This window comes from Aerococcus sp. BD502 (genome assembly GCF_057919555.1).
This window is the reverse complement of sequence record NZ_CP147972.1, coordinates 459362-517032: the sequence shown is the minus strand read 5'-3', so window position 1 is coordinate 517032 and position 57671 is coordinate 459362. Positions and strand designations below refer to the sequence as shown.

46 protein-coding genes, 5 tRNA genes, 1 pseudogene and 1 other annotated feature (1 of these 53 cut by a window edge) are annotated in these 57671 nt (G+C 47.0%); of the genes and pseudogenes, 47 read left to right on the top strand and 5 right to left on the bottom strand.

All coding sequences use genetic code 11. From position 1 onward, the window contains the following. The first annotated feature begins 140 nt into the window (after nucleotides 1-140). From WF803_RS02510 to WF803_RS02455, 12 genes are all read left to right on the top strand, one after another. Nucleotides 141-1307: a galactokinase gene (locus tag WF803_RS02510; protein ID WP_489611549.1), complete on the top strand. Its 1167-nt coding sequence runs from the start codon at nucleotides 141-143 to the stop codon at nucleotides 1305-1307. Nucleotides 1308-1319: 12 nt separating this feature from the next. Further along, nucleotides 1320-2849, top strand: a complete 1530-nt coding sequence (locus tag WF803_RS02505) for a UDP-glucose--hexose-1-phosphate uridylyltransferase (RefSeq protein ID WP_489611548.1) — start codon at nucleotides 1320-1322, stop codon at nucleotides 2847-2849. A 22-nt stretch (nucleotides 2850-2871) separates the two neighbouring features. Further along, the gene (locus WF803_RS02500; protein ID WP_489611547.1) at nucleotides 2872-3864 is read left to right on the top strand and encodes a tagatose 1,6-diphosphate aldolase; all 993 of its coding nucleotides are present in this window, start codon (nucleotides 2872-2874) and stop codon (nucleotides 3862-3864) included. Nucleotides 3865-4051: 187 nt separating this feature from the next. Next, a complete protein-coding gene (locus tag WF803_RS02495; RefSeq protein WP_489611546.1) occupies nucleotides 4052-5221 on the top strand; it encodes an AgaS family sugar isomerase in 1170 nt (389 codons plus the stop codon). A gap of 2 nt (nucleotides 5222-5223) precedes the next feature. Beyond that, on the top strand, nucleotides 5224-6390 hold the full coding sequence (gene nagA, locus WF803_RS02490) for an N-acetylglucosamine-6-phosphate deacetylase (RefSeq protein WP_489611545.1): 1167 nt from the start codon (nucleotides 5224-5226) through the stop codon (nucleotides 6388-6390). Further along, the gene (locus WF803_RS02485; protein ID WP_489611544.1) at nucleotides 6383-8161 is read left to right on the top strand and encodes a glycoside hydrolase family 35 protein; all 1779 of its coding nucleotides are present in this window, start codon (nucleotides 6383-6385) and stop codon (nucleotides 8159-8161) included. The genes nagA and WF803_RS02485 overlap by 8 nt, the downstream gene beginning before the upstream one ends. A gap of 1 nt (nucleotide 8162) precedes the next feature. Further along, the gene (locus WF803_RS02480; RefSeq protein WP_489611543.1) at nucleotides 8163-8642 is read left to right on the top strand and encodes a PTS sugar transporter subunit IIB; all 480 of its coding nucleotides are present in this window, start codon (nucleotides 8163-8165) and stop codon (nucleotides 8640-8642) included. Nucleotides 8643-8655: 13 nt separating this feature from the next. Continuing rightward, nucleotides 8656-9561 (top strand): PTS mannose/fructose/sorbose/N-acetylgalactosamine transporter subunit IIC, encoded by a 906-nt coding sequence (locus tag WF803_RS02475; protein WP_489611542.1) that lies wholly within the window; start codon nucleotides 8656-8658, stop codon nucleotides 9559-9561. Beyond that, a complete protein-coding gene (locus WF803_RS02470) occupies nucleotides 9548-10354 on the top strand; it encodes a PTS system mannose/fructose/sorbose family transporter subunit IID (RefSeq protein ID WP_489611541.1) in 807 nt (268 codons plus the stop codon). Before WF803_RS02475 ends, WF803_RS02470 begins: the two co-directional genes overlap by 14 nt. A 19-nt stretch (nucleotides 10355-10373) precedes the next feature. Further along, nucleotides 10374-10760 (top strand): PTS sugar transporter subunit IIA, encoded by a 387-nt coding sequence (locus tag WF803_RS02465; RefSeq protein WP_489611540.1) that lies wholly within the window; start codon nucleotides 10374-10376, stop codon nucleotides 10758-10760. A gap of 440 nt (nucleotides 10761-11200) precedes the next feature. Continuing rightward, nucleotides 11201-12469: an MFS transporter gene (locus tag WF803_RS02460; RefSeq protein ID WP_489611879.1), complete on the top strand. Its 1269-nt coding sequence runs from the start codon at nucleotides 11201-11203 to the stop codon at nucleotides 12467-12469. Between the two features lie 126 nt (nucleotides 12470-12595). Beyond that, entirely contained in the window at nucleotides 12596-13648 is a 1053-nt protein-coding gene (locus tag WF803_RS02455; RefSeq protein WP_489611539.1) for a M42 family metallopeptidase, read from the top strand. A gap of 49 nt (nucleotides 13649-13697) precedes the next feature. On the opposite strand, the gene WF803_RS02450 is transcribed toward WF803_RS02455, so the two are convergent. Then, a complete protein-coding gene (locus WF803_RS02450; RefSeq protein WP_489611538.1) occupies nucleotides 13698-14546 on the bottom strand; it encodes a Cof-type HAD-IIB family hydrolase in 849 nt (282 codons plus the stop codon). A 108-nt stretch (nucleotides 14547-14654) separates the two neighbouring features. Here WF803_RS02450 and WF803_RS02445 point away from each other — a divergent pair, with 108 nt between their 5' ends. The 15 genes from WF803_RS02445 (at nucleotide 14655) to rplL (ending at nucleotide 32294) form a co-directional block, all read left to right on the top strand. Further along, complete coding sequence (locus WF803_RS02445; protein WP_489611537.1) at nucleotides 14655-17117, top strand: heavy metal translocating P-type ATPase; 2463 nt, start codon at nucleotides 14655-14657, stop codon at nucleotides 17115-17117. Nucleotides 17118-17427: 310 nt separating this feature from the next. Further along, nucleotides 17428-19434, top strand: coding sequence for a transketolase (gene tkt, locus WF803_RS02440; protein WP_489611536.1), 2007 nt, complete (start codon nucleotides 17428-17430; stop codon nucleotides 19432-19434). Nucleotides 19435-19539: 105 nt separating this feature from the next. Continuing rightward, nucleotides 19540-20970, top strand: a complete 1431-nt coding sequence (locus WF803_RS02435; RefSeq protein WP_489610821.1) for an ISLre2 family transposase — start codon at nucleotides 19540-19542, stop codon at nucleotides 20968-20970. Nucleotides 20971-21334: 364 nt separating this feature from the next. Beyond that, the gene (gene rpmG, locus WF803_RS02430; protein WP_489611535.1) at nucleotides 21335-21487 is read left to right on the top strand and encodes a 50S ribosomal protein L33; all 153 of its coding nucleotides are present in this window, start codon (nucleotides 21335-21337) and stop codon (nucleotides 21485-21487) included. A 17-nt stretch (nucleotides 21488-21504) separates the two neighbouring features. After that, nucleotides 21505-21678: a preprotein translocase subunit SecE gene (gene secE / locus WF803_RS02425; protein WP_489611534.1), complete on the top strand. Its 174-nt coding sequence runs from the start codon at nucleotides 21505-21507 to the stop codon at nucleotides 21676-21678. A gap of 86 nt (nucleotides 21679-21764) precedes the next feature. Continuing rightward, nucleotides 21765-22304, top strand: coding sequence for a transcription termination/antitermination protein NusG (nusG, locus tag WF803_RS02420; protein WP_489611878.1), 540 nt, complete (start codon nucleotides 21765-21767; stop codon nucleotides 22302-22304). A 169-nt stretch (nucleotides 22305-22473) separates the two neighbouring features. Beyond that, the gene (locus WF803_RS02415; RefSeq protein ID WP_489611533.1) at nucleotides 22474-24615 is read left to right on the top strand and encodes a pneumococcal-type histidine triad protein; all 2142 of its coding nucleotides are present in this window, start codon (nucleotides 22474-22476) and stop codon (nucleotides 24613-24615) included. A gap of 180 nt (nucleotides 24616-24795) precedes the next feature. Beyond that, nucleotides 24796-26112 carry a dicarboxylate/amino acid:cation symporter gene (locus WF803_RS02410; RefSeq protein ID WP_489611532.1) on the top strand — a complete coding sequence of 439 codons (1317 nt, stop codon included), beginning with the start codon at nucleotides 24796-24798 and terminating at the stop codon, nucleotides 26110-26112. A 132-nt stretch (nucleotides 26113-26244) separates the two neighbouring features. Continuing rightward, nucleotides 26245-26814: an alkyl hydroperoxide reductase subunit C gene (gene ahpC, locus WF803_RS02405; RefSeq protein ID WP_489611531.1), complete on the top strand. Its 570-nt coding sequence runs from the start codon at nucleotides 26245-26247 to the stop codon at nucleotides 26812-26814. Nucleotides 26815-26825: 11 nt separating this feature from the next. Continuing rightward, the gene (gene ahpF / locus WF803_RS02400) at nucleotides 26826-28361 is read left to right on the top strand and encodes an alkyl hydroperoxide reductase subunit F (protein ID WP_489611530.1); all 1536 of its coding nucleotides are present in this window, start codon (nucleotides 26826-26828) and stop codon (nucleotides 28359-28361) included. A 180-nt stretch (nucleotides 28362-28541) separates the two neighbouring features. Further along, on the top strand, nucleotides 28542-28967 hold the full coding sequence (gene rplK / locus WF803_RS02395; protein ID WP_489611529.1) for a 50S ribosomal protein L11: 426 nt from the start codon (nucleotides 28542-28544) through the stop codon (nucleotides 28965-28967). Between the two features lie 101 nt (nucleotides 28968-29068). Beyond that, nucleotides 29069-29758: a 50S ribosomal protein L1 gene (gene rplA / locus WF803_RS02390; protein ID WP_489611528.1), complete on the top strand. Its 690-nt coding sequence runs from the start codon at nucleotides 29069-29071 to the stop codon at nucleotides 29756-29758. A gap of 121 nt (nucleotides 29759-29879) precedes the next feature. Next, nucleotides 29880-31136: a hemolysin family protein gene (locus tag WF803_RS02385; protein WP_489611527.1), complete on the top strand. Its 1257-nt coding sequence runs from the start codon at nucleotides 29880-29882 to the stop codon at nucleotides 31134-31136. Nucleotides 31137-31194: 58 nt separating this feature from the next. Further along, nucleotides 31195-31331: a sequence feature (ribosomal protein L10 leader region), on the top strand. A gap of 35 nt (nucleotides 31332-31366) precedes the next feature. Beyond that, nucleotides 31367-31879, top strand: a complete 513-nt coding sequence (rplJ, locus tag WF803_RS02380) for a 50S ribosomal protein L10 (protein ID WP_489611526.1) — start codon at nucleotides 31367-31369, stop codon at nucleotides 31877-31879. Nucleotides 31880-31919: 40 nt separating this feature from the next. After that, nucleotides 31920-32294: a 50S ribosomal protein L7/L12 gene (rplL, locus tag WF803_RS02375; protein ID WP_489611525.1), complete on the top strand. Its 375-nt coding sequence runs from the start codon at nucleotides 31920-31922 to the stop codon at nucleotides 32292-32294. Nucleotides 32295-32312: 18 nt separating this feature from the next. On the opposite strand, the pseudogene WF803_RS02370 reads toward rplL, so the two are convergent. Continuing rightward, nucleotides 32313-33995 (bottom strand): annotated as a pseudogene (locus WF803_RS02370) (IS1182 family transposase); the annotation flags it as partial. A 185-nt stretch (nucleotides 33996-34180) separates the two neighbouring features. On the opposite strand from WF803_RS02370, the gene WF803_RS02365 reads away from it, so the two are divergent. Further along, nucleotides 34181-34789 carry a class I SAM-dependent methyltransferase gene (locus tag WF803_RS02365; protein ID WP_489611524.1) on the top strand — a complete coding sequence of 203 codons (609 nt, stop codon included), beginning with the start codon at nucleotides 34181-34183 and terminating at the stop codon, nucleotides 34787-34789. On the opposite strand, the gene WF803_RS02360 is transcribed toward WF803_RS02365, so the two are convergent. Further along, nucleotides 34786-35427 (bottom strand): YoaK family protein, encoded by a 642-nt coding sequence (locus WF803_RS02360; protein ID WP_489611523.1) that lies wholly within the window; start codon nucleotides 35425-35427, stop codon nucleotides 34786-34788. The two genes, WF803_RS02365 and WF803_RS02360, sit on opposite strands and share 4 nt — an antisense overlap. A gap of 386 nt (nucleotides 35428-35813) precedes the next feature. Between WF803_RS02360 and rpoB the strand changes: the two genes are divergently transcribed. Beyond that, nucleotides 35814-39371: a DNA-directed RNA polymerase subunit beta gene (gene rpoB / locus WF803_RS02355; protein ID WP_489611522.1), complete on the top strand. Its 3558-nt coding sequence runs from the start codon at nucleotides 35814-35816 to the stop codon at nucleotides 39369-39371. Between the two features lie 102 nt (nucleotides 39372-39473). After that, nucleotides 39474-43136 (top strand): DNA-directed RNA polymerase subunit beta', encoded by a 3663-nt coding sequence (gene rpoC / locus WF803_RS02350; protein ID WP_489611521.1) that lies wholly within the window; start codon nucleotides 39474-39476, stop codon nucleotides 43134-43136. A gap of 42 nt (nucleotides 43137-43178) precedes the next feature. Here the strand turns inward: rpoC and WF803_RS02345 are convergent, their stop codons facing one another. Together WF803_RS02345 and WF803_RS02340 are read right to left on the bottom strand one after the other, a co-directional pair. Next, nucleotides 43179-43889 carry a prepilin peptidase gene (locus tag WF803_RS02345; protein ID WP_489611520.1) on the bottom strand — a complete coding sequence of 237 codons (711 nt, stop codon included), beginning with the start codon at nucleotides 43887-43889 and terminating at the stop codon, nucleotides 43179-43181. A gap of 301 nt (nucleotides 43890-44190) precedes the next feature. Further along, nucleotides 44191-45576 (bottom strand): ISNCY family transposase, encoded by a 1386-nt coding sequence (locus tag WF803_RS02340; RefSeq protein WP_489611877.1) that lies wholly within the window; start codon nucleotides 45574-45576, stop codon nucleotides 44191-44193. Between the two features lie 171 nt (nucleotides 45577-45747). Here WF803_RS02340 and WF803_RS02335 point away from each other — a divergent pair. The 17 genes from WF803_RS02335 to WF803_RS02255 all read left to right on the top strand — a co-directional run. After that, nucleotides 45748-45820, top strand: a tRNA-Val gene (locus WF803_RS02335). 9 nt (nucleotides 45821-45829) lie between these two features. Beyond that, nucleotides 45830-45902 (top strand) — tRNA-Lys (locus WF803_RS02330). A gap of 3 nt (nucleotides 45903-45905) precedes the next feature. Then, nucleotides 45906-45977, top strand: a tRNA-Gly gene (locus tag WF803_RS02325). A 42-nt stretch (nucleotides 45978-46019) separates the two neighbouring features. Beyond that, nucleotides 46020-46093, top strand: a tRNA-Arg gene (locus WF803_RS02320). Between the two features lie 4 nt (nucleotides 46094-46097). Then, nucleotides 46098-46171, top strand: a tRNA-Pro gene (locus tag WF803_RS02315). Between the two features lie 162 nt (nucleotides 46172-46333). Continuing rightward, nucleotides 46334-46795 carry a CtsR family transcriptional regulator gene (locus tag WF803_RS02310; RefSeq protein WP_489611519.1) on the top strand — a complete coding sequence of 154 codons (462 nt, stop codon included), beginning with the start codon at nucleotides 46334-46336 and terminating at the stop codon, nucleotides 46793-46795. A 15-nt stretch (nucleotides 46796-46810) separates the two neighbouring features. After that, entirely contained in the window at nucleotides 46811-49339 is a 2529-nt protein-coding gene (locus tag WF803_RS02305; RefSeq protein ID WP_489611518.1) for an ATP-dependent Clp protease ATP-binding subunit, read from the top strand. A gap of 67 nt (nucleotides 49340-49406) precedes the next feature. Then, entirely contained in the window at nucleotides 49407-49700 is a 294-nt protein-coding gene (locus WF803_RS02300; RefSeq protein ID WP_489611517.1) for a hypothetical protein, read from the top strand. A 298-nt stretch (nucleotides 49701-49998) separates the two neighbouring features. Further along, nucleotides 49999-50529, top strand: coding sequence for a tRNA adenosine(34) deaminase TadA (gene tadA / locus WF803_RS02295; protein WP_489611516.1), 531 nt, complete (start codon nucleotides 49999-50001; stop codon nucleotides 50527-50529). A 44-nt stretch (nucleotides 50530-50573) separates the two neighbouring features. Next, on the top strand, nucleotides 50574-50900 hold the full coding sequence (locus WF803_RS02290; RefSeq protein WP_489611515.1) for a hypothetical protein: 327 nt from the start codon (nucleotides 50574-50576) through the stop codon (nucleotides 50898-50900). Beyond that, a complete protein-coding gene (locus WF803_RS02285) occupies nucleotides 50887-52851 on the top strand; it encodes a V-type ATP synthase subunit I (protein WP_489611514.1) in 1965 nt (654 codons plus the stop codon). Before WF803_RS02290 ends, WF803_RS02285 begins: the two co-directional genes overlap by 14 nt. An 18-nt stretch (nucleotides 52852-52869) precedes the next feature. After that, nucleotides 52870-53349, top strand: coding sequence for a V-type ATP synthase subunit K (locus WF803_RS02280; RefSeq protein WP_489611513.1), 480 nt, complete (start codon nucleotides 52870-52872; stop codon nucleotides 53347-53349). A gap of 36 nt (nucleotides 53350-53385) precedes the next feature. Then, nucleotides 53386-53967, top strand: a complete 582-nt coding sequence (locus WF803_RS02275; RefSeq protein ID WP_489611512.1) for a V-type ATP synthase subunit E — start codon at nucleotides 53386-53388, stop codon at nucleotides 53965-53967. Nucleotides 53968-53982: 15 nt separating this feature from the next. Beyond that, nucleotides 53983-54984, top strand: a complete 1002-nt coding sequence (locus WF803_RS02270) for a V-type ATPase subunit (protein ID WP_489611511.1) — start codon at nucleotides 53983-53985, stop codon at nucleotides 54982-54984. Further along, a complete protein-coding gene (locus WF803_RS02265) occupies nucleotides 54974-55285 on the top strand; it encodes a V-type ATP synthase subunit F (protein ID WP_489611510.1) in 312 nt (103 codons plus the stop codon). The genes WF803_RS02270 and WF803_RS02265 overlap by 11 nt, the downstream gene beginning before the upstream one ends. A gap of 32 nt (nucleotides 55286-55317) precedes the next feature. Further along, nucleotides 55318-57096, top strand: coding sequence for a V-type ATP synthase subunit A (locus WF803_RS02260; RefSeq protein ID WP_489611509.1), 1779 nt, complete (start codon nucleotides 55318-55320; stop codon nucleotides 57094-57096). Beyond that, nucleotides 57096-57671: the start of a V-type ATP synthase subunit B gene (locus WF803_RS02255; RefSeq protein ID WP_489611508.1), read on the top strand. The gene runs 819 nt beyond the window's last position; 576 of the gene's 1395 nt are visible here — the first part of the coding sequence; it begins with the start codon at nucleotides 57096-57098; its stop codon lies beyond the right edge, outside the window. Before WF803_RS02260 ends, WF803_RS02255 begins: the two co-directional genes overlap by 1 nt.

Genomic DNA, 57671 nt, shown 5'->3' with positions numbered 1-57671 from the left:
ACCATGTTTCGCCGTCTCTTCGCCTTGGGCTTCCAGTGTACGCCATTTTTTGCTAGCTGAGTTCGTAGCCTGTATGGCCAAGTTTTACTTTTTAGTCTATAATAAAAGAAATGTATTGTAACGGCTAGAAAGGCGGAAATATGGATATTTTGGAGCTTGCACCTGTATTTGAAGATGTGTTTGGCGAGGAAGCGGAGGCGGGTTTTTTTGCTCCAGGTCGGGTGAATTTGATTGGTGAGCATTTGGATTATAACGGCGGTCATGTTTTTCCCTGTGCTTTGACTTTGGGGACTTATGGTTTGTTGCGCCGGCGTGCTGATCAAACGGTCCGCTGCTATTCTAAAAATTTCCCTGAAGCTGGTGTGAAGACTTTCTCCTTAGCTGATGATCGCTACCAGGAAGCTCTGGGCTGGGCCAATGTGGTTTTGGGCCTTTTAGTCTCTCTGCCTGAGGTTAAGGGGGAGTTAACCGGCTTTGATTTATTGATTTGGGGCAATTTACCGCATCAGGCGGGCTTGTCCTCATCGGCTGCTCTAGAATTGCTGGTGGGTACGGCTCTGAACGAAACTTTCAATTTAGGCTTGGATCGCCTGGCCTTGGTGAAGCTTGGTCAACGGGTCGAAAATCATTTTCTGGGTGTCAATTCCGGTATCATGGACCAATTTGCGGTGGCTTTTGGCGAGGAAAATCGAGCCCTCTACTTGGACACGTCCAGCTTGGCTTATGAACTTGTTCCGACTCATTTTGCTCCTTACCGCTTGCTGATTATGGATTCGCATAAGCAACGGGAATTGGCGCAATCAGCTTATAATGACCGCCGGGAAGAGTGTGAAGGGGCCTTGAAGGCTTTGCAGGAAGTGGTGGATATTGACCACTTATGTGAGCTGACCCCGAGTGAATTTCGGGAGCATCAAGCGGTGATTCCTACTGGTGTGATGCGGCAACGGGCCCGGCATGTGGTCATGGAAGAAGCACGGACCCAAGAAGCAAAGAAAGCTTTAGTTGCTGGAGACTTAGCCCGTTTTGGGGAATTGCTGAATGAATCCCATATCAGCTTGCGCGATGACTATGACATCACGGGACCAGAGCTGGATTGCCTGGTCGATGAAGCCCAGCGGCATTTTGGTGTTCTCGGGGCCAGAATGACGGGTGCCGGCATGGGAGGCTGTGCCCTGGCCTTAATTCATGAGGATGATATTCCTGAAGTGACTGCCGATGTGCGGGCGGCCTTTGTGGCGCAATTTGACCGGGAGCCAAGTTTCTATATTGCTGAAGTGGGGGCTGGAGCCCGTGCTCTCCCCCTTTAGAAAGGATGAGATATGCCAGAATCGATAGCGATTGAAACAGTCATCGAAGCCTTCCTGCAAAAGGCTAGGGAGCTCAATTTGCTCCATGAGCGTGATCATCTCTACACAAGGAATCGGCTTTTGGCCTTGCTGGGGCGTGATAATTTTACCGCGTCACAGGTGGAAAATTGGGATGCCAGCTGGCTAGAGCTGTTGGATTTACTGGTTCATGATGCCAAGGCCCGGGCGGTGATTCCCGAAGGTGTGGCGGCTGCTGACGAGTTTGTCGCCCAAGTGATGGATTTGTTTATGCCTTTACCCAGCCGACTGGAGGAAAATTTTTGGACTCGGGTTCAAGAGGATCCTAAAAAGGCAACTGATTATTTTTACGGTTTGGCCCGCGTCAGTGATTATATTAAAACACGGCGTATTGAAAAAAATATTGGCTTTGAAGCAGCGAGCCCCTATGGGAATTTAGAATTGACGATCAATTTGAGCAAGCCAGAAAAAACGCAAGAGGAAATTTCCAAAGCCAAAGCCCAAGAGAGCCAATCGTATCCGACTTGTGCCTTGTGTTTTGAAAATGAAGGCTATGTGGGACGCCCCGGCTATCCGGCCCGCAGCAATCACCGGCTGGTCCATTTGACCCTAGCCGATGGGACGTATGGCTTTCAGTATTCGCCCTATGTTTACTATCCGGAACATTGTATTGTCATTAAGGAAGAGCACACGCCGATGCGGATTAATGGGGTGACTTTTCAAAATCTATTGGCGTTTGTGGAGCAATTTCCCCATTACTTTTTAGGGTCTAATGCTGACTTACCTGGGGTGGGAGGTTCAATTCTTTCCCATGAGCATTACCAAGGGGGTCACCATCAATTTCCAATGGATCAGGCACCGGTAAAAATCCCTGTGCAATTTCCCAAGTATCCTGCTGTTAAGGCAGGTCTCTTGCACTGGCCGATGGCGGTGCTTCGCCTAGAAAGTCAAAATAAGGAAGCTATCCTCCACTTAGCCCAAGACATACTCGCCGCTTGGCAAACTTATGATGATGCTGAGCGAAATATTTTAGCCGAAACCAAAGGCGAACGGCATAATACAGTTACACCGATTGCGCGTTTTGTGGAAGGCACCTATATTTTGAATATTGTGCTGCGGAACAATCGGACCACGCCAGAATATCCAGGGGGTATTTTCCACCCGCATCCCCGCTTGCACCATATTAAGCAGGAAAATATTGGCTTAATTGAAGTGATGGGCCTGGCCATTCTGCCGCCTCGCTTAGAAGCCGAGCTAGGAACCGTCGCTGCTTATTTAGGCGGTCAAGCTCCGTTAGAGGCCTGTCAAGCCTATCACCGTACTTGGGCCCAGGCGCTAAAAAAGAAATACCAGCCCCAAGAAAGCCAGGTCCAACAAGTTTTAGAAGCGGCTCTAGGCGAGCGCTTTGTGGAAATTTTAACGGATGCAGGCGTATTTAAGCCTGATGCTTATGGGGAAGCTGGCTTTTGTGCCTTTGTGGAAAGTATGGGTGGCCACTGCCTCCCATCGCGTTTTGTCAATTAATTTTTAGGATAAGGAGAGCAGTATGAAAACAGTCAGTGCCAAAAAATACGACCACTTACTCAAACTATCCAACGATCGCCAAGTGATTTCAGCCCTAGCGATCGACCAGCGAACGTCTTTGGAACGCATGCTGGATGATGCCGGCTTAGAGGGGGACTTAGCTCCAGAAATTAAGAAGTTTAAGGCTTGCGTTTCCGAAATTTTAACTTCAGGGGCGAGCGCTATTTTACTCGATCCCCAATATGGCTTAGCTGCCAGCCAAGTGCGGGCAGATAATGCCGGCTTGCTTTTGGCCTATGAGGTGAGCGGCTACGATAAAAATGAAGCCGGCCGCCTCCCTCGCTTCCTTCCTGGGGTGAGTGTGCATCGTCTGGCTGAGGCCGGGGCTGACGCAGTGAAATTCCTCCTCTACTATGATTGCCAGGAGGGTGCGGCCATTAATGATCAAAAACACGCGATCATTGAACGCTTAGGGGCGGAGTGTGAAGCACTGGGCTTGCCGCTCTTTTTAGAGATTGTTACTTATGACGCGGAAATTGCTGATAAGAAGAGCCTCGCTTTTGCGAAGAAGAAGCCCGAAAAAGTACTCATGGCCATGAAAGAATTTTCTAAGCCTCAATATGGCGTTGATGTGCTTAAAATTGAAGTGCCAGTGGACATGGCTTATGTGACAGGCTATGCTCAAGGTGAAGTCGCCTACAGTGAACAGGAAGCTAGAGACTACTTCAAAGCCCAAGACCAGGCAACTGACTTGCCTTATATATACTTGAGTGCGGGCGTGAGTGCTGAGCTCTTCCAAGATACTTTGCGCTTTGCCCATGAAGCAGGAGCCCGTTTCAATGGCGTTCTTTGTGGCCGGGCGACCTGGCGGGGAGCGGTGGAAGCGTATGCTGACCAAGGAGAAGCTGGGGCAAAAAAATGGCTCGAAGCAGAGGGCTTAGCGAATTTAGCGGCCTTAAATGAGGTTCTCCAGGGGACAGCTATTCCTTGGTCTGAGAAAATCAAAAAAGCATAAGAAGACTTAGCCTGAGGAGACTCGGGCTAGGTCTTTTTGCGTTAAAATCTTTGGTAAATACCTTGACAACTGAAAACGATGTCAATATACTTAAGGCAGAGCAATTATTGTTTATATTTTTGACTCCTATAGTGTGTAGGGGTCCCTTTATCGTGTTTCGATTTCATATTAGAAAGGCTGATGCCGTATGTTTCAATGGGAAGTGCCCCAATTGGAAAAAGCCGGTGCTCTAACCACCGCGACCGAAATTAAACAGCAACCTGAATTATGGCAGGAAACTTTAGAACTTTACCAAAAAAAAGCCCAAGCCTTTGAAGACTTCATGGCCCGCTTAAAAGAAAAGCATGATCGTTTACGTATTATTATGACGGGGGCGGGAACCTCGGCTTATGTGGGGGAAACGGCTTTGCCAGCCTTGAAGGCTGCCCATCCGGATGGCTTCCATGATTTTGAAGCGATTGCGACGACGACCTTGGTGGCCCAGCCGGAAGCTTATTTCAGCCCCGACGTGCCGACACTTTTGATCTCCTATGCCCGCAGTGGGAATAGTCCGGAGAGTGTGGCGGCCGTGCGCGCTGGCCAAAAGCACTGCAAGCATTTCTACCAAATCACAATCACCTGTGCCGCTGAGGGGAAATTAGCCCAGCAAGCTCACGGGGATCAGGATAATTTACTGTTTTTAATGCCCGAGCGCTCTAATGACCAAGGCTTTGCGATGACGGGGAGCTACACCTGCATGCTGCTGACGACTTTACTACTTTTCTTGCCTGCAGCCGCAGACGAAAAAGCCGCTATCGTGAAGCGAATTGCCGAGTTGGGCGAGGAAGTGCTCAGCCGGGTGGCTGAATTAGAGGCCTTCTTAGGGGAAGCTTTTAGCCGCATTGTTTACTTGGGCTCGGGTTCCTTTGCTGGCCTAGCTCAAGAAGTCCAGCTCAAGATTCTCGAGTTAACGGCCGGTGAAATTGCCACCGTCTATGAAAGTTCGCTTGGCTTCCGCCATGGGCCTAAGTCCTTCGTGAACCCTAAGACCGTAGTTTTCACTTTCAAGAGTAATGATGCCTATACGCGTCAATATGACCTCGATATTTTACAGGAATTAGCTGCTGATGACGTGGCCCTTAAAGTTGTGGGGGTTGGTGCCAAAAAGCCTGAGGACTTCGCGGGCACGAATTTCAACTTTACGGGCGAGGCGGGGCAATTACCAGATGCTTACTTGGCCTTGCCATTGGCGATGTTTGGCCAAACGATTAGTTTACTCGCCTCTATTCAATTGGGGCACGAACCTGATAATCCTAGCCCAAGCGGGACGGTGAACCGTGTTGTCAAGGGCGTAACCATTCATGAAGAAGGCGAATAGAAATGACCACCTATCTCTATGCCAAGCATACCTACCTCGGCCATACGGTGACAGGACCCGGTTACTTGGCCATTGACGAAGGAAAATTTGGCTACTGGCAAACTGACAAGCCGCAAAGCGGAGAGATTATTGACTATGGGGAAGCCAGCTTAGCACCTGGGCTTGTGGACACGCACGTCCACGGCTTTGGGGGCTATGATTTTATGGATGGCACCACCGAAGCCGTCCAGCATATTTCCCAAGGCCTCTTAAAAGCTGGGGTGACAAGCTTTTTAGCGACGACGTTGACCGCTTCCCCTGAGCAATTGCTAGCTGCTTGTCAGGCGATTGCGGCCACAGCCGATGATTTAACGGGGGCCCGTCTGGAAGGGATTTTCCTCGAAGGCCCTTACTTCACGGAAGCGCATAAGGGGGCCCAAAATCCGGCTTATCTGCTTGATCCTGATTTAGAGCAATTTAAGGCCTGGCAGGAAGCGTCAGGCGGTCGGGTGAGAAAAATTGCCCTAGCGCCAGAGCGGGCCGGGGCTTTGGACTTTATCCAAGCCATGCACGAGCAAGGCGTCGTTGTTGGCTTGGCCCATACCGATGCCAGCTATGAGACCTGCTGTTCGGCAGTTAACGCTGGGGCGGACTTATTCATTCATATTTACAATGGCATGCGGGGCTTGCACCACCGCGAACCGGGAGTTGTGGGCGCGGCTTTGACCCTACCGGACGTTTATGCGGAATTGATTTGTGACGGCCACCATGTCCACCCTGCGGCTGCTCGTCTGGCTATTCAAAGCCGGGGGAGTGAGGGCACGGTTCTTATTACCGATTGCATGCGCGGTGGCGGCTTGCCGGAAGGGCCATCCCGTTTGGGCGAACTGGACGTCATGATTAAGGATGGGGCGGCTCGCCTCGTGGACGGGGGCAGTCTCGCCGGCTCCGTCTTGAATTTAAATCAGGCGATTAAGCATGTGATTGACTGGCAAATTGCCACGCCTGAAGAAGCCATTCGCATGGCCAGTACCACGCCGGCTGAGAGTGTCCATTTGGGGGCTTGCTGTGGGCAGATTGCCCCAGGCCGCCGGGCGGATGTCGTTGTTTTAGACAGCAATTTTGATGTTTTAGCGACCTATGTGGAAGGCGAATGCCGCTATCATAGAGAAGGGGAGGCCGATGGTTAAGTTCGAAATTAAAGAAGACTTTTTACTCGACGACAAACCTTTTAAAATTCTTTCCGGTGCGATTCATTACTTCCGCGTACCGCGAGGCAGTTGGGGGCATTCCCTCTATAATTTAAAGGCTTTAGGTTTCAATACAGTGGAAACTTACGTGGCTTGGAATGTGCATGAAAAAAAGCCGGGAGAGTTTGACTTTACCGGGCAAAATGACTTGAGCGCCTTTCTTACTGAAGCCAAGAAGCAAGGACTCTATGCGATTGTCCGTCCTTCGCCTTATATTTGTGCGGAGTGGGAATTTGGTGGCCTTCCGGCTTGGCTACTAGAAACCAAAGCGAAGCCCAGACGGATGGATGAGTGCTTCCTTAATTATGTGAAGCGCTACTACGAGCATTTATTCCAAGAATTACGCCCGCACTTCTCGACGCAGGGGGGCAATATCCTCATGCTGCAAATTGAAAATGAGTACGGCTCTTATAGCGAAGATAAAGCTTACTTGAAGGCCATTAAAAACCTGATGGATGACGAGGGCGTGGATATTCCTTACTGTACTTCGGATGGGCCTTGGCCCGCTTGCCTGGAGGCAGGCAGCTTGGTGGAGGAAGGGATTCTTCCGACCGGTAACTTTGGCTCGCGGGGACCGGAAAATTTTGCCGCTCTCAAGGCCTTTCAAGAAAAACATGGCGAGCCGCACTGGCCCCTCATGTGCATGGAATTTTGGGACGGCTGGTTTAACCGCTGGGGTGAGCCGATTGTGACCCGAGAAACGGACGAATTGGTGGGAGCCTTGCGGGAAACCGTACGCTTGGGCAGTGTGAACTTATACATGTTCCATGGCGGTACTAATTTTGGTTTTATGAATGGCTGCTCTGCCCGCCTGGCGCACGATTTACCCCAAATCACATCCTATGATTACGGTGCCCCTCTCGATGAGCAGGGCAACCCGACCGAAAAATACTACGCTATTCAGCGCATGCTCAAGGAAGAGTTTCCCGATCTTCCGCAAGGTGAACCGAAAATCAAGGAAAATCTGACACCGCAAAAACTAACCTGTGAAGCTCGGACAAATTTGTTCGAGCAATTAGATGTTCTTGGCGATACGGTTGCTACCACTTATCCAAAAACGATGGAAGCTTTAGGCCAAGGTTATGGCTATCATGTCTACCAAACCATGGTCCCCAAGCGCGCCGACGAGGAGCGGCTACGCCTGATTGATGGCCGCGACCGCGCCCAGGTATACTGGAATGGAGAGTGGGTTGCTACTCAATATCAGGAAGCCATTGGAGAAGATATTACTGTGCCCGCCGAGGAAGAGCATAATGACCTCTGGCTGCTGATGGAAAATATGGGCCGGGTTAATTATGGCCATAAATTACTGGCGGAAACCCAGCATAAGGGTTTGCGCCAAGGGGTCATGCAGGACTTGCATTTCGTTCTTGACTGGCGGCAAACACCTGTGGATTTCAGCCGTATTGACCAACTGGATTACAGCAAAGCTTACAAACCCAAGCAACCCAGTTTTTCCCGCTTTATTTTAGAGGTGCTGGAACCCAAAGATTGCTTTATAGATTTGAGTCATTTTGGTAAGGGGCTGGCCATCGTGAATGGCCAAATTTTGGGCCGCTTCTGGGATATTGGCCCGACGCTCTCTTTGTATTGCCCCGGAGAGTTTCTAAACACTGGTCGTAATATTATCACGGTTTTTGAAACGGAAGGACGCTTAAGTAATGAGTTAGCTATCGTTTCAGAGCCAGTTTTTAAGGAGATGGAGGAGTAATATGAATATTGTTGGGGTAAGGATCGATGGCCGTCTGGTGCATGGCCAGGTCGCCAACTTATGGGCTAATCGCCTCAATGTGGATCGGATTATGATCCCCGATGCGAAGGTGGCCCAGAACGATATGGAGAAGACAGGCCAACGCCTCTCCACGCCAGCGGGGATTAAGTTAAGTATTATCCCCGAAGAGCAGGCAGCCGAGCAACTGCTGGCTGAGCGGTACGGCAATCAGCGTTTATTCATCGTGGTGAAGAAGCCGGCGCCTTTATTGAAATTGTTAGAGCTTGGGGTTCCTATTGAAGAAATCAACGTAGGAAATATGAGTCAGACGGATGAAACTAGAAGCCTGGCCCAATCCATTAATGTGACACCCGAGGACGAAGAAATCTTCCAAAAAATTCTAGAGCAGGGTGTGAAGCTCGTGCATCAAATGGTGCCTAATGACTCTAAGGAAGATTTCCAAGCCATGCTGAAGAAGTAAGGAGTGAATAAGCATGCAAATTCAATGGTGGCAAATTCTTATTTTAACGTTATATGCTGGTTATCAGATTCTAGATGAGTTACAAATCTATTCCAGTGCCAGTAATCCTGTCTTTGCTGGTTTCCTTACCGGCTTAGTGATGGGCGACTTGCCCACGGGCTTATTTATTGGTGGTTCCCTGCAACTCACTGTCCTTGGCGTAGGGACCTTCGGTGGCGCCTCTAAAATTGACGCCAACTCAGGAACGATTCTGGCCACTGCCTTTGCTATTGCTTTAGGGATGGACCCCAAACAAGCCCTAGCAACGATCGGGGTGCCTGTAGCGGCTCTCATGATTCAAACCGATATTTTAGCTCGCTTTGCGAATACTTTCTTTGCCCACCGTATTGATAAATTAGTGGATGAGCATGATTACAAAGGCATTGAGCGTAACTTCCTCTACGGGGCCTTGCCTTGGGCTTTATCAAGGATGATTCCCGTGGGCTTGGCTTTAGCCTTGGGGGGCGGTTTTGTCGCCCGAATTGTGGAAGTATTGAATGGGCCACTCGCTTGGCTCGGTTCCGGCTTACAAGTGGCGGGAGCCGTCCTGCCAGCAGTTGGTTTCGCAATTCTTTTGCGTAACATGCCGGTTAAAAAACATTTCCCTTACTTAGTCATTGGTTTTGTCCTCACAGCTTTGATGACGCTCGTCTTCAATAATATTCAATTACTCGGCACAACTGTTGGAGAAGTGGTGAAAGACTTCGACGCTAACTTTAATGGCTTGCCCATGCTGGCTGTCGCCTTGGTGGGCTTTGGCTTAGCGGCGATTAGCTACCAGCAAAGTCAGCAGGTGCCACAAGGTAACACCAATACGAAGCCAGCGAATAAGGGACAAGTTTCAGCCAGTGAAGGAGAGATTACTGATGACGAACTCTAAGACAAAACTCACCAAAAAAGATTTCAATCAGATTAACCGCCGAAACTTATTTGCCTACCAATTGGGCTGGAACTACGAGCGGATGCAAGGCTCAGGTTACCTCTATACGATTTTGCCGCAGTTGCGGAAAATTTACGGGGATAATACGCCTGAATTACACCAAATGATGAAAGCTCATACCCAATTCTTTAACACCTCAAACTTTTTCAATACTATTGTCACTGGTATTGACCTGGCCATTGAGGAAAAGGAAGGGGTCGCCGCTGAAGACACTATTCAAGGTTTAAAAACGGGTTTGATGGGGCCTTTCGCAGCGATTGGGGATTCCATTTTCGCCTCCACGATCCCAACCATTTTTGGAGCGATTGCGGCCTCGATGGCGATTGCTGGCAACCCCACCGGGATCTTCATCTGGATTATTGCCCAAATCGTCGTGATGTGGTTCCGCTGGCGGCAATTGGAATTTGCTTATGAGCAAGGGATTGAATTAGTGACCACGATGCAGCATCGTTTGAATGCTTTAACGGATGCTGCTTCCCAACTCGGGGTATTTATGGTGGGGGCTCTAGTTGCCACCATGGTGAATGTTAGTGTTGATTACGCCCCCAAAATTGGCGATGTGACCGTTGATATCCAAAATACTTTAGACATGATTTTGCCTAAATTACTACCGGCTGTCATCGTTTTTGGTATATACTGGTTACTCGGACGGAAAAATATGAATTCCACGCGAGCGATTTTTATCGTTATCGTCGTCTGTGTACTTCTTTCCGCCCTCGGTATTATTGCGTAATTCAAAAAGGAGGTTTTTCATGACTCAACATGCAGTATTATTGAGTCACGGGCATTTAGCAGAAGAATTGAAAAAAACAACCGAAATGATTATGGGGGATCAGCCCACTTTGCATGCTTTAGGCTTAAAGCCTGAGGAAGGTCCGGAAGAATTCCAAGCACGTTTAGAAGCGGAATTGGCAGGTCTTGATAACTTTGTTATTTTCGTGGATCTGCAAGGGGGAACACCCTGCAATGTGGCTAGTCGCCTACTACTTGATGGCCAGACTTTTCGTCTCTATGCCGGCATGAATCTTCCCTTAGTAATTGCCTTTATTAATGGGCAGTATACGTCAGGGGAAGCGACCGATCTGTTGGATCAAGCCAAGGCTGGCTTAGTAGACGTGACAGCTTTATTAGGAAAATAAGGAAGAGGGTGCCCGCGGAGCTGATAACGCGGGCATTTTTTTATTTGGGAGAAAATGGGCTAATTTGTTGTCAACGATATCAAAATATGCTATAACAATATTTAGATATAATATAACGTTTACAACAAGTGTTCTTTATGGTAATCGAGTAAATTTTTAAAATAACCGACTTTAAAGAAAAAAGCTTCTTTGATTGATAATTTTAATTCTCTACCCAGAGAGGAAGGAGAGGGTAAGAGCAATACTTCTAATTTCAGGTCAACTACTTGACTAAGAAGATGGAGATGACTAGAAAGTGCCATTATCTTTTAGGTAAAAATAGATATTTTGCCCTCTTAGTGTAGGAGAAAAGCAAGCCAGTCATTTTATGCGTCTTGGTCGACAAGCAGACTAGTCTTACTATCATCAAAGAAAAATGGGGATAGAACAATGAAAAAAATATTAGGTACTTTAAAAATCGTACGGTCCTCAGTTTAACACTTTCACAGGCTTTCGTTATCTTAGGGGTGAGTATATATAATATCGTCTTGCTAGTCTATGCCCGTAGCTTTGAGCAAAGGGAACTTTTTGTATCAATTGTATCGATTGCAACAATGCTGCCAGGGATGATTGGTTATATCTTAGGACGTTTAGCTGATAAAACTGCTGATAAAGCCCGCTGGAAAATGCTAAGCAATGTTTTTCAAGGCTTACTTTACCTATTATTAACGGTGGTTATTGATGAGCATTATGTGGGCGTTTTTTATCTGGTTGTTTTAATCAATATTGTATCCGATTGCATTGGTTTATACTCGAGTAGTCTCTCGGATCCTATCATTCAAAATCGCGTTCCTAAGACACTTCACCGGCAAACACTAGGGTTCATGCAGAGTGTTTCTTTGTTACTGCAGCCTTTAGGCCAATCTTTGGGGCTGGTCATTTTGAATGTTTTTCATTCCTACCGTCTTGCTGGCCTAATTAATGCACTAACTTTCTTTATGTCCGCTGCTTGTCTCTTTGTTTTTCGCAAGCATGTGGCTTTCTCCACTGCCCATAGGCGGGAAGAAAAAAGCCAAGATCTTAAAAAGGAAGGGGAGAAAAATATTTTCAAACTGGTGGGGAAGATTACAGAAACGGCTGCTGGCTTAAATGCATTTTACTATGTGAGTATCTTAGGGATCATTAATTTGATTCTCTCAGGGGAGACGACTCTCGTTAACTTGTTCTTTATGGATGCCGAAAAGAGATACGCAATTGGTTTTGGCACCCTCATTTTCATTGTCACCACTGTTTATATGATCGGTATGGTGCTGGGGGGTATGCTGCAAACTGAGTTTACCGCACGTCTTTCCTTACGCTTCTATTTGGTGTTGGTCACCTCTTGTACTTTGCTCAATTTCTTCAACTTATGGTTATGGGGCAATTTATGGCTTGTTTATTTGACCATGTTTATTGGGGCGTTTGGGACTGGTCAAATTAATCCTAAATTTAGCTCGCAAGTGATGGCGATCGCTGATCCTGATATTTTAGGAACGGTTTCTGCCCTCATTAGTTCTGTCGTGACCTTCGTGAGTCCAATTGGTGGTGTTTTTTTGGTTATCCTCTATAACTCCTATTCTCCTGAGGTCGCTTATACTGTGGGGATAGCGTTTTTGTTCTTGGCTCTCGGTTTAATTTTCTGGACGAAAATTCAAGAACACAGCAAAAAGAAAGGCCTTAAAGCCCTGTAGTCCAAGAGTGAAGCCCTTTAACCAATAAGCTTGACAGGGAGCTGCTGCCTTGAGGTAGAATAGGGGTAGCTTAATAATATTTTGGAGGGTTTCAGGCAGCGCTTGAAACAAAAAGGAGGATTTGGAATGAGTTTTGATCAGGCAGCGCGTGAGCGTTTGGAAAGGGTAGCAGAATTAACTAAAATTCCTAGCCCCACTGGCTTTACTTATGACATTATGGCCCATATCGGTCAGAAGTTGGAAAAATGGGGTATTCATTACGACATTACGCCCAAAGGTGGCCTGCTCGTTCACCAAAAGGGTAAAAATGATGATGAGCATCGCTTTGTGACTGCCCATACTGATACCTTAGGGGCGATGGTGAGGGCGATTAAGCCCGACGGCCGCTTGAAATTGAATTTAATTGGGGGCTTCCGCTTTAACGCCATTGAAGGAGAATATTGCACGATTCATTGCGCTGAAAATGGCAAGGAATTTACGGGGACCATTTTGATGCACCAAACGAGTGTCCACGTTTACCGAGATGCGGGGACCGCCGAACGCAACGGCGATAATATGGAAGTGCGGATTGATGAGGAAGTTTGGGATCCTGAAGATGTGCGCGAATTGGGTATTAACGTTGGCGACTTTGTGAGCTTTGATCCGCGGACGGAAATCACGCCGACAGGCTTCATTAAATCTCGTCACTTGGATGATAAGGTCAGTGTCGCCCTACTGCTTGAAGCCTTGGAAAAAATTAAAAATGGGGACTTAGAGCTTGCCCACACGACCCACTTCTATATTTCCAATAATGAGGAAATTGGCTATGGGGGGAACTCCAACATCGCCGATAAGGTGTCAGAATACCTCGCTGTCGATATGGGCGCAATTGGGGATGACCAGCAAACGGATGAATACACCGTGTCCATCTGTGTGAAAGACGCGTCTGGCCCTTACCACTTCAAACTGCGCCAGCAATTTGTCAAGCTTTGCGAAGAGCATGACATTCCTTATCAATTGGATATCTATCCTTACTACATGAGTGATGCTAGCGGCGCCATGTTAGCCGGGGCGGATGTGCGCCACGGTTTGATTGGGGCGGGGATTGATTCCAGCCACGCCTACGAGCGGACGAATTACCAATCGGTCAATGCAACGGCAGCTTTAGTCTTCAATTACTTGGAAACGCCAATGCACTAAAAAACTACCAGCCACTAAAGGTTTCTGAACCTTTAGTGGCTGGCTTTTTTTATAGGTATTTTTGAATAATTTGGGCTACTCCGTGTTCATCATTCTTAGGGGCGGTATACTGAGCTACCGCTTGGACCTCGGCTGGGGCATTGGCCATAGCGAAACTATAGGGGAAGCGCTCAAGCATGCTGATATCATTGTAGGAGTCACCGAAGACGAGTACTTCGTCTGGTTTGATGTCCCTATTTTCTAAGTAGCGCTGTAGGGCGCTGCCTTTGCTGGCTTTCTTTTGCGTGATTTCAATATTATGTGCGCCAGAAGAACTGAACTGCAAATGCTCATAACCGCCAAATTGCTCGAGAAAGGCTTTTTGCTGCTGGGCAGTTTTTGGGAAGAGGATCATTTTAGATACTTCCTCGCAAGGTGCGAGTTCCTCAATAGGCTTTAAGTAGCCGAGGCTTAGAATATCGCTGTCGGAAGCGGGTTGCTTAAGCTGGGCGCGTCTAATTTCCTGAGCCTGCCGTTCTAAACTTGCCAGCGTCCATTGGCGATAGCGTTCTAGGGCTGGGGTGTAGTAGGCATCCTGGTAGATGACGGCATAGGCGAGGTGGCGGTTCTCTAGCCATTCCATCATGGGCAAGATATCCTCATAGGGGAAGGTCAGCATCTGGCTGGCGGTTCCATTGGCGCGGGTGGTTTGGGCGCCATTTAAATTAATCATGGGGAACTCTAGGCCATAAAAACCGAAAAAGGCCCGTGCCGAGGAAAAACTACGCCCGGTGGTCGGCAGAATATGAAGGCCTCGCTCTAAGGCCGCTTGCAAGGTCTCGGCTGTTTCATGGGCTAGGACCCGCTCACTGGTAATGAGGGTGCCATCAATATCACTCGCAATACATTTGATCGTCAAAGTTATCGCCCCTTTCTGTTCTTTATCATAGCAAAATTCTGGGTGAAATGATATCTGTTGACATTTGTAGACGTAAGGCTTACACTAAAATTGAAAGGAGTGGGGACTATGAAGAAGACGATTGCGGTGAAAGGTTTAAATTGCGCTTCTTGTGCACAAACGGTAGAAAAAACCGTGCAAAAAATGGCGGGTGTCAACACTGCGGCGGTCAATTTTGCGACGGAGAAATTAACCGTCACTTTTGACACAAAGGAAGTTTCCTTAGCAGAAATAGCTAAGGCGGTGCACGACGCTGGCTATGAACTGGACCTACCTGAGGAGGGTGCGACGACGGAAGCTCAATTTATCCTCAAAGGCATGTCCTGTGCCTCCTGTGCCCAAAGGATTGAAGAAGCCACCAATGACCTGGCTGGGGTAGCGAGAGCGAGCGTTAATTTTAACCAGGAAACCATGCTTGTGACCTATCATCCCGCTGAGGTGACAACGAGGGATATTGAAGCAGTGGTGAAGGAGGCCGGCTATGAGGCGGATGTGAAAACCGCCCAAGCGCGCGCCCAGCAGGAAACAGACAAAGCGAAAGACGAACAAGCCCTCTGGTACCGCTTTGTCGGGTCAGCAATTTGTGCTGTACCCCTCTTCTATATTGCCATGGCGGACATGTTCCACTTGCCTTTGCCTGCTTTCCTTGATCCGATGGGAGCACCGGTCGCCTTTGCTGGCGTGCAATTGCTGTTGGTACTGCCGATTTTATGGCTGAACCGCTCTTTCTTCACGAAGGGTTTTAAGACCCTCTTTAACGGGCATCCCAATATGGATTCCCTAGTCGCTTTGGGGACGAGTGCTGCTTTTCTCTATAGTGCCGTTAACACGGTGCGAATTTTCCAAGGGCAGCCTGAGCAAGCCATGAATCTCTATTATGAATCGGCGGGGATTGTTTTGACTTTGATCACTTTGGGGCGTTACTTCGAAAATCGGTCCAAGGGGAAAACCTCCCAAGCGATCAAAGCGCTGATGGATCTTGCTCCCGAAACGGCCCGGCTGATGGACCAAGGTGAAGAAAAAGAAATTCCCGTTGCCGATGTTCAAGTGGGCGACACCTTAGTCGTGCGGCCGGGCGAAAAAATTCCGGTAGACGGCCAAGTGATCCAAGGGGAGAGTGCTGTCGATGAATCCATGCTCACGGGGGAAAGCATGCCCGTCAAAAAAGCTCCTGGCGATGAAGTGACGGGGGCCAGTTTGAATACGACTGGGCATTTAACCTTTGAAGCCACTCGCGTGGGTGAAGATTCCACCTTGGCGCAAATTGTCCAAATGGTAGAAGAAGCCCAAGGGGAAAAGGCACCGATTGCCCGGATTGCAGACCGTGTCTCCGCTATTTTTGTCCCCACGGTGATCGCCTTGGCCTTACTGGCAGGCTTAGCTTGGTGGATTTTTAGCCAGGAAAACTTTGCCTTTGCCCTAATGATCACCGTGTCGGTCCTCGTGATCGCTTGCCCCTGCGCTTTAGGCCTTGCAACCCCAACGGCGATTATGGTCGGCACGGGTAAAGGGGCAGAGCATGGGATCTTAATCAAATCGGGTCCTGCCTTGGAACAAACCGGTCATTTGGATACGGTAGTGTTTGATAAAACGGGGACAATTACTGCTGGCCAACCTAAAGTGACCGATATTGTTACTTTGAAGAAACAAACTGCAGACGACTTACTGCAAATTGCCGCTAGTGCCGAACAAGGCTCCGAGCACCCGCTTGCCCAAGCGCTTTTGGACGCTGCCGAAGATAAAGAGCTGACCTTGAGTGTATTGAAGCATTTCGAAGCGCTCACGGGTCGGGGCTTAAAAGCTGATTTAGCTGGCAAGACGGTTTACATTGGTAATGCCAGCTTGCTGGAAGAATTAAAACTTGCTAAAGATGAGGCCGGCATCGGAGAACGCTTAGCCAAGGCAGGCAAGACGATTATGTATATCGTCCAAGATGAGGAATTGTTGGGAGTCATTGCCGTGGCAGATACGATTAAGGAAAGCAGTCCGGAAGCGATCGCCCGCCTTGAGCAATTGGGCTTAAAAACTGTCATGTTAACTGGTGATAATGAAGCCACCGCCCAAGCGATTGCTCGGGAAGTGGGGATTAGTGAAGTGATCAGCGATGTTTTACCGGAAGACAAGGCCGAAGCGATCAGTCGCCTGCAAGCTGAAGGGAAAAAAGTTGCCATGGTGGGCGACGGAATCAACGATGCGCCCGCTTTGGCGCAAGCGGATGTGGGCTTAGCCATTGGCAATGGGACGGACGTGGCCATTGAGTCAGCTGATGTCGTCTTGATGCAAAACACTCTGACAGCTGTCCCTACGGCGATTGAACTTAGCCGCGCCACGATCAAAAATATTAAGGAAAATCTATTCTGGGCCTTTGCCTATAATGTTTTGGGCATTCCAATCGCTATGGGACTCCTCCATCTCTTCGGCGGACCTCTATTAAATCCCATGGTTGCCGGCTTAGCCATGAGCCTAAGCTCGGTGTCCGTCTTACTCAATGCGCTCAGACTCCGAACCTTCAAACCCACCAAAGCAAAATAAAGGGTGCGAAGCTTGATAGCGGTCAAAAGCACTGGAAGCCTCTAGAGGTTCTGCTTTTAAGTCCGGTGCAGGCGAGCGGTTTAGATATCCACCTCATTTAAATGATGAAGCTAACTGTCGTTAGAAGGCTCATTTGCTTCCAGTGCTTCTAACCGCTTTTTCGCCTCTGCATCCCATTACACTTAGTGAGGGCAAACGGTGGCTCACTCACTGATTGACTATTGCATTATTTACTGACTTCCGTCATAATAAAGGCGTATTGTTTGGTAATAAGACGGCATTATTTTGAAAATATTTTGAGGTGATCATTTTGTTTGACGCTACGGATCAGTTGGGTGTGAATGCGCTTCGCATGCTGAGTATTAATGCGATTCAAAAGGCTAATTCTGGCCATCCAGGGTTACCTATGGGGTGTGCACCGATGGCTTATACGCTTTGGACGAAGCATCTGAAGGTGAACCCTAAAACAGCTGAGGCTTGGGCAGATCGGGATCGTTTTGTTCTTTCTGCGGGCCATGGTTCGGCGTTGCTTTATTCCCTATTGCATCTTTCTGGTTTTGATGTGACGATTGATGATTTGAAAGCTTTTCGTCAATATGAGAGCAAAACGCCTGGTCACCCGGAAGTTCATCACACCTCGGGGGTAGAGGCAACAACAGGCCCTTTAGGTCAGGGGCTAGCGATGGCAGTGGGGATGGCAATGGCGGAAGCGCATTTGGCAGCGACCTATAATAAAGAAGGCCACCAGGTCGTTGATCACTATACCTATGCTTTATGCGGGGATGGTGACTTGATGGAGGGTATTTCCCAAGAAGCTGCCTCCCTAGCTGGTCATTTGAAATTGGGCAAGTTAGTTGTCCTTTATGACTCTAACGATATTTCCCTCGATGGTCCAACTGATAAAGCCTTCACAGAAAATGTGCAGGCCCGCTTCCAGGCTTTGGGCTGGCAAACGCTTTTCGTCGAAGATGGTACCGATATGGAAGCTATCGACGAGGCCTTGAAGAATGCCAAAACAGAAGCTGAAAAACCTACCTTAATCGAAGTAAAAACTCAAATTGGTTACGGGGCACCGCAAGCCGGAACTTCTGCGGTGCATGGGGCACCCATTGGTGAAGAAGGTATTGCCCATGCCAGGAAAGTTTACAACTGGCAAGAAGAAGCTTTTGCTGTGCCAGCTGCAGTTTACAAGCGGTTTGAGGAAACCGTGCTAGCCCACGGCAAAGAAGCCGAAGCAGATTGGCAAGCAGACTTTGCCGCTTATGAAAAAGCCTATCCCAAACTGGCTAAGCGATTTGTAGCGGGCTTTAAAGGGGAATTACCAGAAAACTTGGCCGATGTCTTACCTACCTATGAGGAAGGAGATACCTTGGCCAGTCGGGCAGCTTCTTCTGAAATTATTCAAGCCCTCAGCAAAGCGATGCCACAACTCTGGGGCGGCTCTGCTGACTTGGCTTCCTCCAATAAAACCATGAGCGAGGAAGAAGAAGATTTCAGTAGCGAGAATTACGCAGGCCGAAACATTTGGTTTGGGGTTCGTGAATTTGCCATGGCGGCAGCAATGAATGGGATTGACCTCCACGGGGGGACACGTGTTTACGGTGGAACTTTCTTCGTTTTTGTGGACTACTTGCGGGCAGCCCTACGCCTTGCTGCCATTCAAGGAACCGGAGCTATTTATGTGCTGACTCACGATTCCATTGCCGTGGGTGAGGATGGGCCAACCCATGAACCGATTGAGCAATTAGCCAGTGTTCGCGCCATGCCTAATGTGAATGTTTTGCGACCCGCTGACGGGAATGAAACCGCGGCAGCCTGGCTCAAGGCCTTAGAGACGACTGATAAACCGACACTACTTGTCTTGAGTCGCCAAGGTTTGCCTACTCTGCCTAAGACGAAGGATTTGGCGCCGGACCATGTGGCTAAGGGAGCTTATATCATCTCCGAGGCTAAGGCAGAGACACCGAGTGCCTTGGTGATTGCTACGGGTTCAGAAGTCAAACTCGCTCTAGACGCGAAAGAACAATTAGGTGAAGCTGGGGAAGATGTGCAAATTGTTTCTATGCCAAGCTTTGAACTTTTCGAGGAACAAGATGACGACTACCAAGAGAAAGTTCTTCCCGGAGCGGTGACCAAGCGCTTAGCTGTTGAAATGGGCTCACCTTTCGGCTGGGAACGCTATGTTGGCCGCGAAGGGAAAATCCTTGGCATCGACACCTTTGGGGCCTCTGCACCAGGGAATGTCGTTCAGGAGAAATACGGCTTTACACCAGCTCATGTCGCCAAGGCCCTTGCTGATTTACTGGATCAAGAATAGAACAAGGAAGGAGGCCAGTTCGCTTGGCCTCTTTTTTGCTGTAACTTAGTGTAAAATTATGCTCGGTAAGACTTGAAAAATAAAAAAAGGACATCTATCTTTAAGTTGATCAAAAAAAAGAAAGAAGATGTCCTCATGAATGATATTATCACAGATATTCTAAAAAAGACGGAAAATTGCTCATCTTTAGGTGACTTTGAAGATATTGTTTATCCGATATTAAGCAATTTTTGCTGTGAATGTCTTGCAGCGGTTTTCACTCAACTTGATCAGCAATTAATTCAAAGATACCAAGCCGAAGGCTGGAAAATTGCTCGCTATGAACCACGCACACTATGTTTTATGTTTGGTGCCGTCACTTTTAGACGCTGTCGGATGAAAAAAGAAGGTCACTCTAGCTTTCTTCCCCTAGATTTGTGTTTAGGACTAGAAGCAAGAAGTCATCTTTCTTCTCAGGTCAAAGAAAAAATTGCCCAGCTTTGTACGAAGCAAACTTTTCGTGCGACTGCAGAAGCCTTCAATGCTTTAATGCCTTTTAGTATTTCGCATCAGACCGCACATCATATTGTTCAAGAAATTGGGCAAAAAATTTTAAGCTTTGAGAATAAAAAAGCAGAAGAGAAGGAACTGGCTTACTCTCAAAAACGATCCGTTCCTTTTCTGTACATTGAAGGGGATGGTGTGCTGATCACTAAGAAGAAGAAAAAAGGGAAAAGGACAAAACATCTTCAACTACACCGTGTGACCCTCTATGAAGGCGTCGATCGATCCACTTCGCGGCATCAACTTATTCAAGCTCATTATTTTTCTTCTGTTCAATCTAGTGCAGCCCTTCGAGAAAAAGTTAGCCGATTTCTTAAATCCTACTATGATTTACATCAAACGATTGTGATTTCTAATTCGGATGGTGGCAGTGGTTATACGGAGGAAGATTTTAACGAGATGATTGGGGTATGCCTTCGGCATGAACATTTCTGCGATAAATTTCATGTCATTCAAAAAATCAGAACGCGCCTATTTTTTGATCATAAAATACGTCAATTGGTCATTAAAAAAGTGAAGGCTTATGATTTCGAAGGAGTTCAAGTTACTTTGGAGACCTGTGAAAGTCGCTGGCACCATCATCAGGAGTTTTTGGCTGAAATTGAAGCTCTAAGAGCTTATCTTCAAAGGAATTGGTTACTCATTAAACCAGCAGAGCAGCGAGGCTTACCAAACCATTTTTCCGGTGGCGTTTGTGAAGCAGGCCATCGGCTTTATACTTATCGCATGAAAAAGCAAGGACGAAATTGGACCCGTCAAGGCGCAGCAGCAATGGCTGCCATTATCACCGCTCAATCTAATCATTGTTTTGAAGAAGCTGTTCGATCAGATATTGAAGCTAATACAAGCCCATTTATACCCGAATATCCAGGGATTGTTAGGGCAATACTATGTCACAGGCCGCAACAAAGTTCTTGTGGTGCCCATCAGGGCACGATTCCAAGTGAAGTGTCAAGCAGTATGGTCGGGAAATTATACCATACATTTTGTTAGCTGCTTCGCCAAAAGACACGGAGTGCGTGCTAAAGACCTGCGTTAGCAGTGTTAGCAGGCCGTCCGTATATCTGGCTCTCGGAGTGCCGATAGGGTGAGCGTAGCGAGGCCTATCCAACGACATAGAGCCAGAATAGGACGGTCAGGCGTAAGCTTCTATGAAGCGTAAGCCGGTGCCACTGCTTTTCAACGCAGCGTCCTTTAGCACAAAAACGAAGTGACTTTTGAATAATTAGATACGAGATAGAGTTCTTTATGATTGACCGAGCATTGCTTGACACTAACTTGCTGTAAAATTAAGTTGACAAAAACAGGACTTCTCGGTAAGATTAACCCGTAGGAAGACGAGTAAAGGAGTGGTGTTATGGCTAGTAAACACATTATTTTAGCATGTAGTATCTGTGGCTCTAGGAATTATACGATCAAGAGCAATCCAGCCAGCCGCACTGAACGCCTTGAAGTCAAAAAATTTTGCAAGCATTGTAAAAAACATACCTTACATAAGCAAACGAAGTAATTGAAGGAGGGTGAACGATGCGTTTTCTAAGTGAAGTTTGGCATGAGATGCGTCTTGTGAAGTGGCCATCAGGCAAAAAACTCATGAAAGACACGGGAACCGTCCTGTTTTTTATCTTTGCCGCAACAATTTTCCTTGGTCTCGTAGACGAATTAGTGACTATGTTATTCCAATGGTTCATTCGCCTCTAAGACAAGAAAAACGGTAATGTATGGATGAGCCTCCCTCAGAGGCTTTTTTATTGAAGATTAATATTAAGGAGGATATGAGCTTGACAATGGATGAAGCAAAGCAATGGTATGTCCTGCATACTTATTCAGGCTATGAAAATAAGGTCAAAGAAGATTTAGAAATGCGGATCACCTCTATGGGCATGCAGGATAATATTTTTCGCGTCGTTCTCCCTGAAAATGAACGGGTCGAGAAGACGAAAACGGGCAAGGAGAAAGTCGTTAAGGATAAAGTCTTCCCTGGCTATGTTTTCGTCGAAATGCTTATGAGTGACGAAGCTTGGTTTGTGGTGCGTAATACTCCGAACGTCACCGGCTTTTTAGGCTCGCACGGGCAAGGCTCCAAGCCCACGCCTTTATTAGATGATGAAGTCCATCGTTTGCTTCGCTCCCAAGGTGAAAAAGTGGAACGTGATATTAGCTTCGAAGTGGGTGAGCATATCCGCGTTATTGACGGGGCTTTTGATGGCTTGGAAGGCGAAATTACAGAAATTGAAGAAGATCAAGAAAAATTGAAAGTCGTCCTTGAGATGTTTGGCCGCGAAACGATTGCGGAAATTGAATTTGATCAGGTCGATAAAATTTAGAAGAGTACTGGAGTGCTCTTTTAGGAAGCTGGGTGACCAGCTTTTTTTATTTTTCTTAAGCAAAGAACAAAGAAAGTAGGAATAACTACTATTTACATATTGACAAGGCAAAAACACTCCGCTAAAATTAAATCGTAATGATTACGAATTAGGATTTAAAGGAGTTTTTATGGAAAAGAAACAACTATGGAGAACCCTCACAGCCGCTGGGACCACGACCCTCTTGGTGGGGTTAGGCTGCTACTATCTCGGTACCCAAGCTGCCTTACCCAAAGCTGATCAACCGGTAAAGTCTGCTTTCACCCAGGTTAAAACAGAGGCAGCTCAAAAGGCGCATTTAGATGACGATGACATCCCCGCTGAGCAAATTGTTGTAAAAATTACAGCAGATGGTTATGTCACCTCCCATGGTGATCATTATCACTATTACAATGGGAAAGTGCCTTTTGATGCTATTTGGAGCGAAGAATTGCTTTTTGATGATCCCAATTACACCTTAAAAAAGGCAGATGTTGTGAGTGATATTCAAGGTGGGCATGTCATTTTACATGACGGCCATTATTATATCTATTTGACTGACAAGAAAAAAGCGAGCAACATGCGGACGAGGGCCGAGCTCGCTGAACAGAAGAAAATATCAGGCCATCACGTTGCCAAAGCCGGTAAGAAAAAAGAAGATGTAAAAAAATCAGCGGAGGCGGCAGGAAAAGCTAAAAAGCATGGAGCCTATACGACCGATGATGGTTATGTTTTCCATGCCTCTGATATTATCGAAGATACGGGGGATGGGTATATCGTGCCACACGGTGATCATTTCCATTTTATTCCCAAAGCCGACCTATCAGCAGGTGAGCTAGCAGCAGCCAAGCAATTTTTAGCTGGTAAAGGCAAGGGGTCTAGCTCCATGAAAAAAAGGCAGCCGCATGCCTCGCAAGTTCAGGCCGCTAAGCCCTCACATCCTCACAGCTCTGTCCCAGCCAGCTCAGCGGAAAATAATCAGCAGGTTGGCAGTGGTAAGAAAAAAACGCCGCAGCGCCCCGCTGAAAGCACTGCTCATCACCAAAGTAAAACGTGGCAACAGCTCGTTGCCGAGGTCCATGCCCTCCCTAAGTCTCAACGCTATCAGGAGGCCGATGGCTTGTTATTTGAGCCCAGTCAGGTGACTAAGAAAACCCGGTTTGGCTATGTAATTCCCCATGGGGATCATTTCCATGTCATTTTGCCTAGTAAACTTTCGGCTTTAGAGGTAGCTGCCACCGAAGCCTATTTAAAAGCTAAAAATACTGGTATAGCAGCTAAGCCTACTCAGCCTAGCCCCGAACCTGAAGTCAAGAAGCCTGAAAAACCGAAACCAGAGCCTGAAACAGAAAAACCTGAGCCCAAACCCCACACCAAGCCTAGCCCTAAGCCTGAAGCAACACCTTCTGAAAACAATCATAAGCCAGAGACGGGAGCAGAGCAGTCCCAACCTGAGGCAGAAAAACCCAGTCACAGTGAAGAAGCTCCTGATTTATCGAAGGAAACGTTTAAAACCTTACCTGCTGACTGCTTGCCCCTCAAGGAATTTATTGATAAGCGGACGGGGGCAGACCGTAGGAATACGGAGCAATTGCTTTATGTTGATAAGGAAGTTTCCCCGGGTCGCTTCCGTATTCCTCACTATGACCATTACCACTATATTAGTGATATTTTCCTACTAGATCTTTTTAATGATGATGAAGAAAAGGCTGCGCGTGCGGTCAATACGATGCGCTTTTTAATTGCTCATCCGGAATATCGTCCCGCATCTCAAAATGGTTGGGGGGAATTCCACGAGCCTACGGAAGAGAAGCCTGCGGGTGAGGAGGCAGGTCAAAAACCGGCATCGCAACGCCATTTCCAAGGGCGCTTGATTCAGGCCTTTGGTAAGGGTCTCGATGGAAAACCTTATACCACAAGTGATGGCTATACCTTCAGTAAGGAATCGATCTTGGGGATGGATGGCGACCAAGTTATCGCTAGCCATGGGGATCACCAGCATCTCATTCCTTTAGGGGAATTGGAGCAAAGCGAATTGGATCAAGTGGCTGCCTGGTTGAATGAACAAGGAAATAGTAGCCGGGAAAAAGACAAGGAAGCCGGTAAGGAGCAAGAAGTTCAGAAGAATCGTTTAAATTCTTCCCCAGTGAGCGAAGAGGGAAGGGGGGAAGCGCCAACCTATTCAGAAGATAAAGCAGGTAAGCTTACAGAAGAAGCCAAGAAAATAGTAGAGGAGAGTCAAGATATCGAAAACAAGAGCCTTGATCATGACTTTTTCACGTCAGATAAATAAAGACAAAAACCGTTTTTTCCTCCTTTGAAAATAGGGTGAAAACACTTTAAATACTGGGTTTAACGGCCCAGTATTTTTAATTGTTAAATTTTTCACTTTAGGCTTGAGTTTTTTCTTAAGAAAGTCTATACTAATTGGCGGATAACTAATATCTAGTAAGTTTTTTAAGGAGATGGAAAGATGCTAATGAGTTGGCTGGCGCTCGCCGTCGTCTTGATCTTGTTTGCGATTCTTTACATGATGAACAAGAAGGGCATGTCCTTTACTGTTCGGATTTTAACCGCAACGGCCATGGGTGCTATTTTGGGCTTTGTGTTCAAAGGGCATACCAGTTACATTGAGACTTTTGGACGGATTTACGCCCGTACGCTACAAGTTGTTGTTATTCCTTTGCTTTTATTCTCAATTGTTAATACAGTTGCTTCCTTGAAGAATATGAAGGCTTTAACCTCGATTGGGGGCAAAACCCTTGGCGTTTTGGGCCTACACAATATTTTAGGGAGTATTCTCGGGATAGCCGTTGGTTTGCTGATGCACTTAGGACGTGGTGCCCATGTTTCTATGCCGCAAGAGACGGTAGAAATTCACGAGGTTCCTGCCTTTACCGATGTGTTGACGAGCTTCTTCCCTAAGAATATCGTTGAGCACATGGCGAATGGGGACATTATTCCTATCGTTCTTTTTGCCATTATGGTAGGGATTGCGATTCTTCTCTATCCCAAAAAAGAAGAAATCAAACCCTTCACCGATTTCCTTGAAGCAGGGAACAAACTGGTCGGCAAATTGATTGGGCTGGTTGTCCAATTCACTCCCTATGCGGTGATTACTTTAATTGCCAACCAAGTTGGGGGCATGGACTGGGGCTTCGTTAGCGCCTTACTCCTCTTACTGCTTGCTGTATATATTTGTTCTTTCATTCATACGTTCATTACTACGGGCCTTATGGTCGGCGCCTTTGGACGAATTAATCCTTTCATCTTTTTGAAAAAATTCTTCCCGGCTTGGCTTATTGCTTTCTCCACCCAATCCTCTGTGGGAACAATTCCTGCCAACGTTGAGGCACAAAAAGAAATGGGTGTGCCTGAAAATATTGCGTCTTTCGCCGCTTCCGTGGGAACAACCTTCGGAATGCCAGGCTGTGCAGCCTTCTGGCCTTGCTTATTAGCGATGTTTACGATCAATAACTTGAGTATTCACTGGGGGGTCACCGACTTCTTCATGCTGATTGGGATTGCCCTACTAGCTTCTCTGGGGACTGTGGGTGTACCTGGAACCGGAACGATTCAAGCCACTGCTGTTTTCACGGCCATGGGCTTGCCTATTGAAATGATTCTTATCCTTAGTCCAATTGCTGGCGTGGCTGATATGGGTCGGACCTCAACCAATGTTCAAGCTGGTGGGTCAACCGGTGTGATTGTGGCGGCCTTAGAGAAGGAACTCGATCTCGACCAATACCATCGGAAGGTGGAAATGGACACCAATACCAATCAAGCTTAGTTGCTGCCAAACGCTCCGCTTTAGCGGAGCTTTTTTCTTAAAGAAATATTTAGATAGGACTAAAACATTCCGCTTGCTAATTTTGGGTAAGTTGAGTATGATTAGAATAATAACATTTAGGAGGTTGTTAGGATGTCGTTAATTGGAAAAACTATTGAAGAATTTTCTGCTGATGCCTATAATCCAAAAGAAGACGAATTTGTCACTGTCACATCCGAGGACTTAAAGGAGCACTGGTCGATTTTATGCTTCTATCCTGCTGACTTTAGCTTTGTCTGCCCGACGGAGTTATCAGACTTACAGGATCAATACGCAAGCTTAAAGGAGTTAGGGGTGGAAGTTTACTCGGTTTCTACCGATACCCACTTCGTGCACAAGGCTTGGCATGATCATTCCGATAAGGTAAAAGGCATCGAATATACCATGATTGGTGATCCTAGCCAAAAAATTTCCAGAGCCTTTGATGTTCTTGATGAGGATGCGGGAACAGCACAACGGGGAACCTTCATTATTGATCCCGATGGTGTTGTGCAAGCGTTGGAAATTAATGCGGACGGCATTGGCCGGGATGCCTCTGTGCTTGTGGATAAGATTAAAGCTGCTCAATATATTAGAAAGCATCCGGATGAAGTTTGCCCAGCCAAATGGAAGGAAAATGAAGAAACATTAACACCTGGTTTAGACCTCGTTGGTAAGATTTAAGGAGTTTTCCTGTGTTAGAAGAAACTTCAAAAGAACAGCTCAAGGCCTACCTTGAGCTGTTAGAACGTGATGTGACCTTTTTAGTTGATGCGCCTGCTGATGAAGAAGAAGGCCTTCTCGCTTTCCTCCAGGAAGTAGCGAGTCTATCACCGCGCTTGAGTATTAAAGAAACGGACTTGCCTCTCGCACCTAGCTTTACCTTCCAAGCTGGCGGGCAGAAATTTGGGATCACCTTTGCAGCAATCCCCTTGGGGCATGAGTTTGAATCTTTTGTTTTAGCCATGCTGCAAGTGGGCGGCCACCCCCCTAAAATATCAGCTGAAGAAAAGGCAGCCATAGAAAAAATTAATACGGATTTACACTTTGAAACAGCGATTAGTTTAAGCTGCCACAATTGCCCAGAGGTTGTTCAGGCGATCAATATTATGGCTGTTTTGAATGATCACGTGAGTCAAGTCATTGTTGATGGCAGTCTCCATACAAATTTTGTGGAAAAACGGAATGTTTTCGCCGTCCCCACGGTCTTTTTGAATGGAGAAGAGTGGCATAGTGGTCGCTCTAATCTGAAGAAAATCTTAGGGAAACTTGATCTGGCTGCCTCCAAACCTGAGTTAGAGCCTAAGACCTGTTATGACTTGCTCGTTATTGGCGGGGGGCCTGCTGGAATTTCTGCCGCTATTTATGCCGCCCGTAAGGGGATTTCAACGGCTCTAATTGCGGAAGACTTTGGTGGTCAGGTCATGGATACCTTAGGGATCGAAAATATGATCGGCCAGATTTATACCGAAGGCCCGAAGTTAATGGGGCAGATGCATGAGCACCTGAAAGATTATCCGGTTGATGTTTTTGAGGATGTAGCGGTGGAAAAAATCACAAGGGATGATCATTTCACGGTTCATCTGTCTTCGGGGAACTCGATGCAAAGTCAAGCTCTAGTGGTGGCGACGGGAGCCCACTGGCGCTTGATCAATGTTCCTGGCGAAATGGACTTCCAAAACAAAGGGATCTCCTACTGCACGCACTGTGATGGTCCTTTGTATGAGGGCAAGCCTGTGGTGGTCATTGGTGGGGGGAACTCCGGCATTGAGGCAGCCCTAGACTTAGCAAGCCTCGTTGACCATGTAACTGTTTTGGAATTCCAGGACCACTTGAATGCTGATGAAATTTTAGTCCAGCGTTTAAAGGAACGTGACAATGTCGATATCGTGCTTCAAGCCCAAACAACGGCTATTGTCGGGGAAGGGCGCGTGGAGAAAGTGCAATACGAAGATCGGAAAACGGGTGACAATCATGAGCTTCCCGCCAATGGAGTCTTCATTTTGGTGGGCTTAAAGCCCAATACCGATTTCCTGGGTGACCTACTCGAAGAAAATAAGCAAGGGGAAATTAAAATCGATGCTGCTGGTCAAACGAATGTCCCGGGCCTCTATGCAGCTGGAGATTGTACCAGTGAGCCTTACAAGCAAATTGTTGTGGCACTGGGTGGTGGGGCTAAGGCTAGTCTTAGTGCTTATAATTGGCTGCTCCGTGAAGGCAAACTGACTTAAGATAAAATCTGAGCAGCTAGCTTTAGCTAACTGCTTTTTTCCTTAGAATAGGAGTTGGTCATTGCTTTTTTTAACAGAGTGTGCTTTAATAGGTAAATGTGTAAGATACACACTAGTGGGAGGAGTAATTTCTACAACTCCACAACACCACTCACGAACACAAAAAAGGAGGAATGTTTCGTGGCAAAAAATGTAGTTAATGTTGTTAAATTGCAAATTGAAGCTGGCCAAGCCAGTCCTGCCCCTCCCGTTGGTCCTGCCCTCGGTCAGGCTGGGATTAATATCATGGGCTTCTGTAAGGAATTCAACGCCCGTACAGCTGATTTGCAAGGTTATACCATTCCTGTTGAGATTACGGTTTATGAGGATCGTTCATTCGACTTTGTCACCAAAGCCCCATTGGTTGCTGCTCTCTTGAAGAAAGCTTGCGGCATTGAAAAAGGCTCTGGCGAACCAAACAAGAATAAGGTTGCCTCAATTACACGTGATAAAGTACGAGAAATTGCAGAAACGAAAAAAGCAGACTTAAATGCTGCTGACATTGAAGCTGCTATGCGTATGGTTGAAGGTACTGCACGTTCGATGGGGATCACCGTCGAAGGCTAAGCTTAAGCTAGCCCAAAAACGCACAGAACAATCATCCAACGCCTCACAAGTCTTGTGAGCGTGGGAGGTCAAACCGCTAAAACCACAATAGGAGGAATAAGATGGCAAAATTATCTAAAAATTTAAAAGCAGCATATGAAAAACTAGATCGGCATAAAAAATACGATGCTACAGAAGCTTTGGAAATGATCAAAGAACTGAGCTTCACAAAATTTGACGCTTCTGTCGAAGTTTCCTACCGTCTAGGTGTTGACGTGAAGAAAAATGACCAGCAATTACGCGGGGCAATTGTCCTACCTAAAGGGACAGGGAAGAGCCAAACCGTACTCGTTTTTGCCCAAGGTGAAAATGCCCAAGCCGCCCGTGACGCTGGTGCTGACCACGTCGGTGACGATGATTACATCGATCGCATTAACGATGGTTGGATGGACTTCGATGTTGTCGTGGCGACCCCTGATATGATGGGGAAAATTGGCCGTCTCGGTCGGATTCTAGGGCCAAAAGGCTTAATGCCTAACCCTAAAACCGGTACTGTTACCCAAGATGTCGCCAAAGCCGTCAAAGATATTAAAGCCGGTCAAATCGAATACCGCACCGACAGCTCCGCTAACTTGCACGTTATCATTGGGAAAACATCCTTTGATGTGGAAGACTTGAAGGAAAACTTCAAAGCAATTCATGAACTTGTCCTTCGTGAAAAGCCAGCTGCTGCTAAAGGTGTCTACATTAAAAACTTAGTTGTCACTTCAACGATGGGGCCTGGAATTAAAGTTGACCCTAGCACCATCTAGAGAAAGATAGAAGCTCGGCTTTGCCGAGCTTTTTTCTTGCTATTTTTAGCTCCCCTGCGGGATCAAGGCGGACAAAAAAGGGGAAATTTGCTATACTAAGATTTTGGAGGGGGCTAGAGATATGGATGCGGAGACGATCTCCCAGCTATTATTAATTTTATTTTTATTGCTTTGTTCCGCTTTTTTCTCAGCGAGCGAGACGGCCTTTACCTCAGTAAATCGTTTTCGCTTGCATGGAGAAGCCGAAAGAGGCAACCGGCCCGCCAAACGGGTGCTTGCCTTGCAGGAACGTTATGATGAGGTACTGTCCACGGTACTTGTCGGGAATAATATCGTCAACCTCGGTGCTTCAGCGGTGGCCACCATGCTGTTTCTCCATTGGTTCCCCCGCCATGGCGGCCTCATCGCAACAATGGTGATGACAATTGTAGTTTTACTGGCTTCAGAAATCACCCCGAAAAATATTGCCAAGGCTAAAAGTGAGCAAGTTGCCAAAGCTTCGGCGCGCTTAATTTATGCCTTAATGGTGGTCGGCAAACCCATTATCTGGCTATTAGCCCAGTGGACGCGCCTGATTCACCGGCTTTTTAAGCTTGAGGCTGATGATGTTATTAGTGAGGCTGATTTAAGTACTCTGGTTGCGGAAGCCGGCCATAGTGGGAGCTTAGAACTTGAGGAGCAGCGCCTGGTGCAAGCCGCTATGGCCTTTGATGATGTGACGGTCGAAGGGGTTTTAACCCACCGCCTTGATGTGGTGGCCATTCCGTTGACCGCCAGTCCAACTGAGGTTCAGGAAGTTTTCCATGAGAGCCGCCTGTCCCGACTTTTGGTTTACCAGGAGCAAATTGACGAGGTGGTTGGGGTTTTAAATATTAAGGACTTCTATGAATTGGAAAGCAGCTCCCAACCGCTCCACTGGCAGGAGCAATTGAGTGAGCCATTAAATATTCCTCGCTTTATGACCATGGCCAAGGCCTTGCAGTTAATGCGCCAGGAGATGAATCATTTCGCCCTCGTCCGTGATGAGCACGGAGGTTTGGTGGGCATTGTCACCATGGAAGACCTCTTGGAAGCCTTAGTCGGTGAGATTTGGGACGAGCATGACCAAGTGCGCCAAGCAATTGTGGAAGTGGTGCCGGGTGAAGTTTACCGGCTGGCAGGAGATTTGCCGATCGGGCAGTTTGAACGTTACTTCCATTGTGAACTGCCAAAGCAAGACCGCCAAACTCATACCCTGAGTGGCTTTATCAATGCCAGCTTGGAACGTTTGCCGGATGTGGGGGATACGGTTACCATTCCAGAAGGGCAATTTGAAGTGGAAACCTTAATTTATGACCGGGCCCAAATCCTGCGTTTTACTTGCCCAGTCAAAAAATAAGAGAAAAAATGACTTTAAGCCTTGCAGGGTCTAGAAAATGATGCTATAGTGTAAGAGTTGATGCAAATCAATACGACCGAAGACCGTTAGTGGCAGATGCCTTAATTTCTAACCGAGGGAGTTGTTGATTCACATATACATGTGATGGAATACCTCTCGTTGTCTTCAGTGACAGGAGAGTTTTTTATTTTATATAAAAAACGATCACTTTACTACTGGAGGTGAAACTGTTGAGCGAACAAATTATTGCGAAGAAGCAAGCTGAAGTAGATGCTATCGTTAAACAAATTGAAGACTCAGAATCCATGATTGTTGTGGATTATTTGGGACTGACGGTTGCTGAGGTGACGGAACTGCGCGCCCAATTGCGGGACGAGAGCGTCGCTTTCAAAGTCGTGAAAAATACGATTATGCGTCGGGCGATGGATGCTTTAGACATTGATTACCACGATGAAGTTTTCCGTGGACCAACCGCAGTTGCCTTTGGGATGGAAGATGCCGTTGCTCCTGCACGGATCTTGAAAAACTTCTCAAAAGACGCTGAAGCCCTAGAGCTTAAAGGCGGTATGATTGAAGGAACCATTCTTGATAAGGAAGAAATTACCAAGATTGCTTCCCTACCTGGTCGCGAAGGCTTACTCTCTATGCTTCTTTCTGTCTTACAAGCTCCAATCCGCAATGTTGCTTATGCGGTTAAAGCTGTTAAAGACCAAAAAGAAGAAAACGGCGACGATGCTGCTTAATTATCGACACCTAGCTTAAAAGATAAATGGAGGATTAAAAATGGCATTAGATATTGAACAAATCATTGCTGATTTAAAAGAATCATCAATTTTAGAACTTGCTGACCTTGTGTCCGCTATTGAAGAAGAATTCGGCGTTTCCGCCGCTGCTCCTGTTGCTGCTGCTGGTGCAGGTGCTGACGGTGGCGCTGCTGAAGAAGAAAAAACTGAATTTGACGTTGAATTAACCGAAGCTGGCTCTGCTAAGATCAAAGTTATCAAAGCTGTTCGCGAAGCCACTGGCCTTGGTCTTAAAGACGCTAAAGGCTTGGTTGATGATGCGCCATCCGTCATCAAAGAAGCTCTTCCTAAAGAAGAAGCTGAAGCCCTCAAAGCTGCCATCGAAGAAGCTGGCGGTTCTGCAGAGCTTAAATAAGCAAGACATTACTCGAAAAGGGGCTGGGAAATAAGTCGCCCTAAATAATAAAAAATGCATTGAAGTTATCCATATTTGGATTCCTTCAGTGCATTTTTTACTTTTAGAGAAATGATTACGAAGAGCTTCTGCTCTTCGCCGAGCTTTAAGGGCTAATTTCGTTAAATTCATGCTCATCAGCATCATTCCGATATCATTATACACGCTTTGTTTGCCTCTCACATGTGTTCTGCGCATACCAAAGACACCTTTCATCCGTCCGAAAACGGTCTCTATGTCAATTTTACGTTGCGCATAGATTTCTTTTCCAGGTGTGCTTTCTAAATTCTCTTTTGCTTGGTGCTTAAAATATTCCCAATTAAGATTGACCGCCGTCTGGCGCTGACGTCCTGTCGGAGTTTTCGCAAGCTCATTTAAACGCTCATCCATTTGTTCAGTATCGGCTTGATAGACTTTAAACTGTCTTTGGAAACCTTTTTTATCTTTTCGCGTACGATAATATGAAAAACTAAAATGAACGCCATCTAAATCCGTATAGGAATCTTCAGCCGCATGATAGTGCCAGTTCTCACGATGCTTGGATTGGTTTCGATATTTTTTACTTTGTTCTTTATGATACATTCCGTAAGGAATCAAAGGGACTTTCTCAAAGTCATCGATAATCGCCATATAATTCTCTTCACTCCCATAACCCGCATCCGCAACAATATATTGGAACAGATCAAGCGTTGGGATTGTTTTTAAAAACGGAATGAGGGTGCGCGTATCGGTAGGGTTCGGGAAAATATCAAAGTCAATAATATATTGATGACTTGAAGCAACTTGGAGATTATAGCCAGGCTTTAACTCCCGATTTTTCATGGGATCTTCTTTCATACACATAAAGGTGGCATCGGGGTCCGTTTTTGAAAAACTGTTTCTGCCATTAAATCGTGCGTTTGCTTCCTCGTATTTCTGTTTTCGGGGTAAGAAATCCTTCATACATCGATTCCGGTGCTTTTTAAGCGTGCGACGACGTCGCTTGTGTCGAGAACCTCCTTTAGGAATGGTCGTCTCATTTTCAATTTTGCTTTCAACCTCTTCGATTGCTTCATCAAGACACGCAATAATTTTTTCAATCCCATCAGAAGTCGTTAATTCTTCTTCGGTCAAGGCGATATCGACATTCGTTTGAATAAGTTCCTCATATAAACTCGAAACATTTTCATTGAGCTTCGCTTCATAGCGTTCAATCGCTCTTCGCCAAGTAAAACTATAGATGTTCGCATCCGCTTGAATTTTTGTCCCATCGATAAATAAAGCCTCTGGGTGGATTAAACCATTGTCCCTCAGCAGCATGGTGAAAAGGATAAAAGCATACTTGATCAAGTTCGAGGCATGTTCGCTTGAACGAAAGTTATTGATTGTCTTGTAGCAAACTGGGGTATCGCCCGTTAGCCATTTCATCGGAATAGATTCTTCATTCATTCGTTCAATTTTTCGACCTGAAAACGTTGATCGACTATAGGCAAATAAACACATCTTTAATAGCATTGCTGGATGAAAAGCAGGACGTCCCGTATGAGAAGTGTCTTCCAGAATAATTTCCGTAGGAATCGAGTCGACAAATCGGCTGATCAGCCGAGCTTCATGGTCCTCAGGAATCGTAAAATCTAATTTTAGTGTTAAAGCTGTTTCCATTGTGGTATAATTTTGATACAAAGCGAGTTCCTCCTTCGGTTTGCTTACCTTTTATTATAAGGCTTGGAACTCGCTTTGTCTTTATAAAATATCAAAACGCATCAATTTATTTTCGAAATAAATTGATGCGTTTTTTATATTCTGAGACTGAGTTTTTTCCCAGCCCCTTTTTCTATGGTAAAATGATAGTAAAAAGGGGGATAACCATGGCCCATCAATATTTTGATGATAATACCGCATTAGCTCACGACAAACACCAATTTAAGGCAGAAGTCAGGGGCGAGACCTTTTCCTTTACCACGGATCGGGGCGTCTTTAGCCGCCAAGGCTTGGACTTCGGCACCCGCTTACTTTTGGAAAGCCTACCGCTGGAAGCTTTACGTGGCCAGCGCCTCTTAGATCTTGGCTGTGGCTGGGGGCCGGTCGGCGTGGTGCTGGGTCGTTTATTGTCGCCCGTTCATATCACCATGCTGGATGTGAGTGAGCGTGCATTAAGTTTGGCTAGAGAAAATATCCAAACCAATCACAGTCAGGTAGAAAAAATCGCCCAGTCGGATGCCTATGCGGCGGTCGCAGGGGAAAAATTCGACTGGGTGCTGACGAACCCCCCGATTCGGGCCGGGAAAAAAGTCGTCCATGGCTTCATCACGGGGGCTTGGGACGTCTTGCAGCCAGGGGGCCATTTGCGCCTCGTGATTCAGAAAAAACAAGGCGCTCCGAGCGCGAAGAAGAAAATGCAGGAAGTTTTTGGCCAAGTTGTCGAAATTACGCGGAAGAAGGGCTACTGGATTCTTGACAGTCAAAAAGAAAGCTAAACCCAGCTCATCAGGGCAGAAGTAGCCCACAAGACGAGGTATAAAATAAGGGGGAAGCCCACATACATCAGGGGAAAAGCGACCAGCCAACTGGCTAGGAGACCCCCTAGGATAAAACTTATCATACTACTCGCTAAAACCCATAGGCGGCTGCGTGCTGACCGCTGGCCGCTAAGCGCTTGGGCCGTCGCCACGCTGAAATCAGTGATGGTGCCCGTATAATGGGTGGTACGAATGAGGAGGCCTTGGTAAAACAAGGCGAGACTATTCTGCATGCCTAAAGCAAAGCTGATGGCATAAGCTTGGCTGACGGGCGGAAGGCAGCCAAGGGCCCGTAAAGCTAACAACGCAATAATAATTCCTAAGACGACTTTTACTGATCGCTCGTTTTGTGGTCGACGTTCGGGATTTAAGAGGCCACTCAAGCAGCCGCCTAAATAGAAACTACCGAGGACGAAGAGAAATTTAAGGGCGAGTGGGACCTGGCCTGCCGCCAATTGCACTGCTAAGTGACTAAGGTGTCCCGTTAAGTGTGAGGAAGTCAAAGTGAATTCCAAGAGCGTACTCACATTCAAATAGCCCGCCCCCAGGCAAAGGCCGAGTAACCAACAGAGGTAAGCAGAAGAAGATTTTAGCATGGCATTTCCTTTCTCTAAAAATATTTAATTCGCCCCTTAAGAATAGCAGATGCCAAAAGGCAGGCAAAATGATTTTGGGCTCGGCATTAAACCGTCACCAGAAAAGACGGTGTTTTTTCAGTTTTTAAGATTTTTTAGGAATAAGGTTTGACAGCTCTTGTGAGCTTTGCTATGATAGTTGTTGACTTAATTATTAGGATTACTGTGGCGTTTGATCTCTTGTCCAAGCGTCATAGGCTGTAGAGGAAAAACAAAAGATTTAGGCAATTTTTGTACTATTCTTTTGTGTTTTTTTTGCCCTATTTTTGGGTATAAAAGGCGGATTTAAGCTAATTTAACAAAAACTTAAGTAATCTTAATAATAATATATAGAGAGGTGGCAAGACATGGCAGGTCATGACGTCCAGTATGGGAAGTATAGTGTGCGACGCAGCTATTCGAGTATCCATGAAGTTCTCGAATTGCCTGATTTAATTGAAATCCAAACGGACTCTTACCAATGGTTTTTAGATGAGGGAATTACCTCAATGTTTAAGGGGCTCTCTCCTATTGAAGACCATGCAGGTAAGCTCGCTTTGGAATTTTTGGATTACAAATTTGGCGAACCTAAATACGACGTTTCGGAAGCACGCGCCCAAGACACAAATTATTCCGCACCCATGTACGCAAAACTGCGTCTTATCAATAAGGAAACTGGGGAGTTACGTGATGATGATGTGTTCTTTGGTGATTTTCCGCTGATGACGTCCGCAGGGACTTTCATTATTAATGGTTCAGAACGTGTTATTGTTTCCCAATTGGTACGCTCGCCTGGGGTTTACTACCATGACAAAGTGGACAAGAATGGCCGACGTTCCTTTGGTTCAACGGTGATCCCTAATCGGGGAGCCTGGTTGGAAATGGAAACTGATGCCAAAGGTTTATCCTATGTGCGTATTGACCGGACGCGGAAAATCCATCTTAGTGTCTTGGCGCGCGCTTTGGGCTTTGGTTCGGATGAGCAGATTCGTGAATTATTTGGCTCCAGTGTGACCTTAGAAGACACCCTCGAGCGTGATTTACATCGCAACGAATCCGACTCTAGAACCGAAGAAGCTCTCAAAGACATCTATGAACGCTTACGTCCTGGCGAGCCGAAAACGGCAGAGTCCTCCAGAAATTTACTGGTGAGTCGTTTCTTCGATCCGCGCCGCTATGACCTAGCGCCTGTTGGCCGTTATAAGATCAATAAGAAGCTCGCCTTAAAACACCGCGTAAAAGGGCAGAAATTGGCGGAAAATATTGTCAACCCCGAAACCGGTGAAATTGTCGGTGAAGCTGGCCAAGAAGTGAATGCAGAGAATTACGAAGCGATCGCCGAAGCCTTGGACCAGGGGGCAAACACGGTGACGGTGCACCCCAATGAACACGCTGTGATGCCAGAACCAGTGGACATCCAATTGGTCAAAGTGTATGCGCAAAGTGATACTAACGAAGAGCGAATCATTCACCTTATCGGGAATGCCGCGCCTGGGGATGAGGCATTAGCTCTCACCGTCGCTGATATGATCGCTGCTTTAAGCTACTTCTTTAACCTTTATGATGGTGTTGGGGAAACCGATGATATTGACCACTTAGGAAACCGCCGCATTCGCTCGGTCGGTGAATTACTGCAAAACCAATTCCGTATTGGCCTCTCCCGAATGGAACGGGTCGTGCGTGAACGCATGTCTACCCAAGACACCGATACGGTTACGCCCCAGCAATTAGTGAATATTCGGCCGGTGGTTGCAGCGATTAAGGAATTTTTCGGTTCCTCCCAATTATCGCAATTTATGGACCAGAATAACCCGCTTTCCGAATTGACTCACAAACGCCGCCTGAGTGCCTTAGGGCCAGGGGGGCTAACGCGTGATCGGGCCGGCTATGAAGTGCGGGACGTGCACTATTCCCACTACGGTCGGATGTGCCCGATTGAAACGCCTGAGGGACCTAACATTGGTTTGATCAACTCCCTGGCTAGCTATGCCAAAATTAATAAATACGGCTTTATTGAAACACCTTACCGCCGCGTGGACTGGAAGACGCACAAAGTCACCGACCGTATTGATTATTTGACGGCGGATGAAGAAGATCAATTCGTTATTGCCCAAGGGAACGCTGAATTAAATGAAGACGGCACCTTCAAAGAAGAGAAAGTTATGGCCCGTTACGTTGAGGAAAACATCGAGGTCAGTCCCGAACGAATTGACTACATGGACGTCTCTCCTAAACAGGTGGTGGCGGTGGCGACTGCTTGTATCCCTTTCCTTGAAAACGACGACTCCAACCGGGCCTTAATGGGGGCCAACATGCAACGGCAAGCTGTGCCGCTTTTAGAACCTGAATCTCCACTGGTGGGGACAGGGATTGAGCACAAAGCTGCCCATGACTCGGGGACCGCTGTTATCGCTAAGGAAGCCGGCGAAGTTGTTTATGTGGATGCCCACCAAATTCGCCTGCAGAAAAAAGATGGCGAAATCGATACGTATGATTTAATAAAATACCATCGTTCGAATGGCAGTACTTGCTATAACCAAAAACCCCTCGTCCATACGGGTGATCAAATGGCTAAGGGGGATATCTTAGCCGATGGTCCGTCCATGCAAAATGGGGAATTAGCCCTCGGGCAAAACCCATTGATTGCCTTTATGACGTGGGAAGGTTACAACTACGAAGACGCTGTTATTCTCTCAGAACGCTTGGTGAAAGATGACGTTTATACCTCTATTCATATTGATGAATTAGAATCCGAAGCCCGGGACTCGAAATTAGGGCCGGAAGAAATTACTCGAGAAATCCCTAATGTTTCTACCGAAGCCTTGAAGAACTTGGATGACCGCGGTATTGTCTATGTCGGGGCTGAAGTTCGTGACGGTGATATTCTGGTCGGGAAAGTCACGCCTAAGGGAGTTCAAGAACTGACGCCAGAAGAACAATTGCTCCATGCTATCTTCGGTGAAAAAGCTCAAGAAGTGCGCGACTCTTCCCTCCGTGTGCCCCACGGTGGTGGCGGGATCGTTCATGATGTGAAGATTTTCCGCCGCGAAGATGGCGACGAATTAAAACCGGGCGTCAGCATGATGGTCCGTGTTTATATTGTCCAAAAACGGAAGATTCAAGTCGGTGACAAGATGGCCGGCCGCCACGGTAACAAAGGGGTGGTTTCCCGCGTGATGCCGGTGGAAGATATGCCTTACCTTCCAGATGGAACACCTGTGGATATTATGTTGAACCCACTTGGGGTGCCCAGTCGGATGAATATTGGCCAGGTCTTAGAGCTTCACTTAGGGATGGCAGCGAGAAATTTAGGTATCAAGATGGCTACGCCGGTATTTGACGGCGCCCGTGATGAAGATATTTGGGATGCCATTGAAGAAGCGGGCATGGCCCGTGACGGGAAGACCGTCCTCTATGATGGCCGGACGGGAGAGCCTTTTGACAACCGCGTTTCTGTAGGGGTCATGTACTACTTGAAACTCTCCCACATGGTAGATGATAAGATTCACGCCCGTTCAACCGGTCCTTACTCCTTAGTCACCCAGCAACCGCTCGGTGGTAAGGCTCAATTTGGGGGCCAACGTTTCGGTGAGATGGAAGTTTGGGCCCTCGAAGCTTACGGGGCAGCCTATACCTTGCAAGAGATCCTCACCTATAAATCTGACGACGTTGTTGGGCGCGTGAAGACCTATGAAGCCATCGTCAAAGGGGATACTATTCCGAAACCGGGTGTGCCCGAATCCTTCCGCGTCTTGGTCAAAGAATTACAAGCTTTAGGCTTAGACGTGCAAGTTCTTGACGATGAGGACAAGGCTTTAGACCTGCGCGACATGGATGATGATCAGGATCTACCTTTCAATTTGAAGGCGAAAAAAGAGCGTGAGGCAAAGAAAGCCGAAGAAGCCAAGGAAGAAGAGAACGAATAGCGTTTAAATGAGCTACGAAGCGGGTGGTGATCATGACGGGTGATTTTCACCTGCTGTCGTCGTTGCTAGGAATACAGAGAAAGAAAAGGGAGGTTGACCCTTTTGGTCGATGTAAACAAATTTGAAAGTATGCGAATTGGCTTGGCATCTCCGGATAAAATTCGGTCTTGGTCCTATGGGGAAGTCAAAAAGCCAGAAACCATTAACTATCGGACGTTAAAACCGGAAAAAGACGGTTTATTCTGTGAACGTATTTTTGGCCCGACCAAGGACTGGGAATGTGCCTGTGGGAAGTACAAGCGCATTCGCTATGCCGGCGTGGTGTGTGACCGCTGCGGGGTGGAAGTGACCAAGGCTAAAGTTCGCCGTGAGCGGATGGGCCATATTGAATTGGCAGCCCCAGTCACCCACATTTGGTACTTCAAGGGAATCCCTAGTCGGATGGGCTTACTGTTAGATATGAGCCCCCGTTCCCTCGAAGAAGTCATTTACTTCGCTTCTTATGTGGTCACCGATGAGGGGGACACACCGCTTGATTACAAGCAATTACTTTCCGAAAAAGAATATCGTGAGCATAAACGCGATTACGGGAATCGTTTCCAAGCTGCCATGGGAGCCGATGCCATTAAGACCTTGCTGCGTCAAGTTGATTTAAATAAGGAATGCAAGGAATTAAAAGAGCTCCTCACCACAGCTAAGGGGCAAAAACGGACCCGGGCGATTCGGCGTTTGGATATTTTAGATGCCTTCCGAAAGTCAGGCAACAAGCCAGAATGGATGGTGCTCGATGTCATTCCAGTTATCCCACCGGAATTGCGGCCGATGGTGCAACTGGATGGGGGACGTTTTGCGACTTCCGACTTGAACGATTTGTACCGGCGGGTTATTAACCGGAACAATCGTTTGAAACGCTTGTTAGACTTGAATGCTCCTAACATTATTGTCCAAAATGAAAAACGGATGCTCCAAGAAGCCGTGGACGCCTTGATTGATAACGGCCGGCGGGGTCGGCCTGTTTCTGGGGCGGGAAATCGTCCGCTTAAGTCCCTCAGCCACATGCTGAAAGGGAAAGCAGGACGCTTCCGCCAAAACTTACTCGGGAAACGGGTGGACTATTCCGGACGGTCAGTTATCGCCATTGGGCCATCCTTGAAGATGTACCAATGTGGCCTGCCCAAGGATATGGCTTTAGAACTATTCAAGCCTTTCCTGATGCGGGAATTAGTCGCCGAAGACTTGGCCACTAACGTGAAGCATGCCAAGCGCTTGATTGAAATTCAGGATGAAACAGTTTGGCCGGTGCTCGAAGATATTATTAGCGAACACCCCGTGCTATTGAACCGGGCGCCCACTTTGCACCGCCTAGGGATTCAAGCCTTTGAGCCGGTCTTAGTAGAAGGGAAGGCCATTCGCTTGCACCCCTTAGCTTGTGAAGCTTACAACGCTGACTTTGACGGGGACCAAATGGCTGTTCACGTGCCTTTGAGCGAAGAAGCGCAAGCCGAAGCACGGATTTTGATGCTGGCTGCAACCCACATTCTAAACCCTAAAGATGGGCAACCCGTGGTGACGCCTTCCCAAGACATGGTGCTAGGAAACTACTACCTCACGATGGAAGAAAAAGAGGCTAAGGGTGAAGGCTTAATTTTAAGCTCCATTGAAGAAGCTCATACGGCCTACGAAAATGGCTTTGTGCAATTACACACCCGGGTCGCCATTAATACTGACGCCTTGCCTGGCAAATTATGGCTCGACCATCAAAAAGGCCAAACCTTTATTACCACGATCGGGAAGCTGTTCTTCAATGAAATTATTCCAGAAAACTTCCCTTACTTAAACGAACCCACGGACCACAACTTACAAGTTTGCCTGCCTGATGCTTACTTTGTAAAGCCAGGGGAAAATATCAAGGAAGCCATTGCCAGTCGCGAGCTAATTCTCCCCTTCAAGAAAGGGAACTTGGAAGCCATCATTGCGAAAGTGTTTAAGAACTCACAGGTTACCGACACGCAAATGATGCTAGACCGCCTGAAGGACATGGGTTTCAAATACTCGACGAAGTCCGGTATTACGGTAGGAATCTCGGATATTACGGTTTTAGATATTAAGAATGATTTGGTTGATGCCGGCCACGACCGCATTGACAACATTATGAAGCAATATCGCCGCGGGATGATTACCGAGGAAGAGCGCTACGAGCACGTTATTGAAACGTGGAATAAAGTCAAAGACGACATTGAAAACCACTTGAAGCACTCCTTGGCCGCCGATAACCCCTTCTTCATTATGATGGACTCTGGGGCTCGGGGTAACATTAGTAACTTTACCCAATTGGCGGGGATGCGGGGTCTGCTCGCAGGGCCAAACGGGAAAATTATTGAATTGCCCGTCACCTCCAACTTCCGGGAAGGTTTATCGGTTCAAGAGATGTTTATCTCGACGCACGGTGCCCGGAAAGGGATGACCGACACGGCTCTGAAGACGGCCGACTCGGGTTACCTAACACGTCGCTTGGTTGACGTGGCCCAAGATGTGATTATTAAGGAAAATGACTGCCATACCGACCGTGGTCTCGTAGTACGGGCCATTAAGGAAGGCAATGAGCTTGTCGAATCCTTAGCTGAACGTCTCACCGGCCGCTACATTCAAAAAGAAGTTCATCATCCGGAAACGGGTGAAATTTTAGCCCGCCATAATGAATTGGTCAGTGAAGACGTGGCCAAAGCGATTGAAGATGCGGGTATTGAAGAAGTGACCATCCGCTCGGCCTTCACCTGCATGAGCCGCCACGGCATCTGCAAGCACTGCTACGGCTCGGACTTAGCGACAAATGGTGAAGTTGAAGTCGGTGAAGCGGTCGGGACCATTGCTGCCCAGTCCATTGGGGAGCCAGGCACGCAGTTAACTATGCGGACCTTCCACACCGGTGGGGTTGCCGGGGATGACATCACGCAAGGTCTCCCCCGGGTACAAGAAATTGTGGAAGCCCGCCATCCGAAAGGGCGCGCGGTCATTAGTGAAGTGGACGGTGAAATCCTGGATATCGAACAAAATGAAAGCACCCGGGAAAAAACTGTCACCGTTAAAGGCATTACGGATGAACGTAAATATACTGTGCCTTACACGGCCCGCATGCTTGTTGAAGTGGGCGACTCAATTCGTCGCGGTGAACGACTCACGGAAGGGTCGATCGATCCGAAAGAACTGCTCCATGTGACCGACTCCTTGACCGTGCAAACCTACATGTTGCGCGAAATTCAACGGGTTTACCGCATGCAAGGGGTAGACATTAACGACAAGCACGTGGAAGTCATGCTGCGGCAAATGATGCGGAAACTGCGTATTCTCGATCCCGGTTCGACCGATCTCTTGCCTGGCAAGCTCTTGGATATTGAAGATTTTGCTAAGGCGAACGAAGAAGCCGTTCGTACCGGTGAGGTCCCCGCAACCGCCCAGCCGGTGCTCTTGGGGATCACGAAGGCTGCCTTGGAAACAAACAGCTTCCTTTCAGCGGCTTCCTTCCAAGAAACGACACGCGTCTTAACGGATGCTTCTATTCGCGGCAAGCGTGACTACCTACGTGGTCTGAAGGAAAATGTCATTATTGGGAAGATTATCCCAGCCGGTACCGGTATGATGCGCTACCGGCGGATGGAACCTAAGAAATTAGGGGAAGTTCAAACGACTCAAGAAGTGATCGAACAAGAAGATGGCACCAAAGAAGTTATCCAAGGTCCGGCTAAGGATTACAAGGGACGTCCTTAATGGATCAATTTAGCGGCTCGTCAGAGCCGCTTTTTTTCTTGCCTAAAAATAAAGGAGCAAGCCAATAGCGGCCAGCCAAAGGAAGGGGACAAAGGGAAGGGCGTGTTTTTCAGCTGCTTTTCTAAAGCTCAGGAAAAGGAACGCCGGGAAAGCACTTAGGCAGGCCAATAAGATCAGCCACAAAAAAGGCAGAAGCGGCCAGCATAAGGCGAGGCTGGTCAAAATTTTAATATCCGCCCCACCTAAACCCTGCCCCGTTTGGAGGCTAAGGAAATTGAGACCAAGAAAAACGACAGCAGCGAAGAGCAATTGCTGGATTTGGGTCCCACCGAGAGGAAGCTGGCTCAATTTATACAGGCATAGAAGAAGGAGTATCACCTGAAAGCGATCGGGCACCCATTGTTGGTAGCAGTCCGCCATGGCCATGGTAAATAAGACGCTGATCAATAAAAATACCCACCAGGAGAGCTTGCCTTGCGCGGCCAAAAGGGCTACAATAAGTGGGAATAGAAATTCAAACAAAGGGTAACACCAAGGGATGGCAGCCTGGCAAAAATGGCAGCGGCCGTGGGCAAGGCAGTAACCGAAAATCGGCAGCAGCTGATGGAGGGGGATGACTTGCTGGCAGTGGGGGCAGTGGGAACGGCTCCGCCAGAAAGCCTCACCGTCTAAGGTGCGCTCGGCCACCACCGTGAGGAAGGATGCCCAAGAACTGACCAGGAAAAAGACGAGGATTTGGTAACAAACGAACATACATAGAACCTCCTTAATGTCTCTACTGGGTTTTAGGTGGCAGGGTCTCGTTTTCACTTTTTTATTTTGCAAGAAATCGGCCATCGAGTGTGTCAATCGCAAATGACTTTGTCCGAAAAATACGCAATTTTGCTTACACTTTTTTGGGTGAAAAAGCTAGCGCGCTTCGCTTGCTTTACACTCAGAAATGGAACGAACTCCACGAAAAGATCAATTCAATTTTTTTACCCAATTAAACCTGAGGTAGATTTTTTTTCACACTCAAGCGGGTCGTTCATTCCATTTCTGAGCGTTTTATACATTATTCTCTCAGAACGGTTTGTTTTTTACGAAAGAGATAATAATTTTGAATGCGCCAAGGATGAGTGAGGGGTGGAATATAAGGTTTTCGCTGTTTCCTTTCAGGAACTTGATCCAGCTCCTTGGAGTAGCGTTCATGTGGTGGGATAGCCTCTAATCGATATAATTGATTCGCATGATTAGCGAATAATTCTTGTTGGTAAGTTTCAATAATTTGAACTCGAGTGCGATGGGGAAGATAGGCCTGTTGGCCGTTTTGATCAAGTAAGCGATACGTTTTATTTTTGTATTTAATGGCGTGACCGTGATCGATGACTCGCTCATTAAAAATAGCTAGAATATAATCGAGATTTTGACTAGAATCTAGATCTACGCACGCGTTTATGCTATCCTTAATGGACAATGCGAACTGATGATTATACGTTGGAAGGTATGCCATTAGGAAAGCATTGGCTTGTTCAACGCACGTAATATTTTCCAGGCGCATTTCGTTAATTAATCGATCTTGGAAGGTATTAAACAGACGTTCAATACGGCCTTTGGCTTGAGGAATACTGGTCGTATCCAGCGCAATGCCCAGCGTTTGACAAGCATAACCATATTGAGTCAGGACTCCACCGTCAAGATTGGGGTCTTGGCTTTTTTTATAAGCGAAGATCGTTCGATTATCGGTTAAAATGCGGACGGGAATGCCATATTGTTGAATAAATTGTTCCGTGACTTGATAGTAGCCTCGTAAGGTTTCTTGTCGATCGAAATAAGCCCCCACAACTTGACCTGTGGCATCATCAATAGCCGCATGAAGGTGATATTTCTGATCACCAAACCAGCGGTGTTCGGAAGCATCCATTTGGAAAAGCTCGCCAAAATATTTTTTTCGTTCACGGGTGGGATGAGCACGTTCGGCTGGAATAAGAGGAAAAGAATTGCAGGTATCTTCTGCACGGGAAGACGTTGATAAGGGCGTCTTTTTTTGTTTTTCGCGTTCTTTTTGAACTTGACGCTTCACTTTTCGGCTGGTTCTGGGTGTCATGATGAGATGGTCGCGAAATAGTGTCCGTAAGGTTGTGTAAGAGACCCCAATCCCTTCAAAGGCGAGTAACTTTTCACGAAAATGCGTCAGATTAAACCCCTCATATTTAGTTTGATAGAGTTCGATGATACGTTCTTTCACTGATGCGGCAATGGTTGTCGTCGGTTGTCGACCTGCATTGCCATGGCGGAAACCTCGGCGACCTTGGGTCTGATAACGACACACCAGCCGCTGAACTTGTCTCGCGCTGAGGTTTAATTTGGCACAAGCTCGAGCTTTTGAAATACGGTCATTCACTAGATCTTTAATCACGTCGTAGCGATACTGTTCATTCACGGTTAAATACTCCTTCATATCTTGATCCTCCATAAACTAATAATTATTATTTTACCAGTTTATGGACATTTTCATTTGTTAATTAAGTAGACAATATCATTTGTGAATGACAATTTTGCAAGAAATCGGCCATCGAGTGTTGACAAAGTGACTTGCCCATGCTAATATTAAATAGTCGTCAGTTTTGAAGGAGAATTAGCTCAGCTGGGAGAGCGTCTGCCTTACAAGCAGGATGTCGGGGGTTCGAACCCCTCATTCTCCATTATATGTTGACTCGTTAGCTCAGTCGGTAGAGCAATTGGCTTTTAACCAATGGGTCGCAGGTTCGATTCCTGCACGGGTCATTTGCGGAAGTAGTTCAGTGGTAGAACATCACCTTGCCAAGGTGGGGGTCGCGGGTTCGAACCCCGTCTTCCGCTTTTTTGTGAGTCTTGGTCGAGAGACCAAGCTAATTAAATATTGCACCCATGGCTCAACTGGATAGAGTACCTGACTACGAATCAGGCGGTTGCAGGTTCGAGTCCTGCTGGGTGCATGATCGGGAAATAGCTCAGCTTGGTAGAGCACTTGGTTTGGGACCAAGGGGTCGTAGGTTCGAATCCTGTTTTCCCGATAGCGAGCTATTCTAGAGAGCTAGGGTGGCTTTTTTATTTTGTGTGAAAGCAGACTGCGGTCTGTTTTTTCTTTTGCATCCTACTTGAAACGTTGACGACTGGGCCTTTATTCGGTAAAATAGTATTAATAGTCAAAGTATGTCAGACAAGGGGTGACAAAAGTGAAAAATAAAAATATGTCTGATATTATAGAAGAATACTTGAAAAAAGTACTCCAAGAAAGCGAGAATATTGAAATTAGACGCAGTGAAGTTGCCGATCGTTTCCAATGTGTGCCCTCGCAAATCAATTATGTGATTAATACCCGGTTCACCCCCCAAAAAGGCTACCACGTGGAAAGCAAGCGTGGGGGTGGCGGTTATATCCGCATTATGAAACTGGAAATTGTGGATGAGGCTGAGCATATTGCCCATTTGGCTTCCTTGATTGGTGATAATTTGAAGGAACGCGATGCCTTAGCGATTATTAAAAATCTCTACGACAATCGGATTATTACGCAAGGGGAAGCGCGGATTTTGGTTGCGGCTTTGGATCGTGATGCCTTCTACCAAATTGAAAACAGTGAAGCGTTGAGGGCGATACTATTGAAACGAATATTGGAAAAATTACAATACGAACACTAAGGAGGCAGTTCGATAATGGAAAAATTTACCCAAAAAGCCAAAAATGCTTTGCAGTATGCCTTCGAAGAAGCGAAGCATTTTAAGCACAAAGCTGTGGGCACGGAGCATTTGCTCTTGGGCCTTTACCGGGAGCGGGAGGGCATTGCCTATGATGCTTTGAAGAAGCAACTGCCAGAATACGAACTCGTGGTAGAAGAAGTTGAATTTGTGGTGGGCTATGGTGTGGATAGTGCTTCCTTCGATGAAGCAGAACCTATCTATTCTCCGCGTGCAAAAAAGGTTCTCTACCAAAGTCAAAAATTAGCCCGGCGTTTCAATGTGCCGCTCGTTGGCACGGAGCATTTGCTGTTGGCTTTAATTGCGGAAGAAATATTGGCCGTGCGTATTTTGCGTAATTTGACGGTGGATATCAATAAATTGCACGAAGATCTCTACCAAATTATGGGCCTCTCGGAAGGTGAGGGGAAACAACGCCGTCGCCAGCCTAGCGGTCGCAGGCCAAAGCAAGCTACTATTGGCGGTCAAAGCGAGACGCCCACCTTGGATAAAGTGAGCAAAGACCTCACCCGACAAGCTGAAGAAGGGCATTTAGACCCGATTATCGGTCGGGAGGTGGAAGAGCGGCGCCTGCTGCAAATTTTAAGTCGGCGGACGAAAAACAATCCGGTATTAGTGGGCGAACCTGGAGTGGGGAAAACTGCTATCGTGGAAGGTTTAGCCTTAGCAATTGCCCAGGGGCAGATCGTCGATCATTTAGCCCATAAAAAGCTCTTGATGCTTGATATGGGAGCCCTGATTGCTGGGACCAAATATCGTGGTGAATTTGAAGACCGCATGAAACACCTGCTCGATGAGGTGAGCCAAGACGGGGAAGTGATTCTTTTTATTGATGAATTGCATACCCTTATTGGGGCAGGGGGTGCAGAAGGCACCATTGATGCATCGAACATTCTAAAACCGGCGCTGGCGCGCGGGGAGGTGCAAGTCATTGGGGCTACTACCCTTAACGAGTACCAAAAATACATTGAAAAGGATGCTGCCCTGGAGCGTCGCTTTGCAAAAATTATGGTGGAAGAGCCGACCCAAGCAGAGACCGTTGAAATTTTGAAAGGTATTCGGGCGCCTTATGAAAAATTCCACCGCCTAAGCATTACGGATGAAGCGATTGAAGCCTGTGTGTCCATGAGCGCGCGCTACATTTCAGACCGCTTCTTACCAGATAAGGCCATTGATATCATGGATGAGGCCAGTGCCACGAAACGCCTGGAAGCTGGCTATAAGCACAGCTTTGCTAAGAAGCACCAGGCCATTAAAAATAAAATTAAGCAATTCAGTGAAGAATTGAATGAGGCCATGCAGGCCAAGGATTTCCCGGCCAGTAAGCACTACTATGATGAAAAAGAAAAACACCACCAAGATCTAGCGGCTATGAAGAAACGCTATGAGGCGGAAGTTCATGAGCAATTAGTCTTGGGGGTAGAAGATGTGGCCCAAATTATCGCCCAATGGACAGGGGTGCCGGTGACGAAGCTAACCGAAGCCGAACACCAACGCCTCATGAAACTAGAAGAGCACCTGCATGAACGGGTTAAGGGCCAAGACGAGGCCGTGCGGGCCGTGGCACGAGCAGTGCGGCGGGCTCATAGTGGCATCAAAGACCCTAACCGGCCGATTGGCTCCTTTATGTTCCTCGGTCCTACGGGTGTCGGGAAAACGGAACTCGCCAAGAGCCTGGCAGAGGAACTCTTTGGCTCCGAGCGGCAGTTAATCCGTGTGGACATGTCGGAATTTATGGAGAAATATAGTACCAGCCGGATGATTGGTTCGGCGCCCGGCTATGTAGGCTTTGAAGAAGGCGGCCAGCTGACGGAGAAAGTTCGCCAGCATCCTTATTCGGTGATCCTCTTCGATGAAGTGGAAAAAGCCCACCCCGATATCTTCGACTTGCTCCTGCAAATTTTAGATGATGGCTATATTACGGACAGCAAAGGTCGGCAAGTCAATTTCCGCAATACCATCATTATCATGACCTCTAACTTGGGGGCCACAGCTTTGCGGGATGAGAAGACTGTCGGCTTTAACCAAGGAAATATCTATGAGGACTACGACACCATGAACAAGCGCATTCGGGAGGAATTGAAGAAGGCCTTCCGGCCAGAATTTTTGAACCGCGTCGATGAATTACTGGTCTTCCACCAACTTTCCGAAGAAAATATCGAAGCCATTGTGAAGAAATTTGCCCAGCAATTGAATACTCAAGTGGGGCGTCAAGATATTCACTTAAGGCTCACGAATGGTGGGGTCAAGACCATTGCCAAGGAAGGCTTCGACGCGAAGTATGGGGCCCGTCCGATTAAACGCTACATGCAAGCCCATTTGGAAGATCCTCTCGCTGATTTAATTCTCAGCCAACGCCTCCACCCCCACGATGAAGTCATCGTCGGTGCCCGCCAAGGGGACTTGTACATTCGGGTGAAACATGCTGATGGGCAGGAGTTTAAGCAAACGGTAGATGAATTATTGCATGATGAAGTCGAAGTCTAGCCATTTGACTTGTCTTGTGGCCTTGAATTTTTTATACTAGGCTTAATATTGAGAAAGGGGATCAAGGATGGATAAGAACAAGAAAATTGCCCTCATTTCGATTGGCGCCTTAGCAGGCCTAGCGGCGATTACCGTATTAGCCCTTTACGAAGAAGACCAAGATCAAACGCTCAGTCGATTCGTTGAGGATACGAAGGATAAAGCCGGCCAAGCGAAGAAGCACCTCGAAAAAGAAGCCAGCAAGAAAAAAGGGGAAGTGGCAAAGCAGGCGAAAAAAGCCAGCAAAAACGCCCAGAAAAAAGGCTGGTTAAATAAGAAAAATGCCCACCGCCTCCTAAAACTGGCGAGCATGATTATTTAAAGGCCAAAGCCAAAGTGAAGTTAAACTTTGCTTTGGCTTTTTTATTATGTTAAAAATAAACTATAGCGCTCTTGAAAAGACATTTCCAGGGGCTAAAAAGGCGCCACTAAGGAATTGTAAGTGTTTATAAAATAGAAAAAACAAGGGCAAAACTGTATTTTGCCTAGGGAAATATGATACACTAGTAGCAGCTGGTTGGTTCTATTTCGTTGGATTTAATGAATAGGACTTGGGCGAGCTGGCTTAGATCCAGTCGACCAGTACATCATTTTAGCCATTGGAATAAGGAGCGTTAGGCATGAGTGTGGCCACATACCCAGAAGGTAGTCCCGAATATTTTATGAGCTTGGCCCTCAGAGAGGCCCAGTGCGCCCGCCAAGAGGGCGAAGTACCCATCGGGGCCGTGGCTGTTTATGACGGTCAGATTATTGGTCGCGGCTACAATCGCCGGGAAATGACCAAGGATGCGACCGGCCATGCCGAAATGCAAGCCATTCGCCAGGCCAATCAAAATTTGGGGCGCTGGCGACTTTATGATGTTGATGTCTATGTGACGCTTGAGCCTTGTCCCATGTGTTCGGGGGCAATGATTAATGCTCGCATCAGGCATTGCTATTTTGGTGCTTATGATCCGAAGGCAGGCACAGCAGGCTCCTTGATGAATTTGCTGGCCGATGAGCGCTTTAATCATCAGGTACCAACGACAGGAGGCGTGCTCTTGGAGGATGCAAGCCAACTGTTGAAGCAGTTTTTTGCTGATCTACGGCGAAAAAAGACCAACCAAAAGCGAAATAAGGAGGGGCAAAACGGGGAAAAGAATTTTAGCTAAGGAAAGCGTGGCAAAGGTTTTTAAGAAGGTGAGGGGGTGTAATTTTGGCAGAGCAAACCATTGATCAGGTTATCAAGGCTGAAGAACAAGCCCAGCAAATCAAGGACGATCATGAGAGGAAAATTGCTGATTTAAAGCAAGAATTCCAAGAAAAACTCGATCATTTAAAGGAAGAAGCACACGCCGATGTTGAGCACTTCAAAGCAGAAAAAGCGAAGAATGTGCGGGAGGCCTTCGATAATTACAAGGCTTCTGCAAAGGCGGAAAAAGAAAAAGAAATCGATCAGATGCGAACCCAATTTGCCAAGAAAGAGCAAACGATGGTCGCTTACGTCATCGAGGAGGTGAATAAACGATATGGCAATAGCTAAAATGCAAAAATTATCGCTAGTGTCTAAGCCCGAATTTAAGGATGAGCTGATCCGGACATTGCAAGATTTGCAAAATGTCGAAGTTGGGCAATTGCCAGCTGAAGAAGAGGCTGACGCTGACCAACCAAAGACCGGGACACATTCCAAAGCTTATGCCAGTTATATCGACCTCTACCATCGTGCTGAACGAGCTTTAGTTGAGCTGTCTCGCTACGGCAAAGACTTGCCTTTCTGGCAGAAATTAACCGCCCAACGTCCAACGTATTCCATGGATAAGCTGCACCAAGAAGTGGACCATGATAAAGCGATCCAGCAGATCGAAACGATCGAACGCTTGCGTGAAAAACGCCATGATATTCAAGACAAAAGAGCCCATATTGAAGAAGAGCAGAGTCGCGTCGCTAATTGGCGTGGGTTGGCTGCTTCTCCGAATGAACTCTATCATATGAAATACTTCGATGTGGCGTTGGGTGTGATTCCTAATGATCAAAACAACACGACCTGGCGCGAATTAAAAGAGGCCTGTGGAAAGGACTTGGCCTTAACAGAAGTCTACTCCAATGACGATGAAATTGGCTTAGTGGCAGTAGCCAAGCCGGGGAAACTGGAAGACGTGATGAGTACCCTCTCCCGTCACCATTTCCAAGAATGGCCCTACCCTTATGAAGAGCGTCCGGATCAAGTGTTTAAGGACCTAGAAGAAAAGCGTAAAGGTCTAATCCGAGCTGAAGAGGAGACAGTCGAAGAGCTGAAGTCTTCCAATCAGTACCGTGACAGTATTCGCTTGGCAGCTGAAGAATTTTACGGCCAGGCCCAGCGAGCATTAGCCCAAGAATTAACTTATGAAAATGACTATTTGCTCTACTTAACAGGCTGGTGCGATGTGGAGGACACCGATGAAGTGATCAGTCGCTTAGACCGGCAAATTGGCGAACACCACTATGCGTTGAAAAAAGAAGAAATTTCTGAAGAAGAAATTGAACAAGATGAAGTGCCAATCAAGCTGAAGAACAATGCCTTGAACCGGCCCTTTGAAACTGTTGTGCGCATGTATGGCATGCCCAACTACCGGGAAATTGACCCGACACCTTTCATCACTTGGTTCTACATGATCTTCTTTGCGATGATGCTGGGGGACTTTGGCTACGGCTTAATCCTGTGGCTCATGACCCTCTTTGCCAAGAAGAAAATGGACTTGACGGGCCAAGGGAAGGAACTCGTCGATCTGGCTTATGTGGTTTCCTACCCGAGCATGATTGTTGGTTTGCTTTACGGTTCCTTCTTCGGGGAAAGTATTCCTACCGGTGTGATTAGCCCAACAGAAGATGCGATTGTCCTCATGGGCTTGTCCGTTGGGATCGGGGTCGTTCACTTGGTAGTGGCTTTGATGATCAAGTCCTACCTCGAAGCGAAACGCGGGAATATCGATTCCTTCTGGTCAGATGGTTTTGGCTGGATTGTGACCTTGCTAGGCCTCATTGCTTGGATCGGCGGGGTGGCATTGAAGATCGGCGTCATGGCAACGATTGGTAAATGGGCAACCATTATTGGCTTTGCGGGAATGATTATTTTCCCACTCATTTTCCAAAAGAAAAAAGGCGTGGCCTTAGTTCTGGGTCTCTACAATATTTATGGGGTTTCCGGCTATATTGGGGACTTAGTCAGCTACACGCGTTTGATGGCCCTAGGGATTGCTGGTGGTAGTATTGCGATGGCATTCAACATGCTGGTGGGCTTTTTCCCCACACCGATTCGTTTTACCATCGGGCTTATCCTGATTGTGGCTCTCCAAGGCTTTAACTTCTTCTTATCTGCCTTGAGTGCTTATGTCCACGGCTTACGTTTGATCTTCGTTGAGTTCTTCGGTAAATTCTTCGAATCGGGGGGCCGTGAATTCAAGCCGATTGACACATTACAAAAATATGTTCGTTTAATGAATCAAGAGAAATAATAAATTGGAGGTATACTCATGGAAAACTGGATTAGCTTTTTAGTCGAGAATGGTGGCCCAATCTTTGCATACTTAGCCGTTGCTGTTGCAACCTTCTTCTCAGGGATGGGTTCAGCTCGCGGTGTTGGTGAAGCCGGGGAAGCCGCTGTTGCTTTAACGAAAGACCAACCCGAAAAATTTGCCCAAACCTTGATCCTACAATTGCTACCTGGTACGCAAGGTCTTTACGGCTTCGTTGTTGGTTTCTTAATTTACTTACGTCTTGGCCAAGAAATTACTTTGGAAAATGGTTTAATTCTACTCGCTGCTGCCCTTCCTGTTGCGATTGTCGGCTGGATTTCTGCTCGCTACCAAGGTCAAGTGGCTGCTGCTGGGATGCAAATTTTAGCTAAACGCCCTGAAAACATGGCGAACGCGATCGTGTACGCCGTAATGGTGGAAACTTACGCGATCTTAGGCTTCGTTATGTCCCTACTTCTTGTTATTAATGTGGGCTAATTTCATGAACCACTTAAAACAGAAAGGAGGCAGCTCATGGCAGATATTAATGAATTAACCCAAGATGTTTTACACAAGGTCAAAGCCGAAGTCGAAGCCGATTTCGACCAGAAAAAAGAAAAATTAGCGGCTCGTTTCGCTGAGCAAGAAAAACAAGTGAAAACGAAGGCCAAACGTGAAAAAGAAACGCTAGATGAGCGTGCAAAACGGGAGTTAGAGCGCTTGAAGCAAAGTTATAATAATGAGCTTCGCAATCGCTACTTGGAAGAGAAGCAGCATTTAATTCATGAGACATTTGCAAAAGCTGTCGATCAAATGACCCAAATGGATGCCAAAGACTTTATGGCTCTGATTGAAGAGGCCCTCGGCAGCATCCCTAAGGATCAAGCGACAGAAATTGTGCTGGGTGAACGCAGCAAAGGCCAAGTCGATGCTGGTATGCTAGAAAAATTGCAAGAGAAATTCTCACAAGTCAGTCTAGCGGATCACGTCTTGCCTAAGAAAGCCGGCTTTATCCTCGCACAAAAAGGCATGGATTATAACTTTACCTTTGATCAATTAATCGAAGAAGAAGAGGATAGCCTATCCCAGGAAATTTCACGTCAAGTATTTGCTTAGAGAGGAGTGAGCAACATGGAAAAAACAGCCTATGCGGGTTTGAATGTCACAATTCGCGTGCTAGAAAATGATTTACTAGCGCCAGCGGATTACAACACGATGCTCCAGGCAAGCTCCTTAGCAGATGCGCTTAATGTCTTACGCAAGAGTGAATACCACATCCCTGATGATATTGAACAAACGAAAAATTTTGATCAATTCCTCATGGCACGCCTTCGTGAAGTATATGATGACCTCTATGAGGCGACACCTGATCGCCGCGTGATTGATTTCTATGCTTTGCGCTATGAATATCACAATTTGAAGGTTCTCTTTAAGGAATGGTATGCCGAGAAAGATTTCAAAGCGATGTATATTCCGATCGGCCGTCATAGCATTGAAAGCCTACGGAGTGCCGTCAGGACGGGAGCAGGCGACGGTATGGATCATGCCATGCTTCAAGGCATCCAAGACGTTCGCCAACACTTTGAGACTCATCATTCCTATGATGCGATTGCTATTATATTAGATTCCGCCTATTTAGATAATATGCGGGAGTTGGCCGATGGCATCGCGGATCCTGAAGTAACGGCCTTTACGGATACAGTCATTAATTTTGAAAACTTGGCCATGCTCATTCGTGCCATGCACCAAGAACGTCCTGCTGCCTTTATCCGTTCGGTCTTAAGCGACCACGGGACCATTCCTGTCGATGAACTTTCCCAATTTGCCACCGAGAAAAACTATGCGGCTATTGCGGAAAGCTTTAAACGGACACGTCTGGGCGCTGGCTTGGAAGACGTTCTAAAAACTGATGAAAACACGGATGTGGTTGACCTGGAAGCCAAAATTGAAGAATTACTGGCTGAAGAAATGCAAGGAGCCCAATTAAAAGCCTTTGGGCCGCTACCAACGATCGCTTACTTGTACTATTTGGAAAATGAAATCACCAATGTACGCTTAATCCTCGTTGGCTTGGATAATAATCTTGATCACGAAGCAATCGAAGAAAGGATGCGACCTATCTATGGCTCATAAAATTGGTGTCGTTGGTGAAAAAGACGTCGTGCTTCCTTTTCAATTGCTAGGCTTTGATGCTTACCCCATTAATGATGGGAAGGAAGCGCGTGAAAAGATTGACGAACTCGCCAAAGACGAGTACGGCATTATCTACCTCACGGAATCCATCGCTAAAACGATTCCTGAGACCATTGCGCATTATGATACGCAAGTCGTGCCGGCGATTATCTTGATTCCCAGTCACCAAGGGAGTGAAGGCATTGGCATGCAGCGCGTGCAGGATAATGTCGAGAAGGCTGTCGGACAAAATATTCTCTAGGCAGCTAGTACGATTAAGAGGGAGGAAACAATTTGAAATCAGGGAAAATTGTTGAAGTTTCAGGTCCACTGATTAAAGCCTCTGGTATGGAAGACGCCGCAGTACAAGAAATTGTTTATGCGGGTAAATTAAACCTGATGGGTGAGATCATCGAAATGCACGGTGATGTCGCTTCGATTCAGGTTTATGAGGAAACGTCTGGCTTAACCCCAGGCGAAGAAGTCCGACCAACCGGTGCGCCTTTATCTGTGGAACTTGGACCAGGACTATTAACGAAGATGTTCGATGGGATTCAACGTCCATTAGAGGAATTTATGGAAGCCACGGATTCGAGCTACCTCGTCCGGGGTGCCCAAGTTGACCCACTCGACCGCAAGAAAAAATGGAGCTTCAAAGCGACCGCTAAAGCGGGCGACCAAGTCGAAGCAGGGGACATTGTCGGAACCGTTCAAGAAAGTGATATTATTGAACACCGCATTATGGTACCCCAAGGTGTGCAAGGTAAAATCAAAGACATTCAAAGCGGAGACTTTAACCTTGATGACACGGTTTATGTCGTTGAATTAGAAAACGGCGAAGAAAAAGAATGTGGCCTATCCCAAAAATGGCCCGTCCGGATCGGCCGTCCTTTCAAGGAAAAATTACTACCCGATAAAATTATGTCCACCGGGCAACGGGTGGTCGACACCTTCTTCCCCATTACGATGGGTGGGGCAGCAGCGATTCCTGGACCTTTCGGGGCAGGGAAAACTGTTTTGCAGCACCAAATCGCAAAGTTTGCGGAAGCGGACGTCGTGGTTTATGTCGGTTGTGGTGAACGTGGTAACGAGATGACCGACGTGTTGAACGAGTTCCCCGAATTGATTGACCCCGATACTGGGAAATCCATCATGGAGCGGACCGTTCTGATCGCCAATACCTCGAACATGCCGGTGGCTGCACGGGAGGCTTCGATCTATACCGGTATTACGATTGCAGAATACTACCGCGACATGGGCTATTCAGTCGCTATCATGGCGGACTCCACCTCACGTTGGGCGGAAGCTTTGCGTGAATTATCGGGCCGTCTGGAAGAAATGCCTGGTGACGAAGGTTACCCTGCTTATCTCGGTTCCCGTATTGCCCAATACTACGAACGTGCCGGGATTGTAAAAACAGTGGGCCAAGAAGAGCGTACCGGTGCGGTCACCGCTATTGGGGCTGTTTCGCCTCCTGGTGGGGATACTTCTGAGCCGGTTACCCAAAACACCTTGCGCGTTGTCAAGGTTTACTGGGGCTTAGACTCGGCCTTATCCCAACGCCGTCACTTCCCAGCAATTAACTGGCTAGATTCTTACTCACTTTACTTGGACGATGTGACCAAAAATATCTCCAAGGAAATTGACGAAGACTGGAGTGGTATGGTCGGTTCGGCAATGTCTACCTTGCAAGAAGAAGATGGCTTACAAGAAATTGTTCGCCTGGTTGGGGTCGATTCCCTCTCCGAATCGGACCGTTTGACCTTGGTTATTGCGGCCCTTATTCGGGAAGCTTACCTCCAGCAAAACTCCTTCAACGAGGTTGACACGACCACCTCAAGCGAAAAGCAATTCAAGATGTTAGATATTATTCTAACCTTTGAAGCTGAGGCGCGTGAGGCCATGAAGTTGGGGGCCTACTATGATGAAATCATGAAGGGCACCCAAGACATCCGCGAACGCATTGACCGGATGAAATACACTCCTGAAGAAGAAATTGAAAAATTAGATGAACTCCACGATGCCATTGCACCTGCAATGAAAGAAGTGATTCAGAAGGGAGGGGCTAAATAATGTTAAAAGAATATAAATCCGTTACAGACGTATATGGACCGTTGATGATCGTTGACGATGTCAAGGATGTGGGTTATGACGAATTAGTTGAAATTCAAACCCAAGACGGCAATACCCGCGTCGGCCAAGTTCTTGAAATTCAAGAAGACAAAGCGGTTGTCCAAATTTACGGGGGCGGTTCTGGCGTAAACTTGCGCGATACCAAAGTGCGCTTTAAAGGCCGTCCACTCGAGTTTGGGGTTTCCGAAGACATGATTGGCCGGACCTTTGATGGTTTAGGGAATGTGACCGATGGCGGTCCTGAAATTATTCCGGATGAAATGCGGGATATTAACGGCCAAGCGATCAACCCGATGGCGCGTGACTACCCCGACGAATTTATTCAAACCGGGGTGTCAACCATTGACCACATGAACACCTTGGTGCGGGGCCAAAAGCTACCAATTTTCTCCGGCTCAGGCTTGCCCCACAAGGAATTAGCCGCTCAGATTGCCCGTCAAGCGACCGTTTTGAACGATGATGAGCAATTTGCTGTCGTCTTTGCGGCGATGGGGGTTACTTTTGAAGAAGCGCAA

Coding starts and splice junctions, on each gene's coding strand:
- secE (WP_489611534.1), top strand. CDS start 21,505: ATGCGTTTTCTAAGTGAAGTTTGGCATGAGATGCGTCTTGTGAAGTGG.
- WF803_RS02410 (WP_489611532.1), top strand. CDS start 24,796: ATGCTAATGAGTTGGCTGGCGCTCGCCGTCGTCTTGATCTTGTTTGCG.
- WF803_RS02455 (WP_489611539.1), top strand. CDS start 12,596: ATGAGTTTTGATCAGGCAGCGCGTGAGCGTTTGGAAAGGGTAGCAGAA.
- WF803_RS02270 (WP_489611511.1), top strand. CDS start 53,983: ATGGAAAAAACAGCCTATGCGGGTTTGAATGTCACAATTCGCGTGCTA.
- WF803_RS02280 (WP_489611513.1), top strand. CDS start 52,870: ATGGAAAACTGGATTAGCTTTTTAGTCGAGAATGGTGGCCCAATCTTT.
- WF803_RS02485 (WP_489611544.1), top strand. CDS start 6,383: ATGGTTAAGTTCGAAATTAAAGAAGACTTTTTACTCGACGACAAACCT.
- WF803_RS02275 (WP_489611512.1), top strand. CDS start 53,386: ATGGCAGATATTAATGAATTAACCCAAGATGTTTTACACAAGGTCAAA.
- rplL (WP_489611525.1), top strand. CDS start 31,920: ATGGCATTAGATATTGAACAAATCATTGCTGATTTAAAAGAATCATCA.
- WF803_RS02445 (WP_489611537.1), top strand. CDS start 14,655: ATGAAGAAGACGATTGCGGTGAAAGGTTTAAATTGCGCTTCTTGTGCA.
- rpoB (WP_489611522.1), top strand. CDS start 35,814: ATGGCAGGTCATGACGTCCAGTATGGGAAGTATAGTGTGCGACGCAGC.
- WF803_RS02475 (WP_489611542.1), top strand. CDS start 8,656: ATGCAAATTCAATGGTGGCAAATTCTTATTTTAACGTTATATGCTGGT.
- WF803_RS02365 (WP_489611524.1), top strand. CDS start 34,181: ATGGCCCATCAATATTTTGATGATAATACCGCATTAGCTCACGACAAA.
- WF803_RS02495 (WP_489611546.1), top strand. CDS start 4,052: ATGTTTCAATGGGAAGTGCCCCAATTGGAAAAAGCCGGTGCTCTAACC.
- rpmG (WP_489611535.1), top strand. CDS start 21,335: ATGGCTAGTAAACACATTATTTTAGCATGTAGTATCTGTGGCTCTAGG.
- WF803_RS02505 (WP_489611548.1), top strand. CDS start 1,320: ATGCCAGAATCGATAGCGATTGAAACAGTCATCGAAGCCTTCCTGCAA.
- nagA (WP_489611545.1), top strand. CDS start 5,224: ATGACCACCTATCTCTATGCCAAGCATACCTACCTCGGCCATACGGTG.
- WF803_RS02465 (WP_489611540.1), top strand. CDS start 10,374: ATGACTCAACATGCAGTATTATTGAGTCACGGGCATTTAGCAGAAGAA.
- WF803_RS02480 (WP_489611543.1), top strand. CDS start 8,163: ATGAATATTGTTGGGGTAAGGATCGATGGCCGTCTGGTGCATGGCCAG.
- WF803_RS02360 (WP_489611523.1), bottom strand. CDS start 35,427: ATGCTAAAATCTTCTTCTGCTTACCTCTGTTGGTTACTCGGCCTTTGC.
- WF803_RS02265 (WP_489611510.1), top strand. CDS start 54,974: ATGGCTCATAAAATTGGTGTCGTTGGTGAAAAAGACGTCGTGCTTCCT.
- WF803_RS02285 (WP_489611514.1), top strand. CDS start 50,887: ATGGCAATAGCTAAAATGCAAAAATTATCGCTAGTGTCTAAGCCCGAA.
- tadA (WP_489611516.1), top strand. CDS start 49,999: ATGAGTGTGGCCACATACCCAGAAGGTAGTCCCGAATATTTTATGAGC.
- WF803_RS02305 (WP_489611518.1), top strand. CDS start 46,811: ATGGAAAAATTTACCCAAAAAGCCAAAAATGCTTTGCAGTATGCCTTC.
- WF803_RS02345 (WP_489611520.1), bottom strand. CDS start 43,889: ATGTTCGTTTGTTACCAAATCCTCGTCTTTTTCCTGGTCAGTTCTTGG.
- ahpC (WP_489611531.1), top strand. CDS start 26,245: ATGTCGTTAATTGGAAAAACTATTGAAGAATTTTCTGCTGATGCCTAT.
- WF803_RS02300 (WP_489611517.1), top strand. CDS start 49,407: ATGGATAAGAACAAGAAAATTGCCCTCATTTCGATTGGCGCCTTAGCA.
- WF803_RS02470 (WP_489611541.1), top strand. CDS start 9,548: ATGACGAACTCTAAGACAAAACTCACCAAAAAAGATTTCAATCAGATT.
- WF803_RS02510 (WP_489611549.1), top strand. CDS start 141: ATGGATATTTTGGAGCTTGCACCTGTATTTGAAGATGTGTTTGGCGAG.
- WF803_RS02415 (WP_489611533.1), top strand. CDS start 22,474: ATGGAAAAGAAACAACTATGGAGAACCCTCACAGCCGCTGGGACCACG.
- WF803_RS02385 (WP_489611527.1), top strand. CDS start 29,880: ATGGATGCGGAGACGATCTCCCAGCTATTATTAATTTTATTTTTATTG.
- nusG (WP_489611878.1), top strand. CDS start 21,765: ATGGATGAAGCAAAGCAATGGTATGTCCTGCATACTTATTCAGGCTAT.
- WF803_RS02500 (WP_489611547.1), top strand. CDS start 2,872: ATGAAAACAGTCAGTGCCAAAAAATACGACCACTTACTCAAACTATCC.
- WF803_RS02340 (WP_489611877.1), bottom strand. CDS start 45,576: ATGAAGGAGTATTTAACCGTGAATGAACAGTATCGCTACGACGTGATT.
- rplA (WP_489611528.1), top strand. CDS start 29,069: ATGGCAAAATTATCTAAAAATTTAAAAGCAGCATATGAAAAACTAGAT.